Here is a 49,201-nt window from a genome sequence, read left to right on the forward strand (position 1 = left end):
GCGCTGGTGGCGATGTACGAGCACAAGGTCTTCGTACAGAGCGTGATCTGGGGCATCAACGCCTTCGACCAGTGGGGTGTGGAGCTAGGCAAGGAGTTGGGGGAGGGGATTTACCAGCGTTTGATTGGCAGCCGTGAAGAGACCGCTGATGACGGTTCAACTCAAGGACTGATCAATTACTTCCGCGGTCGTCACCGGGGCTGATACTCCCTCCAAGGTCGTCATGCTGTCGGCCACTGGCTGCCCCGAAAAGGGGCAGCCGCTGTCTAGCGTCAAGTCTCTGATTGGGGGCCGCTTGTTGTTATCTTCGATTTTCTATGGCCTTGTGGCATTAGGTGCGTTCTCGACATTTGGTTCAACAGCAAAACCAGCAAGCGCCCCCACAATCCGCCCACACGCCTTCCCATCACCATACGGATTATGCGCCACGCTCATCTCTCGATACGCCCCATCATTCGTCAGCAACCTTGCCAGCTCCCCGACAATAGACCCAACCTCCGTACCCACCAGCTTCACCGTCCCCGCCGCCACTGCCTCTGGCCGCTCCGTGGTATCGCGCATCACCAGCACCGGTTTGCCCAGCGCCGGCGCTTCCTCCTGAATCCCCCCCGAGTCGGTCAAAATTACATACGCACGGCTCATCAGATAAACGAACGGCAGGTAATCCAGCGGCTCGATCAAGTAGATATTCCCCACATCCGCCAGCAGCCGGTTGACCGGTTCGCGCACGTTGGGATTGAGGTGCACCGGGTACAGCACATCCACCTCCGGAAACTGGCGCGCCGTCTGCACCAAAGCCTGGCAGATGCGTTCAAAGCCTCCGCCAAAGTTCTCGCGACGATGGCCTGTTACCAGCACCATACGCCGGTTGGCAGCCAGGTAATCGAACTGGCGCTCGAACTGGGCCCTCAGCGCCGGGCTCTCCAGTTTGTGCACCACTTCCAGCAGGGCGTCGATCACGGTGTTGCCGGTGGTGAAAATGCTCGCCGGGTCGATGCCTTCCCTTAGCAGGTTGTCACGGGAGGTGGCGGTGGGGGCGAAGTGCAGGGCGGCCAGGGTGCCGGTCAGGCGCCGGTTGCCTTCTTCTGGCCAGGGTGAATACAGGTTATTGGTGCGCAGGCCGGCTTCTACGTGGGCTATCGGTATTTGTTGGTAATAGGCCGCCAGGCTGGTGGCAAACGTGGTCGCGGTGTCGCCATGCACCAGCACCACATCGGGCTTGAATTCGGCCAGTACCGGCTGGATACCCTGCAAAATCCCCGTGGTCACGCCGGTCAGGTCCTGGCCGGGCTTCATGATGTTCAAGTCGTAGTCGGGAGTGATACCGAACAGTTCCAGTACTTGGTCGAGCATTTGCCGGTGCTGGCCGGTGACGCAAACGCGGGACTCGAAGCGGGCGTCCTGGGCGAGTTGCAGGGCGAGGGGGGCCATCTTGATGGCTTCTGGACGGGTGCCAAATACGGTGAGGGTCTTGAGGGGCACGGCGGTGATCCTCTTGCTGGACGGGGCAGTACGGGTGGGCCGAATGGGCTGGGCTGGCGCGCGAAGGCTGGCCTGGTGGACGGGCTGGGTGCGAGGGCAAGCGGCGGGTTGGATGGGGGCATGCAGCTTGGGTCCTTCAAGCAAACGGCTGTCCATTGCTCAAAAATCTAGCAGTTGGTTCATGTGATGCCAGTTGGCAGGGGGGGTGTTTGCCGGCTGGAGGGTGCGGTTGTTCGTGATCAGGCCTTGTTCACCGGGGGCTGTAGGAATGTGGGCAGGTTTTGCTGTGAATGCGGCATCGGACAAACGGGTATTCGGCTACAGGCCATACGGCATGGCGCCAATGCTCTCGGCCGGAGTGGAGGAGGGGGAAAGGTCATTGTTTCTGGGGTGGCGAAGTTGGCTGGGTGATTGATCGATTTGGTAACCATTCGCCGATGATGGTGGCTGTTTCGGTGTGGGGTTTGCCGCTAGGGTTGATTGCGCAGCCGAAGGAAAACGGCTGCCGGAAAATGACCAACCTAGGAGTGTTCACCATGCGTAACAACGTTCTGTCGTACCTGCTGCTGCCGCTGTTCGCCAGCCTGTCCTTTTCCCTAAGCGCTGCCCCGGCCAGCACCACGGCGGTGGCCGAGCCGGTGCCGGTGGTAACCCAGCAGCAGGCCCAGCAGCCGCAGCGGCTGGACCTGAACACGGCTGATGCGCTTACTTTGCAGAAGGAGCTGAACGGGATAGGGAAGGCCAAGGCTGAGGCCATAGTGGCCTACCGGGAGGCCAATGGGCCGTTTGCTTCGGTGGATGAACTGCTGGAGATCAAGGGGATTGGTAATGCGTTGCTGGAGCGTAACCGGGACAAGGTGATGGTGGAATAAGGGGGGGGCTGGGGCCGTGTCCTGGCCTTGATTTTCATGATGTACACGCTGCAATTGGCTGGTTGACGCGCCCCTTGTAGGAGCGGCCTTGCGTCGCGAAAGGGCTGCAAGGCAGCCCCAGCTATTCCTGCAGTGCCGCTGAAACCCGGGGGCCGCTTTGCGGCCCTTTCGCGACGCAAGGCCGCTCCTACATGGACCGTAACAGCCGGTCAGATCGTGCCAGCGCCAGCGACCGGCGGGCGCTAGCGGTCCTGCGCATCCTTGGCATCCGCTTCGGCATTGCGCTCATGCACCTTGCGCAGCTGTTCTTCGGTCAGTGGCAGTTTCTTTGCCGTATCGCGCAGCAGCATTAGCCCGCCGACGATCGAGCCGAGGGCTATGATGAGTATCAGCCAGGCATACCAGGGCATTGTCGTTCTCCTTTGCTGGTGATGGGCAGCGCTTGTACAAATGTTGAGCAATTGCCCGTTCCGTTGGTTCAATTATAGGAGCCAGCCACTGTCGGGCCAATTCCGTGACCTGCGGGCCCCAAAGCCTGTGCCACTTCGTTTACAATGCGCGCCGTTTTCGACTTGCCAAGAGACCCTGCCCATGTCCGCCTGCCAGACGCCCCTGATCGTCGCCCTGGATTTCCCTACCCGTGAGGCCGCCCTGAAGCTGGCTGACCAGCTTGACCCTGCGCTGTGCCGGGTGAAGGTTGGCAAGGAGCTGTTCACCAGCAGTGCTTCGGGCATTGTCGAAACCCTGTGCGACAAGGGCTTCGAAGTGTTCCTGGACCTCAAGTTCCACGACATCCCCAACACCACCGCCATGGCGGTGAAGGCCGCGGCCGAGATGGGTGTATGGATGGTGAACGTGCATTGCTCCGGTGGCCTGCGCATGATGGCGGCCTGCCGTGAAGAGCTGGCCAAGCGCAGCGGCCCGCAGCCGTTGCTGATTGGTGTGACCGTGCTGACCAGCATGGAGCGTGAAGACCTGGCCGGCATCGGCCTGGATGTCGACCCGCAAGAGCAGGTGCTGCGCCTGGCGGCGCTGGCCGAGAAGGCTGGCATGGACGGTTTGGTGTGCTCGGCGCTTGAGGCCCCGGCACTGAAGGCGGCGCACCCGTCGCTGCAGCTGGTGACCCCGGGCATTCGCCCGGCAGGCAGTGCGCAGGATGACCAGCGCCGTATCCTCACCCCGCGCCAGGCACTGGATGCAGGTTCGGACTACCTGGTGATCGGCCGCCCGATCAGCCAGGCCGCCGACCCGGCTCAAGCGCTGGCAGCGGTAGTCGCTGAAATACGCGGCTGAACCTGACCAATGAAAAAGGGCTGCGGATGCAGCCCTTTTTCATTTTTGTGTCGTGCTATCAGCCCTGAGCTGTCGACCAGTCGATCCAGCCGAACTGCCAGGTAGCCAGGATCAATAAACCGAAGGCGATGCGATACCAGGCAAACGTCGCGTAGCTGTGGTTGGCGATGAACTTGAGCAGCGCACGCACGGCGATCATGGCGAAGATGAACGAGGTCACGAAGCCGATGGCGAACACCGGCAGGTCGCCGGGCTGGAACAGCTCACGGTACTTGTAACCCGAATACACTGCTGCGCCGACCATGGTCGGCATCGCCAGAAAGAACGAGAACTCGGTGGCCGCCTTGCGCGACAGGCCGAACAGCAGGCCGCCGATGATGGTGGACCCGGAGCGCGACGTGCCCGGGATCATGGCCAGGCACTGGACGAAGCCGATCTTCAGGGCATGGCTCCAGCGCATGTCATCGACGTGGTCGACTGCCACGCGGTGGGTACGGCGTTCGGCCCAGAGCATGATTACCCCGCCAACCACCAAGGCCGTTGCCACGGTGATCGGGTTGAACAGGTAGTGGTGAATCAGGTCGGCGAACAGCACGCCCAGCACCACCGCTGGCAGGAACGCCAGCAACAGGTTGCCGGTGAAGCGCCGCGCCGCGGGCTGACTGGTCAGGCCGAACACCACTTCCAGGATCTTGCCGCGAAACTCCCACACTACCGCCAGGATCGCCGCCAGCTGGATGATGATGTTGAACGCTATCGCGCGTTCACCGCCGAAATCTATCAAATCGGCAACGATGATCTGGTGCCCGGTACTGGAGATCGGTAGAAACTCCGTGAGCCCTTCAACCACTCCCAGGATGATTGCCTGGAAGGCAGTCCATAAATCCATTGATCCCCCCCGTTGGAGCCGTGCTGCTTGCACGGCCCATGCTCTTGATTTACCTATGATTGCCGGTCGAGGCGACGAAGATGTTGGTGCGCGCCGGATGCTACCAGAGCGACGGTGCGAAGACTTGTGCGGGGTTGTAACGGTGTGGAAGCGTCTGCTGTGCCGGCCGCTTCCACAAGGGGCTGCGCTGCCCTGTCAGTGCAGCTTGTTCTTGGCCAGTTCGATGTCGTTCATCAGGGCCTTGGCCATGGCCAGCAGGTAATCGGCGGAGCCCAGCAGTTTGTGGTCATCTTCCATGTCGCCTTCGCGCACAAGGTGCTTGATGTAGCCCAGCAGCACTGACACGTGCTCGTAGGCATCATCAATCGGCACGCCGGGCTGTACGCGGAGCAGGTCCAGGGTGGGGTTGCCGGCTTCGAGGAAGGTTTCCAGGCCTGCGGTTAGGATGGGGGAGGGGGTGTACTTTTTCATGGTAGTAGCTCCTGACAAGTGGAACTGCCACGCGGATCTTTCTCACGGACCTGGGCGGCAGTCGTACACGGGGTGAGAAACCGAGGGAGCTTCAAAGCTCGGCCAGACCGAGGTCTGCCCGCGTACGACCGCCATGACAGGCAAGCCAGCTAACTCGCAACAGGTTCTCACACCCGGTCACCAACATGGCGACCCGGTGAAGTTATCCCTGAGGGATTTCCCCGACAATTCAGCTGCTTCTGACTGCGGTGTAGGATAGTTCGCTTGCTGCTTCAAGCTGAAGCGGTGGGGGCAAGGTTCAGGAAAGTCTGACGATTCTGGAGGGGCTGACAGGTGTACGCCTCCAGTGCCGTAGCGCCTGTCAGATCGAGCGCCGCCCGCGCGGCGCTCGATCTCACAGGCGCTGCAAAACCCAAGGCATACACCTGGACGCCCAATCGCAATCCCCAATCAAACCTTCAACACCAACTTGCCAAAGTTCTCCCCACTGAACAGCTTCAGCAAGGTCTCGGGGAAGGTCTCCAGCCCTTCCACCACATCCTCCTTGCTCTTCACCTGCCCGCTGGCCAGCCACCCGGCAATCTCCAGCGCGGCCTTGCCGTAATCCTTGGCGTAATCCATCACCACGAAGCCTTCCATGCGCGCGCGGTTCACCAGCAGCGACAGGTAGTTGGCCGGGCCTTTCACCGCTTCCTTGTTGTTGTACTGGCTGATCGCGCCGCAAATCACGATGCGTGCCTTGAAGTTGATGCGGGTCAGCACGGCGTCGAGGATGTCGCCGCCGACGTTGTCGAAGTACACGTCCACGCCTTTGGGGCATTCGCGCTTCAGGCCGGCCAGCACATCTTCGGCCTTGTAGTCGATCACCCCGTCAAAGCCTAGTTCGTCCTTCAGGTACTGGCACTTCTCGGCGCCGCCGGCAATGCCGACCACGCGGCAGCCTTTGATCTTGGCAATTTGCCCGACAATGCTGCCCACCGCGCCGGCCGCGCCGGAAATGACCACGGTGTCCCCCGCCTTGGGCTGGCCGACGTCCAGCAGGGCGAAGTAGGCGGTCATGCCGGTCATGCCCAGCGCCGACAGATAGCGCGGCAGGGGCGCCAGGCTGGGGTCGATCTTGTGCAGGCCCTGGGGTTCGCCAGTGAAGTAGTCCTGCACGCCAAGGGCGCCGCTTACATGGTCACCCGGCTTGTAGGCGGGGTGGTTGGAGGCAACAACCTCGCCAACACCCAGCGCGCGCATCACCTGGCCCAGGGCCACGGGCGGGATGTAGGACTTGCCTTCGTTCATCCAGCCGCGCATGGCCGGGTCCAGCGACAGGTACAGGTTGCGCACCAGCACCTGGCCTTCGCCGGGTTGTTCGGCGGGCACGGTCTCGAAGCTGAAGTCGTCACGGCGCACGGTGCCGACCGGGCGTTTGGCGAGCAGGAAGCGGCGGTTGGTGTTGGTCATGGCGGGTCCTTGTGGGCAATGGAAAGGGGAGGCGTCAAATCTACCCTGTTGATGTAGGCAGGTCCTTAACATCACTGACAAGCATGGTAGCCCAACCGGTGGGGTGATGATGCTGCCCGGGCGGGTGGTGGCTGACTATGCTCTGAACCCCACCAAGCACGCTTTGGAGCACGCGATGAGCATGACCTTTTCCGGCCAGGTAGCCCTGGTCACCGGCGGCGCCGCCGGCATCGGCCGGGCAACCGCCCTGGCTTTCGCCCGGGAGGGCCTGAAGGTGGTGGTGGCCGACCTCGACCCGGCCGGTGGCGAGGCAACTGTGGCCCTGATCCACGCTGCGGGCGGGGAGGCGCTGTTCATTGCCTGCGACGTTACCCGTGACGCCGAGGTGCGCCAACTGCACGAGCGCCTGATCGCCGCCTATGGCCGGCTGGACTATGCCTACAACAACGCAGGTATCGAGATAGAGCAGGGCCGCCTGGCCGAGGGCAGCGAGGCGGAGTTCGATGCCATCATGGGCGTCAACGTGAAGGGTGTGTGGCTGTGCATGAAGTACCAGCTGCCGTTGCTGTTGGCCCAGGGCGGTGGGGCCATCGTCAATACCGCTTCGGTGGCGGGCTTGGGCGCGGCGCCGAAGATGAGCATCTACAGCGCCTCCAAGCACGCGGTGATCGGCCTGACCAAGTCGGCGGCCATCGAGTACGCCAAGAAGGGCATCCGGGTGAATGCGGTGTGCCCGGCGGTGATCGACACCGACATGTTCCGCCGTGCCTATGAGGCCGACCCACGCAAGGCCGAGTTTGCCGCTGCCATGCATCCGGTGGGGCGCATTGGCAAGGTCGAGGAAATTGCCAGTGCCGTGCTGTACCTGTGCAGTGATGGCGCGGCGTTCACTACTGGGCATTGCCTGGCGGTGGATGGTGGGGCTACGGCGATCTGAACCGAAACCGCGTGGCCTTCTTCGCGGGTATATCACTGGCCCTGAGGGCCGTGTAGGAGCGGCCTTGTGTCGCGAGCGGGGTGCGAAGCGCCCCCAAAATCTCAGCTTCGCCGCATGATTTGCCGGGGCTGCTGCGCAGCCCATCGCGACACAAGGCCGCTCCTACACTGACCGCGCTGCCTGTGCGGTTTTCACCGAGCTGGATAGCAATGCCAGCTCTACAACCACACACCCAACCACCAGCACCCCACCAAACACCAGCAACGCCAATCGTGATCCCAGCCGGTCGCTCAACAGCCCGGTAAAGATCACCGGCAGGCTGAACCCCAGGTACGCCAGCAGGAAGAATCCGGCACTGGCCCGTGTCTTCTCGCTGCCGGCCAGCTCGTTCACCGCCGCCAGCCCGCCCAGGTAGATAAACCCGTAGCACGCACTACTGGCCGCCACCGCACCCAGCAATACCGCGCCCAGCTGGCCGCTGTCCGCACCCCAGGCCAGCACGGCATAGCTGCACGGCAAGATCACCAGCCCCAGCAACGTGGCCGTACGGCTGCTGAGGCGCCGTGCCATGGGCTGGAACAACAACCCGCAGCTGATCACGCAAAAGGTCGAGAACCCCGACCAGGCGCTAAGCCCGTGCTGGCGCAGTATGCCCGGCAGCAGGGCGATCACCAGCCCCACGCAGGCCCACGCCAGCAAAATGGCCAGGCCATAGGCCACGCTGCCACGGGGGTAGCAGGGCAGGCGCAGCATGGGGTTGCGTGCTGCCGGGCGTGGGTCCGGCAGGCGCCACACCAGCAGCATGGCCAGCGCCGCCAGCAGCAGTTGCAGGTGGAAGCTGCCCGGGGTCAGGCTGGGGCCGCGCAGCAGGAACAGGCTGGTCAGTGCTGCACCCAGGCCAAAGCCCAGCGAGGTGCTGGCGGTAACCCAATTGGCGGCGCGGGTGTTGTCTGCGCCGCCCATCAGTTCACCCATGTAGGCGGTGGCCGTGGCCGAGGCCAGGCCGGTGCCCAGGCCGAGGAACAGCCGCGCCAGGCCCAGGGTTTGCAGGCTGGGGGCCAGCAGCATCAGCACGGTGGCGACCATCGACAGGGCCAGTGCGGCGAGCACCAATGGCCGGCGCCCAACCCGATCGGCCAGCCCGCCCAGGGCCAGTAGCACGGGTAGTACGCCGAGCACATAGCCGGAGAAGGCCACCGCGGTGGCGGCGGCGCCTTGGCCGGAGAGGTCGGCGTAGGTGATGTACAGCGGGGCCTGCAGGTTGACGGCCAGGGTGATCAGGCAGAGGGCGAAGGCCAGGCGGGCCGGGGCGGAGGGCATGGGTAGGGTCCTTGTCTGCAGGTGTAGGAAATCCAGGCATCATGCGGTTCTTGTAGGAGCGGCCTTGTGTCGCGATGGGCTGCGCAGCAGCCCCGAGATCTCCGCTCAAGCACAAATTGCCGGGGCTGCTACGCAGCCCATCGCGACACAAGGCCGCTCCTACAAGAACCGCGTCAGCCGGTTGAATGGTGATAACTCTGATTACCGTCCACCAGACACACCGCCACCCCTTTTATGCTTAACTGTTCGCTCAAAACCAGCGAACACCTGCCCCATGCACTTGCCCCTCGACCGCACCAGCCCCACCCCGCTGGTACAGCAACTCACCGACCACCTGCAAACCTGGATCGACCAGCAACGCCTGCGCCCCGGCGCGCGCCTGCCGTCGATCCGGGCCTTGGCCCGCAGCCAGGCGGTCAGTGCGTCGTGTGTGATCGAAGCCTACGACCGCCTGGTCGCCAGCGGCTGGCTGGAGGCCCGCCACGGCACTGGTTTTTTCGTCGCCGAGCGCAAACCCGGTCTGGCCGTGGAAGACGCCCAACCCTGGGGCGAGGCCGGCGACGGCAGCTGGCGGCAGTTTCGCGAGGGCCATGACGAGTTGCTCAAGCTGGGCTGTGGCTGGTTGCCCAGCAGTTGGCGCGCCGCCACCGAACTGGCCCAGGCAGTGCGCCAGGTCAGCCGCGGCAACCCACAGGACCTGTTCGACTATTGCCCACCTTTGGGCCTGGCCAGCCTTCGCCAGCAGTTGCACAAGCGCCTGGCGCAGCTGGGCATCGCCGCCGGCCCTGAACGTATCCTCACCACCCATGGCGCCAGCCACGGCCTCGACCTGCTGGTGCGCACCCTGCTGCGCCCGGGCGACACGGTGCTGGTGGAAAACCCCGGCTACTACAACCTGTACAACCTGCTGCGCCAGCACCAGGTGCACATGCTGCCGGTGCCGCGCACCGCCGAAGGCCCGGACCTGGCCACCCTCGAAGCGCTGCTGGCGGCGCACAAGCCGCGCTGCCTGTTCATCAACAGCCTGTACCAGAACCCCACCGGCACCAGCCTGACGCCCAAGGTGGCGTATCGCCTGCTGGAGCTGGCCCGCGAGCACGACTTGCGCATCATCGAGGACGATATCTACGCCGACTTCCAGGAAGGCCCGGCCACCCGCCTGGCCACCCTCGACAGCGAACAGCGGGTAATCTACATGGCCAGCTTCTCGAAAACCCTCAGCAGCTCGCTGCGGGTCGGCTACCTGGTCGCCGACCCGGCATTGCTGGCGCGCCTGGCCGAGTTGAAGATGGTCAGCGGCATCGGTACCTCGCGCTTTGCCGAGCAGGTGGTGGGGCAGATGCTGGCCAACGGCAGCTACCGCAAGAGCGTGCAGCGGCTGCGTGTGCGCCTGGGGCAGCACATGGCCAGGCTGCTCGGCCAGCTGGAACAGGCGGGCTGGCAGGTGTTCTGCGAGCCCTACGGCGGCATGTTCGTCTGGGCCTGCGTGCCGGGCCGGGATTTCGCCAGCCTGGAGCGCCTGGCGCTGGAACACGATGTGCTGCTCACCCCCGGCAGCGCCTTCGATTACCAGGGCACGGCCAGCGCCTGGCTGCGCATCAATGTCGCCTACGGGCAGGACTCTCGCGCCCAGGCCTTCCTTCAGCACGCAGGGCGACCTCTGCCAAGCTGATAGCGACACGCTCATAGCTATTTGACACTATTCTGACGCCAGGCCCTTGTTCATCGGCTGGCAACGTTGCCACCCTTGGCCTTCGGGATAACCTCGCACGCAGAAGGGGAATCGGCATGGGCGCGAGCAAGCACGGTGTGCTGGCCAACCTGGGCATGGCCCGCAAACTCGGCCTGGGCTTTGCCTTGGTGCTGGTGCTGACCCTGGCGGTGGCGGCCATTGGCATTGCCGCGCTGCACAGTGTTGGCCAGCGCTTCGACAGCTTGCGCCAACTGGCCCAGTTCAATACCGACCTGTTGCGCTTGCGCCAGCACGAGCAGGCCTTTGCCCTGCGCTCCGACCTGCAGCAGGCCGAGGCCTTGCGCAGCGGCCTGCAGGGCCTGGCCGAACGCGCCCGTGGCGTGCCGGCGCTGGCGGCGGCGGAAACCGACCTGGCCGCCTATGGCCAGGCATTCGAGGCCTTTGTCGAAGCGGTGCAGGCCAAGGAGCTGGCGCTGGACATGGCCAGCTGGTCGGTGTCCAGCGTGGCCAACAACCTCGACGTGCTGCAGGCCGGCCTGGCTGACGACGGCGTGTATACCCTCAAGCAGTCCCAGGGCCAGCAGGGCGGCGCGTTCCTCGAGCAGGCCGGGCAGGTGGCGCAGGTGTCGCGGTTGATGCTGCAGGCCATGGACGAAGCGCGGGTACGCCTGGAAAAAAGCCGCAAGGGCGAAGAGGGCGTCAGCCAGGAACGCATCGCCCAGACTGTCGAGGCCGCCAGCCTGGTCAGCCAGTTGCAGGGCGCCGTCAGCGATGCCGGCTACCAGAGTGTGCTGGGCGAAGTGGCGGGGCACATTGGCAGCTTCTCGGAAAAACTCAACGAATACACTGACCAATTGGCCCGCGAGCAGGGCTTGAAGGCGCAGTTGCAAGCCAGTGCTGAACAAGTCACCAGCCGGGTCGACCAGGCCTACCTGGGGCAGGAGCAGGCCCTGCAGGGCGAACTGCAACGCAATGCCGTGGCCATCGGCCTGGCTACGGCATTGGCGCTGCTGGTAGGTGTGCTGGCCGCCTGGCTGATCACCCGCGCCGTGGTCGGGCCGCTCAAGCATGTGATTGCCCGCGCCCAGCGCATCGCTGCCGGCGAGCTGAGCTTTGACGCCCAGGCACCACGGCGTGACGAAGTAGGGCAGCTGATGCAGGCCATGCAGCAGATGGCGGCGGGCCTGTCGGGCATTGTCAGCGGTTTGCAGCAGGGCATCGAGCAACTGGCCGGCAATGCGCAGGCGCTGTCGGCGGTGACCGAGCAGACCAACCGCGAGGTGGGCAGCCAGAAGGAAGAGACCGAGCAGGTAGCCACCGCCATGCAACAGATGACCGCCACGGTGCACGATGTGGCGCGTAATGCCGAAGAGGCGGCGCAGGCGGCCCAGGCTGCGGACGAGAAGGTTGATTCCGGGCAGCAGGTGGTGCGCCAGAGCATGCAGCGTATCGAGCAACTGGCGTCGGCGGCGGAGACGGCCAGCGCCGGCATCGACAGCCTCAGTGCCGTGATCCACACCATTGGCGACGTGCTGGAAGTGATCAAGAGCGTGGCCGAGCAGACCAACCTGCTGGCGCTGAATGCTGCTATCGAAGCCGCCCGGGCGGGTGAGCAGGGGCGTGGTTTTGCCGTGGTCGCTGATGAGGTGCGTGCGCTGGCGCGGCGTACCCGGCAGTCTACCGAGCAGATCGAGACCCTGGTCGCCAGCCTGCGTGGCAATGCTCAGCAGTCGGTGGCGCAGATTCGCGGCAGTACCGAGCTGGTGCGTTTGGCGGTGGCCGATGCACTGCAGACCGAAAGCGCGCTGGGCAGCATTGCGGCGGCGGTGTCATTGATCCAGCAGATGAACCAGCAGATTGCCGCGGCGGCCGAGCAGCAGAGCTCGGTGGCGGAAGAGATCAGCCGTAGCGTCACGCAGATCCGTGGTAGTGCCGATCAGGCGGCGTTGGCGATGCAGGACAATGCCCGGTCGAGTATCGAGCTGGCGCAGTTGGGGACCGATCTGAAGGGGATGGTGGGGCATTTCAGGTTGTGATCTGGGCTTGGGCTTTGTGTTGCCTGTACCGGCCTCTTCGCGGGCATGCCCGCTCCCACAGGGATATCATTGCCCTCAGGTCCAGTGATATCCCTGTGGGAGCGGGCGTGCCCGCGAAGAGGCCAGTACAGGCAACAAATACCTTCAGGCCCTGCGCGGGTTGAGGATCATCAAGGCCAGTACCCCCGCCACAATCCCCCAGAACGCCGAACCAATCGAGAACAAGGTCAGCCCCGAAGCGGTCACCATGAAGGTAATCACCGCCGCCTCCCGCTCCCGCGCTTCGCTCATGGCCACGGTCAGCCCGTTCATGATCGAGCCGAACAGCGCCAGCGCCGCAATCGACAGCACCAGCTCTTTCGGCAGCGCCGCAAACAGCGCCGCCAAGGTCGCGCCGAACACCCCGGCAATGCCATAGAAAATCCCGCACCACACCGCCGCGGTATAACGCTTGGCCGGGTCTTCATGGGCATGCGGCCCGGTGCAGATCGCCGCGCTGATCGCCGCCAGGTTGACCCCGTGCGAGCCGAACGGTGCCAGCAGCAGCGAGGCAAAGCCGGTGGCCGAGATCAGCGGCGAGGCCGGCACCTGGTAGCCGTCCGCGCGCAGCACGGCCACACCCGGCATGTTCTGCGAGGTCATCGCCACCACGAACAGCGGAATGCCAATGCTGATGGTCGCCGCCAGCGAGAAGCTTGGCGTGGTCCACACCGGCGTGGCCGCTTCCAGGCGGAAGCCGCTGAAGTCCAGCAGGCCCAGGGCGCCGGACAGTACCGTGCCCACCAGCAACGCGGCCAGTACGCAGTAACGCGGCGACAGGCGCTTGACCAGCAGGTAGCTGAAGAACATGCCCAGTACCAGCAAGGTGCGGTGCTGGGCGGCAACGAAGATTTCGCTGCCGATCTTGAACAGGATGCCCGCCAGCAGCGCCGAGGCCAGCGAGGCCGGGATGCGCTTGACCAGGCGCTCGAAGCTGCCGGTCAGGCCACAGATCAGCACCAGCACGGCGCAAGTGATGTAGGCGCCGATCGCCTCGCCATAGCTGACCCCGCCCAGGCTGGTGATCAGCAGGGCGGCGCCGGGGGTGGACCAGGCCACGGTGATCGGCGTGCGGTAACGCAGCGACAGGCCGATGCTGCACACCGCCATGCCGATCGACAACGCCCAGATCCATGACGAAATCTGCGCGCTGGTCAGCCCGGCAGCCTGGCCGGCCTGGAACATCAGCACCAGCGAGCTGGTATAGCCGGTGAGCATGGCGATGAAGCCGGCGACCACCGCCGACGGGGAGCTGTCTGCCAGGGGCCGCAGGCGTGCGGAAGTGGCATCGGTCATGAACAAAATCCTTGTAAAGGTGTAAGCAGTTTTTTCAGACTACAGCGAGCAAGGTTGATCCTTGCCATACAGCGGCCATTGCTTTTAGCCGTACAGTCGCCAACTATTGGGCGCAAATGCAGAACTGCACAGGCAGCCACAAGAATGGTGCCCGCTTTTGTAGGAGCAGCCTTGTGCTGCGAAGAGGCCGTTTCAGCCCATGCAGGTGCTGCGCCTGTAACGGCCTCTTCGCAGCACAAGGCTGCTCCTACAGGGCCAGGCGAGATCTTTGGCATAGAGGGGAGAGGGGCGATGTACAAGGTCTATGGCGACTACCAGTCGGGCAACTGTTACAAGGTCAAGCTGATGTTGAGCCTGCTGGGCCGGCCATATGAATGGCACCCGGTGGACATCCTCAAGGGCGAGACCGAAACGCCCGAGTTCCTGGCGATGAACCCTAACGGCAAGGTGCCGGTGCTGGAGTTGGAAGACGGCAGCTACCTGTGGGAGTCCAATGCCATTCTCAACTTCCTGGCCGATGGCAGCGAGTTTTTGCCCACCGAGCCACGCCTGCGCACCCAGGTGTTGCAGTGGCAGTTCTTCGAGCAGTACAGCCATGAGCCGTACATTGCCGTTGCGCGTTTCATCCAGTTCTACCTGGGGTTGCCGGACGAGCGCCTGGAGGAGTACCGCAAGCTGCACAAGGGCGGTTACAAGGCCCTGAGGGTGATGGAGCGGCAGCTGCAGATGACGCCGTACCTGGTCGGCGAGCAGTATTCGATTGCCGATGTGGCGTTGTATGCCTACACCCATGTGGCGCAGCAGGGCGGGTTCGACCTGGCCGACTACCCGGCAGTGAGGGCCTGGCTGGAGCGGGTCAGCAGCCATCCACGGCATGTGCCGATGGTGGGCTAGTTTCTAGCCTGTGCCGGCCTCTTCGCGGGCATGCCCGCTCCCACAGGTATTCCACAATATTCAGCCCTGTGGTGAACCTGTGGGAGCGGGCGTGCCCGCGAAAGGGCCAGTACAGGCCGCCTGCAAACGGTCAGGCCGACGCGAACCGCTCATCCAGGTAGGCAATGATCGCCTTGGACTCATACATCCAGGTCACCTTGCCCGCTTCTTCAATGCGCAGGCACGGCACTTTCACCCGGCCGCCACCTTCCTGCAGGGCCTGGCGGTGCACCGGGTCGTTCTTGGCATCGCGCAGCGCCACCGGCACGTTCAAACGGTGCAGGGTGCGGCGGGTCTTGACGCAGAACGGGCAGGCGTGGAACTGGTACAGCGCCAGGCCCTGGGCCGCTTGCTCGACGCGGGCCTGGGCGGCGGCGTCGCGCTTGCGCTTGGCCGGGCGGCTGATCCAGTCGCCGAACACGATGAGCTGGCCGAGGCCAACCCGCAGGGCTTTGACGATCATGGGCAACTCCTGAAATGAAAAAGCCGACCCGGCAGGGTCGGCTCGGGGTCAGCAGCCAATCACTTGATCAGGCTGAGGAACTCGCTGCGGGTGGCGGCGTTTTCGCGGAACTCACCCAGCATCACCGAGGTGATCATGGTCGAGTTCTGCTTCTCGACACCGCGCATCATCATGCACATGTGCTTGGCTTCGATGACCACGGCAACGCCGGCGGCACCGGTTACCTGCTGCACGGCCTCGGCAACCTGGCGGCTGAGGTTTTCCTGGATCTGCAGGCGGCGAGCGTACATGTCGACGATGCGCGCCACCTTCGACAGGCCCAGTACCTTGCCCTTGGGCAGGTAGGCCACGTGCGCCTTGCCGATGAACGGCAGCATGTGGTGTTCGCACATCGAATACAGCTCGATGTCCCGGACCAGCACCATTTCGCTGTTGTCAGAGCTGAACAGCGCGTTGTTGGTGACTTCTTCCAGTGTTTGCTCATAACCGCGGCAAAGGTACTTCATCGCCTTTGCAGCCCGCTTGGGCGTGTCGAGCAGGCCCTCACGGGAGACGTCCTCGCCAATCTGGCTGAGGATCTCGGTGTAGTTCTGTTCCAGGGACATGGATCTACCTGTGGGAAAAAATCGCAAAAACGAAGGGTACGGCGGTGAGGGCGGCGCTGCAAGCGCGGCGTTACTCGTCGCGGCCTTCGAGCATGGTTCGCTTGAGCATCACATACACCGCGCCGGTGCCGCCGTGGCGGGCGTTGCACGAGGCAAAACCGAGCACCTGCGGGTGCTGGCGCAGCCAGGTGTTGACGTGGCTCTTGATCATCGGGCGCTTGCCGTCCAGGCGCGCGGCCTTGCCGTGGGTAACCCGCACGCAGCGCACTTCCAGTTTGGTGGCTTCGGCGATGAAGTCCCACAGGGTTTCGCGGGCCTTTTCCACGGTCATGCCATGCAGGTCGAGGCTGCCCTCGAACGGGATCTGCCCCAGCTTCAGCTTGCGCAGCTGGCCTTCCTGCACGCCGTCGCGGCGCCACAGCAGCTCGTCTTCGGCGCCAACGTCGATGACGAACTGGTCGGACATGCCGTCGATCACCAGCGCCTTGTCACTGCGCACGGTCGCCGCCTGGCGCAGGCCGGCCAGCTTCTGGCGGTCGGCCTTGGGCTTGCCGACTTCGGCGCGGTCGTGCGTGATCGGTTTGACACCGCGCACTTCGGCCTTGAACAGGGAAAAATCGTCGTCTTGCATGATGCCTCCACGTGGGCGGCGTAGTTTACGCGACTGTGGGGCCTTGTGCAGCCTGTGCCGGCCCTTTCGCGGGCACGCCCGCTCCCACAGGGATATCACAGGGGCTGAAGGGAGCGGGGTACCTGTGGGAGCGGGCGTGCCCGCGAAGAGGCCGATACAGGTAATACAACCCCATCAGTCATGCTTCTTCATCAGGTGCGGCGAAAGGTTCAGTTCCCGCCCGCGGCGCAGGCGAATGCGGCTGCGCCGCCAGAAGCGCACGCCCAGCCAAAGCAGCAGCAAGCCGGCCACGGTGAGGATGCCGGCCAGCGGTTTGTTGGCATTGAGCTCCGCCAGGGCAGGGTAGTTGCCCAGCAGGCCGGCGACCCCGGCCATCGCCAGCAGCACGCCAAGGGTCGCCAGCATGGCCGACAGGCCGGCCGCCAGGCGGGCGCCCCAGTTACGCGGTTCGCGCGGGCGCAGGCGCTTGGCGTCGAAACTGCCTTTGAGCTTCATTCCGCTCTCCTCTGTGGATATCCGGAATTCGACCTGGAGCCGCCCATCGGGTTCCGCCCGGCTGCCGGGCGGTTGTACCAGCCGATCAGATCAGGCTGGCGGTGGGGGCCACGCAAGCGAAGTTGTCGGCCATCACGGCCATTTCGCACTGGTGGATCTGCGCGGCCGGGATCACCCCATCCTTGAATGCCAGGTCGCGGGTCGCCGAAGCGTCCTCCACCAAGGTGCAGCGGTAACCATAGTCCTTGGCGCGGCGTACCGTGGTGCTGACGCTGGAGTGGCTCATGAAGCCGCAGACGATCAGGTCCAGATGGCCCAGCGCCTGCAGGGTCTCATGCAGTTGGGTGTTCTTGAATGCATTGGGCATGCGTTTTTCGATGACGATTTCGCCTTCCAGCGGCTCCAGCCCCGGAATGAACTGGCCGGCCGGCCCTTGTGGGTCGAAGCGGCCACCGACAGTGCCCAGGTGGCGAACGTGGATGATCGGACGGCCGCTCTTGCGCGCGGCGTCGAGCAACCTGGCGATGTTGGCCACGGCCTCGTCCATGCCCGACAGCGCCAGGGGCCCGCTGAGGTACTCCTTTTGCGCATCGATGATGATCAGGCTGGCGTGGCTCAGCTTGGCCGGCGGGTAGTCGCGGCCAGTGAGGCGAAACATCGTGGTTGGAACGGACATCAAGGGCTCCTTGGATAGGGCTTTTGTATACCTATTCTCCCCTGCCTTGGCGCCAATGGGAATGGTTGACAACGCAAGCGGCATGGTTACTGGCTTGTGGCTAGTCATTGGGTAAGGCAAAGGAACAAATGTGCGGGTGGGGCTGTTAGACTTTTGTCCGGTCTGAATTAGGAGTACCCCGTGATCACATCCCGCCTGCGCACGCTGCGCGACTACATCCGCTGGGCGGTCAGCCGCTTCCACGAGCACGACCTGTTCTTCGGCCACGGTGCCGACAACGCCTGGGACGAGGCCCGCCTGCTGGTACTGGGGGCGGTGCACCTGCCGTGGGAGGTGGCCGACAGCTACCTGGACTGCATGCTCGAGGACGACGAGCGGGTACGCCTGCAGCACCTGCTGAAGCGCCGTATCGAAGAACGCGTGCCGGCCGCCTACCTGCTGGGCGAGGCCTGGTTCTGCGGCATGTCGTTCATCGTCGACGAGCGCGTGCTGGTGCCGCGTTCGCCGATTGGCGAGCTGATCGAGAAACGCTTCGAGCCGTGGCTGGCGAGCGAGCCGGCGCGCATTCTCGACCTGTGCACCGGTTCTGGCTGCATCGGCATCGTTGCCGCCGACGTGTTCCCCGAGGCCGAGGTAGTGCTGGCCGACCTGTCGTTCGAAGCGCTCGAAGTGGCCAACCAGAACATCGAACGCCACGGCCTGGACGGGCGCGTGTACACCGTGCAGGGCGATGGTTTTGGCGGTTTGCCGGGGCAGCGTTTCGACCTGATCCTGTCCAACCCGCCGTATGTCGATGCAGAGGACTTCGACGACATGCCGGCCGAGTATCACCACGAGCCCGAGTTGGGCCTGGCCTGCGGCAACGATGGCCTGGACCTGGTGCGGCGCATGCTGGCCGAAGCAGCGGACCACCTGACCGACAAGGGCTTGCTGATTGTCGAGGTGGGCAACAGCCAGGTGCATGTCGAGGCGCTGTACCCCGAAGTGGACTTTGCCTGGCTGGAGTTCGAGCGCGGCGGGCATGGGGTGTTCATGCTGACTGCCGAGCAGTGCCGCCAGCATCAGGAACTGTTCAAGGCCCGGGTCTGATTCATTGGGGCTGCGTTGCAGCCCATCGCGACACAAGGCCGCTCCTACAGGGATACGCGTCATCCCTGTGCTACGCGATTTCCTGTAGGAGCGGCCTTGTGTCGCGATGGGCCGCAAAGCGGCCCCAATTCCTAACGGCTAGGCGACGCGGTGTCAGCGCGTGGCAATCCAGATCAGTAACCCCGCCTGGAACACCGCAAACGCCACCAGGCAGGTAATGGTAAAGCGCAACCCGCTGTCTTCACGCTGGTACTTGGCAACCCGTTCATCCCGCTCACGCAGTTGCCCTTCCTTCTCCTGCAACTGCTGGTCAGCCTGCTGCAGCAGGCCGGCAGCATCCAGTATCCCCACTCGCTGCAAGCGCTCGCTGTTCCACGCGCCCTTGAGCTGGCCCACCGTCATTTCCACGGTACGGCCCTTCAGATGCTGGCTGTCCTCGTACTCCACCTCGATACCCATGCCGCGCAGGCAGTGGTCACGACGCAGGCGTGAGTCTTCGTTCAGCGCATCCTTGCTCGGCAGCGCCATGCCCTCGATCTGGTAGTGCGACCACTTGCGCTGCAGCCACTGCGCGGCCTGAGCCAGCAGGAAGCGGCCGATGCCACGGTTCAGCGGCTCCAGTTGCAGGCCATGTTCATTTCCGATGCGCACCCGGCGCGCGGTGTGGTCGACGCGAATGTCCAGGCGGTTCTGTTCCTTGTGCACCTTCTGCCCGGGCAGCTGGATTTCCATGCGCAACAGGCTGTGGGCTTTGTCGTGGCGTTCGGCATAGCCGAACTGCACAAAGCGCAGCGGCCGTGCGCCGGTGTTGCGGTCGGTGGGCAGGGCGGCCAGGCGCAACAGCTGGAAATGTTCGGCGGCCAGCTCGGCCCAGGGTAGGGCGGGGCTTTCCTCGGGCTCTTCGGCCGGCTCTACGGCGGCGGGGGCGGTTGTCATCAGGGCTTGTCCTCAAGTGCGTGCCGGCTGCAAGAGGGGGCACTGCGTGCCCCTTTCGCGACGCAAGGCCGCTCCTACAGAGGATCGCGCATCGCAGAGACGACGCGTAACGCTGTAGGAGCGGCCTTGTGTCGCGAAGGGCCGCGCAGCGGCCCCAATTTTCGCCGTTATCCACCCTATCGGCAGAAGCGCCCAGGACCTGAGCCTATTTCCCTTACGCCGAAGGCAAATGCTGGATAAACGTCACAATCTGCTCGCCAAGCTCCCTTGCCAGCGGCAGTTCAGGGTTGAGGTAGCTGTCGCGCTGCTGGCTCATCGCCTTGGGGCTGATGCGCAGCATGTGGTTCATGCCATCGATCAGCACCAGTTGGGCATCCGGCTTGGCAGCCTTCAGCCGTTCGGCGTCGACCACGCCCACCTGCACGTCGTTGCGCCCCTGCACGATCAGCGCGGGCATGGGCAGGCGGGCAAAGGCCGCCGCCGGGTTCTGCTGGAACAGCGAAATCAGGTAGGGCTGCACGCTGGGGCGGAACACCTGGCGCAGCGGCGCCGGCACCTCCAGGCTGGTCTCCCCGGCCTGCAAACGGTCGAGGAGGGCGCTGCCACCGGCCAGTTGTGCCGGCGGCAGGCGCTGGGCCAGCTGTTCGCGCAGCACGTCGGCCAGCGGCCGGCCGCTGCCGGCCAGGGTAATCACCGCGCTGGCGCCGGCCTGCTCGGCGGCCAGGCTGGCGATCAGCGCGCCTTCGCTATGCCCGATCAGGATCAACGGGCCAAAGCGCGGGTCGGCCTTGAGCTTGTGGCTCCAGGCGACCACGTCGGCCACGTAGCGCTCCACGCTCAGGTCACGCTCGTCGGGCGTGGCCGGCTGGCTGGCGGCCACCCCGCGCTTGTCGTAGCGCACGCTGGCGATGTGCTCGTTGGCCAGCAGCAGGGCCAGGCGCTTGAGGTTGTCGACCCGGCCTGACGCCGGGTTGTTGCCGTCACGGTCGGTGGGGCCGGAGCCGGCGATGATCAGCACCACCGGTGGCGGGGTGGGCTGTTGCGGCAGCAGCAGGCTGCCGTGCAGCACGCCCTGGCCGGTGTCGAGGTCGATCGGGCGTTGCAGCACGGTGGGGGCGGCGGCCTGGGCCAGGCCGGTGCACAGCAGGAAGAAGAGGGCAACGAGGCGCGACATCATGCGGTACTACATGGGGAGATGAGGGTTTGACCCAGTGTTTGCGGGAAGGTTCTCGGGCCTTGCCTGGCAGGTTCGGCCTCTTCGCGGGCTCGCCCGCTCCCACAGGTTTACCACAGGCCTGAGCCGTGTGGGGTACCTGTGGGAGCGGGCGAGCCCGCGAAGAGGCCAGCACAGGCGATCAATCCATCTGTATACTGCCGCTTTCGTTCACTTCAGGCAGATCTCGCGGAGCGTCCATGTCCGGCAATACCTACGGCAAGCTGTTCACTGTCACCACCGCTGGCGAGAGCCATGGCCCGGCGTTGGTCGCCATTGTCGATGGATGCCCACCGGGCCTGGAAATTTCCCTCGCCGACCTGCAGCACGACCTCGACCGGCGCAAGCCCGGCACCAGCCGGCACACCACCCAGCGCCAGGAAGCCGACGAGGTGGAGATACTCTCCGGCGTGTTCGAAGGCCGCACCACCGGCTGCTCGATCGGCCTGCTGATCCGCAACACCGACCAGAAGTCCAAGGACTACTCGGCGATCAAGGACCTGTTCCGCCCGGCCCACGCCGACTACACCTACCACCACAAGTACGGCATCCGCGACTACCGCGGCGGTGGCCGCAGCTCGGCCCGCGAAACCGCCATGCGCGTGGCCGCCGGTGCCATCGCCAAGAAATACCTGGCCACCCAGGGCATTACCGTGCGCGGCTACATGAGCCAGCTGGGCCCGATCGAAATCCCGTTCAAGACCTGGGAGTCGGTGGAGCAGAATGCCTTCTTCAGCCCTGACCCGAGCAAAGTGCCGGAGCTGGAGGCCTACATGGACCAGCTGCGCCGTGACCAGGACTCGGTGGGTGCCAAGATCACCGTGGTCGCCGAAGGCGTCATGCCGGGCCTGGGCGAGCCTATCTTCGACCGCCTCGACGCCGAACTGGCCCACGCGCTGATGAGCATCAACGCGGTCAAGGGCGTGGAAATCGGCGCCGGCTTCGCCAGCGTGGCCCAGCGCGGCACCGAGCACCGTGACGAACTGACCCCGGAAGGCTTCCTCAGCAACAATGCTGGCGGCATCCTCGGCGGTATTTCCTCGGGCCAGCCGATCGTTGCCCACCTGGCGCTGAAGCCGACCTCCAGCATCACCACCCCGGGCCGCTCCATCGACATCGACGGCAACCCGGTGGACGTCATCACCAAAGGCCGCCACGACCCGTGCGTGGGCATCCGCGCCACGCCGATCGCCGAGGCGATGATGGCCATCGCGCTGATGGACCACCTGCTGCGCCACCGCGCGCAGAATGCCGATGTGAAGGTGAATACCCCGGTGCTGGGCCAGCTCTGATTCGCTTGCACTGGCCCTATCGCCGGCAAGCCAGCTCCCACAGGATTACCACAAGCCTGAACATTGTGGGGTACCTGTGGGAGCTGGCTTGCCGGCGATAGGGCCAGTAACGGCAACCCCATAGGCCACCCCATGCAACCAATCCCCTACTGGCGCCTGTCCAGCTTCTATCTGTTCTACTTCGCCCTGCTCGGTTCCACCGCCCCGTTCCTGGCGCTGTACTTCGACCACCTGGGCTTCTCTCCGGCACGCATCGGCGAGCTGGTGGCCATCCCCATGCTCATGCGCTGCATCGCCCCCAACCTGTGGGGCTGGCTGGGTGACCGCACCGGCCAGCGCCTGCTGATCGTGCGCCTGGGCGCATTGTCGACCCTGGCCACCTTCGCCCTGATCTTCCTAGGCAAAAGCTACGCCTGGCTGGCGCTGGTCATGGCCCTGCACGCGTTCTTCTGGCATGCGGTGCTGCCGCAGTTCGAGGTCATCACCCTGGCTCACCTGCAGGGGCAAACCGCGCGCTACAGCCAGGTGCGCCTGTGGGGCTCGATCGGCTTCATCCTCACCGTGGTCGGCCTGGGCCGGCTGTTCGAGTGGCTGAGCCTGGATATCTACCCGGTGGCGCTGGTCACGATCATGGCCGGCATCGTCGCCGCCAGCCTGTGGGTACCCAATGCCCAGCCGGTGGAGCAGGGCGAGCGCAGCGGCGCGGGCGGCTTCCTGCAGCAGCTGCGGGCGCCCGGTGTGATCGCGTTCTACGCCTGCGTGGCACTGATGCAACTCAGCCACGGGCCGTACTACACCTTCCTCACCCTGCACCTGGAACATCTGGGCTATGCCCGGGGTGCCATTGGCTTGCTGTGGGCACTGGGGGTGGTGGCCGAAGTACTGGTGTTCATGGCCATGAGCCGCATCTTCGCGCGCTTTTCGGTGCAGCAGGTGCTGCTGGCCAGCTTCGTGCTGGCGGCGCTGCGCTGGCTGTTGCTGGGCAACCTGGCCGGTGAGCCGGCGGTGCTGGTGTTCGCCCAGGTGCTGCATGCTGCCACCTTCGGCTGCTTCCATGCCGCCAGCATCGCTTTCGTCCAGGCAAGCTTCGGCGCCCGCCAGCAGGGCCAGGGCCAGGCGCTGTATGCGGCGCTGTCGGGCACTGGCGGTGCGCTGGGGGCGTTGTATTCGGGTTACAGCTGGAAACTGCTGGGCCCCACCTTCACCTTTGGTATGGCCAGTGCCGCAGCCTTGGCTGCAGCCGTTATCATTGCCCTTTGTTCGCAACCGACCAGGACCCGCCCCTGATGAGCATTCTCAGCGTTTTCCACCCCTCCAGCCCGGAACTGCCGAACAAGGTGCTGACCCACCACGACGACATCGCCGCCACCCTGGCCGAGCAGGGCGTGCGCTTTACCCAGGCCGAGCATGGCCTGCGGGTGCGCCCGGGCACGGCCCAGGACGAGGTGCTGGAGGCCTGCCGCGATCACCTGGACCAGTTGATGACGGCGCATGGCAGCAAAGCCTTCGTGGTGCTCAACCGTGACGGCGAGGCCCCGGCGCAGGTGGATGTGCGCGATGAGCATGTGCATGACGCCGACGAGGTGTTTGCCGTGGTCAGCGGGCGGGCGCAGGTTGGCCTGCGGTTGGGGGATTGGGTGTATTCGGTGCTGTGCGAGAAGGGTGACCAGCTGGTGGTGCCAGCGGGGACCCGGCGCTGGGTCGAGCTGGGCGATGCGCCGTTTTGCCTGGCGTTGCGGTTGTATGGCAGCGAGCAGGGGATGCAGCCGAGGTTTACCGGGGATGTGACTGCGCGGGCGTTTCTGGGCATTGATGAGTTGTAAGGCTTTGCCGGCCTCTTCGCAGCACAAGGCTGCTCCTACAAGTAAAACGCGAAGCCTGAGGCCGGCGCGGGCTTTGTAGGAGCAGCCTTGTGCTGCGAAGAGGCCAGTTAAACCAACACAAAACTCAGCGATAAGTCGGCAAGGCAAACCGCTGCTGGCTCTGCAGCATCGAAATCACCGGCAGTTCACTGGCCTGTTCGGCCAGATCCCGGCGAATCGCACTGATCGCCCACGAAAGCTGTTCGGCACTGTGCAATTGCGTATAGGTCAGTACCCGGCGGGTGACCTTGCCATCAGCAGCGCGCAGGGTCAGCAGCACACCGCCGTCGGGTCGGGCCTGGGTATTCACCTGGTAGGCCGAAAATACCGAAACGAACTTTTCCTGGATGAGGTCCATATCAACTCCTGGCTGTTGCGTGGCAGACGTGAGTTGATTATTGCAGTGACCGTGCCAGGAAATTTTTTCTGAAAAATCCCTTTAAAATCAGTTGCTTACGCATTTTTTTTCGAAGCGCTGTCGTGCAAGCTGCACGGTCGTGCATTTTGCACAGTGCATATTGCACGACCCGTGGCCAGCTATCGCCCCGATAGAATCTGAACCTTTGACCCGGCAGCCTTGCCTGACAAAGACTTGGGCAACGATTTCTGCCAGGAGGTTCCAAATGTCCACCCAACCCACGCCTGCCACCATGACCGACGACGAAACCGCCGCCTTCGCCGAGCAGGTGTTCGAACGTGCTCGCCAAGGCGATGCCGAGATGCTCGGGCGCCTGCTTGCCAGTGGCCTGCCGGCCAACCTGCGCAACCACAAGGGTGACACCCTGCTGATGCTGGCCAGCTACCACGGCCACCACGGCGCAGTGCGCGTGCTGCTGGCGCATGGCGCCGACCCGCTGATTGCCAACGATAACGGCCAGCTACCCATCGCCGGTGCCGCGTTCAAGGGCGACCTGGCCATGATCCGCCTGTTGCTGGAGCACGGCGTACCGGTGGATGCCGCCGCGCAGGATGGCCGCACCGCGCTGATGCTGGCGGCCATGTTCAACCGCGGCGAAATCCTCGACTACCTGCTGGCCCAGGGGGCCGACCCGGCCCGTCAGGATGCCCGTGGTACCACCGCGCTGATGGCAGCGCAAACCATGGGGGCCGTGGACGCCGCAGCGCGCCTGCAAGTGCTGGCCGGCTAACCGCAAGGGGGCATTTGCGGCTATCCTTGGCGACTTTTCACCCGTCGCAGGCCCCCTTTCATGAAAACTCAGTTGCTCGAATTCATCAGCCTCATTGGCGCTGGCTGCATGCGCGAGGAAGACATCGAGCGCATCGCCGACGAGGCCGCCCAGGCCTACGCCGACCCCGCCGCCTTCCTGGCCGCCAACCCCGACATCAACTACGACGACAGCTTCCCCATCCCGCTGGGCGAATGGGTGGTGCTGGGCAGCCTGCCGGACACCGTGGTGTTCCAGGCCGACAGCTACCAGGACCTGTTCCAGCAGATCAGCGATTCGTTCGACCAGAGCGTGCCGTTCACCCTCAAGCCCAAGCAACTGGCCCGCACCGAGCCGCTGACCGCACTCAACCGCATCCAGGTGCAGATGGGCGCGCTGAACAAAGAGGCCGGTGGTTATGTGCTGCTCAACTTCAGCCAGTTGCTGGATGACGAGCTGCAGATGGTGATGGTGGGGCAGAACGACCTGGCGCGGGTGCTGGAGCTGGGGGCAGAGGTGGGGATCAAGGTCGAGCCGGCCCTGGAGGCCCTGAAGGTCGCCGTGCACGTCTGATTTCCGCGTTTGCTTCTTCGCGGGCATGCCCGCGAAGAGGCCGGTTCAGGCAACCTGAATAGTCAGCCCAGTGCGGTATCCAGGAACATCATCACCGCAAACCCACCCATCAACCCCAGGGTCGCCGCTGTCTGGTGCCCATTGCGGTGGGTTTCGGGAATCACCTCGTGGCTAACCACAAAGATCATCGCCCCCGCCGCCAGCCCCATGCTCACCGGGTAGGCCAGGGCAAAGCCGGTTGAAATCCCCAGGCCGATCACCGCTCCCAGCGGCTCCATCAGCCCCGACCCGATCGCCACCAACGCAGCCTTCAGGTTCGACAACCCGGTAGCGCGCAAGGCCAGCGCCACGGCCAGCCCCTCGGGGATGTCCTGGATGGCAATGGCGCTGGTCAGCGGCAGGCCGATGTTCATGTCGCCATTGGCAAAGCTCACGCCAATGGCCATGCCCTCAGGCAGGTTGTGCAGGGTAATCGCCAGCACGAACAACCAAACCCGGCTGATGCGCTCGGCCTCCGGGCCGCACGGGCCGGTGCTTTCGTGTTCATGCGGGGTGAAGCGGTCCAGGCCCAGCATCAGCAGCACGCCCAGGCCCATGCCCAGCACCACGGTAAAGGCCGCGGCCGGGCCGTTGCCGGTAATTTCGCGGGCGGCATCCAGGCCCGGTAGAATCAGCGAAAACGAACTGGCCGCCAGCATCATGCCGGCGGCAAAACCCAGCATCACATCCTGGGTGCGCGCCCTGACATCGCGCAGCACCACCGCCAGCACCGCGCCCAGCGCCGTGGCGCCAAAGCCGGACAACCCGCCCAGTGCGGCCAGATGCAGGTTTTCGGCGTGGTCGCCGTTCACTGCGTTCCACAGGCTTGCCCCCAGCAGTACCAGTACCACCAGCAGGCTCAGGGCCAGGCCGGCGCCTATCCATGGGTTGTCGTGCATCTGTTGGCGCCAGGCGCTGACGGGCGAGGGCAGGGCAACGGGGTGGGTATGAGCGGGGGGCATGGCAACCTCGAAATCAATGGATACAGCAGTTTAAGCAGTGACCCGCGCAAACGGCCAAGGATTCCCTTCTATCGACGTGATAGCTGGCTATGCTGTGGCAAAGCCTCTGGACAGGAGTTTAGGCATGGGGTCGACGTTCAACAGCCTGGTCGGGCTGATCATCCTGGCGCTGGATATCTGGGCCATCCTCAATGTGATCAAGAGTGGCAGCGAAGTGGGCATCAAGGTGTTGTGGATCCTGCTGATCGCCTTGCTGCCGGTGGTGGGCCTGGTGATCTGGGCGATTGCCGGGCCGCGGGGGAATGTGCGGATCTGAATGGCTGTGCTGGCCTCTTCGCGGGCACGCCCGCTCCCACAGGGATATCACCGGCACCGAGGGCAGTGATCCCCTGTGGGAGCGGGCGTGCCCGCGAAGAGGCCGTAACAGACAAAAGCGGCAACACCCCCGTGACAAAATTTTCACATTGGTTTAAACAGAATCCGCACCCGCACAATGCTGCGTTGGTATACACCTGCGCCATCTCCGCAAACCCGCAATCCTAGGACCTTCCCATTCATGGCTAACCCGGACGCCTTGAAGCAACGGGGCGCGCGAGCGTCGTTCTCGCCCACCCTGAAATCCCACCTGGCCTACACGCTGCTCAGCGGTCTGGTGATCATGCTGATGCTCAGCCTCGTGCGCCTGGCGCTGCTGGTCTACAACAGCGACATGATCGGCGATACCCCCAATGCGACCGTCGCCGAAGGCTTCCTCAACGGCTTGCGCTTCGACCTGCGGGTGGTGGTGTACATCAGCATTCCGCTGCTGCTGGCCATCCTTAGTCCCTGGGCCATGGCCCGGCGTGGCCTGTTCCGTTTCTGGCTGACCATCACCTCGAGCGTGGTGATGTTCCTCGGCCTGATGGAGATGGACTTCTATCGCGAGTTCCACCAGCGCCTCAACGGCCTGGTGTTCCAGTACATCAAGGAAGACCCGAAGACCGTGCTGAGCATGCTCTGGTACGGCTTCCCGGTGGTGCGCTACCTGCTGGCCTGGCTGTTCGGCACCTGGCTGCTGAGCCTGCTGTTCAAGGGCATCGACCGCATGACCCGGGGCAATGGCGCCGGCGAGGTCACCCTGCAGCGCCGCGCGGCGCCGTGGTACAACCGCCTGGCGGTGTTCATGGTGATCCTGCTGGTGGCCGTGGTCGCCGCCCGTGGCACACTGCGCCAGGGCCCGCCGATGCGCTGGGGTGATGCCTTCACCACCGATTCCAACTTCGTCAACCAGCTGGGCCTGAACGGCACCCTGACCCTGATCGATGCTGCCAAGAGCCGCTTCGGCGAAGACCGCGCCAACATCTGGAAACCGGTGCTGGAGCAGGACGTGGCCACGCAGAGCGTGCGCGAGCAGCTGCTGACCGCCAACGACACCCTGGTTGATGCCGACGAGGCTGCCATCCGCCGCGACTTCGTGCCGCCGGCCGAGCGCACCCTGCCGATCAAGAACGTGGTGGTGATCCTGATGGAAAGCTTCGCCGGCCACTCGGTGGGCGCGCTGGGCAGCCCCAACAACATCACCCCGTACTTCGACAAGCTGGCCAAAGAGGGCCTGCTGTTCGACCGCTTCTTCTCCAACGGCACCCATACCCACCAGGGCATGTTTGCCACCATGGCCTGCTTCCCCAACCTGCCAGGCTTCGAATACCTGATGCAGACCCCGGAAGGCGGCCACAAGCTGTCTGGCCTGCCAGCCTTGCTCAGCGCCCGCGATTACGACGACGTGTACGTCTACAACGGCGACTTTGCCTGGGACAACCAGTCCGGGTTCTTCGGCAACCAGGGCATGACCACCTTCATTGGCCGTAACGACTTCGTCAACCCGGTGTTCTCCGACCCGACCTGGGGCGTGTCCGACCAGGACATGTTCGACCGCGGCGCCGAAGAGCTGGCCAAGCACGATGGCAAGAAGCCGATCTACGCGCTGCTGCAGACCCTGTCCAACCACACCCCGTACGCGCTGCCCAAGGACCTGCCGGTAGAGCCGGTAACCGGCCAGGGCCGCCTGGACGAGCACCTGACCGCCATGCGCTATTCGGACTGGGCGCTGGGGCAGTTCTTCGAGAAGGCGCGCAAGGAGCCGTACTTCAAGGAAACCCTGTTCGTCATCGTTGGCGACCATGGCTTTGGCAACCACCAGCAGGTCACCGAGCTGGACCTGGGCCGCTTCAACGTGCCGCTGCTGCTGATTGCCCCGGGCATCCAGGAGAAGTTCGGTGCGGTCAACCACACCGTGGGTACCCAGGTCGACATCGTGCCGACCATCATGGGCCGCCTGGGTGGCCAGGCCCGTCACCAGTGCTGGGGCCGCGACCTGCTCAACCTGCCTGAGGGCGACCAGGGCGTGGGCATGATCAAGCCATCGGGTAGCGAGCAGATCGTCGGCCTGGTGCAGGGCGACCGCATCCTGATCGAGTCCAAGGACATGACCCCGCGCATGTACCGCTACCAGTTGGGCAGCGAGTTCAAGGCCGAGCTGATCGAAAGCCCGGACCAGCCGGAAATGCTGAAGAAGCTGGAAGCGTATATCCAGACCGCGACCAAGAGCTTGCTGGATAACACTGCCGGTGTAGTGCACGGCACGCCGAAGTAGATCGGGGCCGTTTCACGGCCCATTCGCGGGCACGCCCGCTCCCACAGGTACAGCACAGGTTTCGGACCTTGTGGTGGCCCTGTGGGAGCGGGCGTGCCCGCGAATGGGCCCAACACAAATCCCTCAGACTGAACATTCTCCCCACCTCAAGGTCACTTGTTTCAGGCATCACACACCCGGTGTTCGTTGACTTAGAGGGTTCGTTCAATGAAAGAGTGGGAAGTCATCTTTGCCGACCAGAAGGGCGTGCTCACCACCCTGACGCTGCACGGCGACCAGTGCCCCAGCGAGGAGGACGCCGCGCGGGCCATCCGTTCGCACCTGTTCCCGGTGATGGACGAGCTGGACCTCAACGACTTCCAGGACCGCACTGTTTCACCCACCGCACGCTGGCTCAAGGAACAGAGTGGCGTGACCATCACCAGCATCCACGAAACGCCCTGAACCACACGTTTGCGTGGTGCCCTGGCAGGCACTACGCTGCAAGAAGGTGCCGGCCTATTCTGCGGGTCGGCACCGCATCCCTTCGCGTCTTGCATCAGCTCGAACTGCCCGGCCGCTGCCGGCAGGTGCGTAGTGCACGGAAAGTCTATCCATCGCATTATTCAGGAGGACGTTTCATGAGCAGCCAGAACGACGATATCAGCAGCAACGTCCTGCGCCAGATGAAGGCAGGCGGTTTCGACTTCACCCAGATCCACCCCATCGAGTTCTACGCCATATTCCCCGACGAAGCAGGGGCCCGCCGCGCGGCCGGGCAGTTTCGCGGTGAATCGCTGAATGCCCAGGTGAAGGAGCTGGGCGACGGTGCCTGGCATCTGGAGCTGAGCAAGGTCATGTATGCCACCCATGGCGGGATTGGCGACTTCGAAGAGGCCTTCGAGCAGCTGGTGACACCTTATGGCGGTGAGGTGGAAGGGTGGGGGGTCAAGCAGGAGCGGCCCATAGCCTGAGATTTTTGGGAATTTGGGGCCGCTTTGCGGCCCTTTCGCGACACAAGGCCGCTCCTACAGGCGTGCGCGTACCCTTGTAGGAGCGGCCTTGTGTCGCGAAAGGGGCGCAAAGCGCCCCCAGGTTCTCAAGGCCTGCGCCCGGCCATATGCCTCAAATAGGCCAGCAATTCATCCAGCTCCGTTTCACTCAAGACACTTTCTGCAAACCCCGGCATCTTCGCCTGCGGCCACTGCCTCAGGCTCTGTGGGTCACGAATCAGCTGGCGTAGATATTCAGGCCGAAAATACTCGGTCGGGTTATGCGGCACATTCAGGTCCGGCCCTACCTGTGCATCCCCCGCGCCATTCAGCCGGTGACACGCCAGGCAGTTCTGCTGGAACAAGGCAAAGCCCCGGCGCACCGGGTTGTCGGCCGACAGCTTCGGGTCGGGCAGCAGCGCCGGAAAACGCGCCTCGACAGAAGCCAGCTTGCGAATCGTGGAAATCTGGAACGGCCACTGCTCCGGGCGGATGCCGCTGGCCTGCGGTGCAGTCCACACCAGGTAGAACGGCCCCGCACTTGGCTTGCCCTGGCCCAGTGGTGGCCACGGCCGGCCCGGCTCCTCCACCGCCAGCCAGGCCTGTGCCGGCCCGTGCTGCAACAGTGGCGCCGCCGGCATTTCGGCGGCAAAACCGTCCAGCGCCACCGCCTGCAGGTGGTCGCTGGCGTTCACGCCATCCAGCAGCGCGGCCAGCGGCACCGCCCGATAATGCATGGGCTGCTTGTAGGAAACGTCCTGGTCGATGCTGATGTCCCGGGCCTGCGGGTGGTCGAGCAGTTCGGCACTGCTCCACTGGCGCGTCGTAGCGCCCAGTTCAAGGTGCAGTTGCGCCGCCGACAGCGGCAGGCTCAGGAGCAACACTAACAGTGCAAGGCAGTGGCGCATGGGTAATCTCCGACCATCAAGGCCAGCAGGTTACCTGTGCGTTGCCTGTTGGCGCCACAGCGGCAGTCAGCCGAACAAACGTGTGAGGTTCGGCAGGATCAGCAGCAAAGTCGTGGCGAAGAGAATGAGCCCAGCTTGGCGAATTTTTGATTGTCTGAACATGGCGGACCGCCTTCTTGTTGTTATTCCTGAATACCCGTTGGCTTCCCTGTCGCGCTTCGGGTCGATCGCAGTGGCGTTGCGTGACGCCTGAACTGCCTGCCTCTTGAAAGTGGATATACAACCAACAGTAGGGTGTGCGTCATCCATGTTTGAGAACCCTTTGTTCTAATACTGTAGTTCGTTGATTTCGTCTGGCTATGAGGCCAAGTGCCAGCCGGCTGGCATGCTCTGGCTAGACGGTGGCGCAAGTGCCAGCAGGGCACCGACGAAATGTGACCGTTCGTCAGTGCGGCCTACTTGCTTGTACGTGCCTTTCGCGTCAGTCTCTACAGCAGATTCCCACCCATGTCGTTCAGGACTACCCCTATGTCGTTACGCATCTGCATCCTTGAAACCGATGTCCTGCGACCGGAGTTGACCGCGCAGTACCAGGGCTACGGCAGGATGTTCGAGCAGCTCTTCTCGCGTCAGCCGATCGCCGCCGAGTTTCGTGTGTACAACGTGATGAATGGCGATTACCCCGCCGACAACGAAGTGTTCGATGCCTACCTGGTGACGGGCAGCAAGGCCGACTCGTTTGGTATCGACCCGTGGATCCAGACCCTCAAGGCCTACCTGCTGAAGCTGTACGAGCGTGGCGAGAAGCTGCTGGGTGTGTGTTTCGGCCACCAGTTGCTGGCGTTGACCCTGGGTGGCAAGGCCGAGCGTGCCGAGCAGGGCTGGGGCGTGGGTATCCACCGCTATTCGCTGGCGGCCCATGCACCGTGGATGGACCCGGAGGTGTCGGAGCTGACCTTGCTGATCAGCCACCAGGACCAGGTGACCGAGCTGCCGGAAGGCGCCACGGTGATCGCCTCCAGCGATTTCTGCCCGAACGCTGCGTACCACATTCGTGACCAGGTGCTGTGCTTCCAGGGGCACCCCGAGTTCGTGCACGACTACTCCCGCGCACTGCTCGATGCGCGCCAGGAGTATCTGGGTGATGAGGTGTACCACAAGGCCGTGGCCAGCCTGGCCACTGAGCACCAGGGCGACCTGGTGGGGGAGTGGATGTTGCGGTTTATCCAGCAACCGGTGAGCAAGCACAGCGCGGCCTGAAGCCGAGCGTTGTTTTTGTAGGAGCAGCCTTGTGCTGCGAAGAGGCCCTCACGACCACATAGCATCTGTTGGTCTTGCCGGCCTTTTCGCAGCACAAGGCTGCTCCTACAGGAAGCGCGCCGGGCCTGGGGTCAAAGCCAGCCAGACTTCTTGAAGCTGGCATACAACGCGGTACAGCCCAGCCCGATCACCCCCAGCACCCCGAAGTACCCATAGTGCCACCCCAGCTCCGGCATGTTCTGGAAGTTCATCCCGTAAACCCCGGCAATTGCCGTGGGGAACGCCAGGATCGCTGCCCAGGCTGCAAACTTGCGCTGCACGATGCTCTGCCGTGACGACTCCAGCAGCATGCCGATCTCGATGGTCTGGCTGGCGATGTCGCGGATGCCAGCCAGGTCTTCCATCTGCCGCGTCACATGGATCTGCACATCACGGAAGTACGGGCGCATGTTCTTGTCGATGAACGGGAAGCTCAGGCGCTGCAGTTCCTCGCTCACTTCCACCATCGGTGCCACGTAGCGGCGCAGGCGCAGGATGTCGCGGCGCAGGCTGTGCAAGCGGCGGATATCGTCCTCTTGCAGCGAACCGCCAAGCACGCTCTGCTCCAGCTCTTCGATCTCGCCATGAATGGCCTCGCTGACCGGCTGGTAGTTCTCGGTGACGAAGTCGAGCAGGGCGTACAGCACGAAGTCTTCGCCGTGCTCCAGCAGCAACGGCCGCGCCTCGCAGCGCTGGCGCACCAGGGCATAGGATTTCGAGTGGCCGTTGCGGCAGGTGATGATGTAGCCGTTGCCGGCGAAGATGTGGGTTTCGATGAACTCCAGCTTGCCTTCGTGGCGCACCGGCGAGTAGGTGACGATGAACAGGGCGTCGCCAAAGGTTTCCAGCTTGGGCCGGCTGTGCTTTTCCAGGGCGTCTTCGATGGCCAGTTCGTGCAGGTTGAACTGGCACTGCAGGTTGGCCAGCTCCTCTGCGTTGGGCTCTTCCAGGCCGATCCATACAAAGTGCCCCGGCTTGCGCGCCCACTCGCTGCCTTCATCGATGCTGATATTGGTGACCTTTCTGCCGGCGCTGTACACCGCCGATGCCACGACTCGACCCATGGTTGTTCGCTTATTCCGGTTGGACACGGGTTACAGCTTGGGCTGTAGTGGGCTCAAGAGCAACCTAGCGCTTGGCCAGTTCCCCTTCCATGCGGTCGATGCATTGCTGCATCTGCCCCCGGCACTGTTCGATCAGCGCCGGCATGTCCTGCAGGGTCATGCCCGCCGTGGCGATCGGTGGCAGCGAGCGCACGATCACCGTGCGCTGGCGCCAGCTGTTCAGGCTCAGGCGCCCGGCATAGCGGCTGACGCATACCGGCACGATCGGCACACCGGCCTCGATGGCCATGTGAAACGCGCCTTTCTTGAAGGCCAGCAGGTGCTCGCCGGGATTGCGCGTGCCTTCGGGGAAAATCCAGATCGAGGTATCGTCCTGCAGCACCCGGGTGGTCTTCTGCATGGCCTTGCGTGCCTGGTAGGCGTTCTTGCGGTCGACCAGCACGTTGCCACCCAGCCAGAACAGCTGGCCGAACAGCGGGATCCAGCCCAGGCTTTTCTTGCCGATGGCGACGGTGCGCTGCGGTACCACCTGGCCTAGCACGAACAGGTCGAAGTTGGACTGGTGGTTGGCGACGATCACGCAGCCTGGCGGCTGATCCCACAGCGGGCCGACTTCGGCCTTGACCCTGATGCGCATCAGCCAGGTGGCCGGCAGGCTGTAGAGGCGGGCGAACACGCGGCTGTTGTCGGGGTTGAAGGGGCGGCACAGGCCGATGACCAGGCCCAGGGTGCCAACCACAAGGAAATGCAGCGCCAGCAGGAACATGCGCAATGAATAAAGCATGGTACGACTCACACCAGACAGTCGCCGGGCAGTGTACGGATGTGCACTGGTTGGGGCAAACCCTGGAGCAAGCCTGTACTGGCCCTTTCGCGGGTGAACCCGCTCCCACAGGTACCTCATTGCTCTTGAGGCCTGCGATATCCCTGTGGGAGCGGGTTCACCCGCGAAGAGGCCGCTACGGTCAACCTGTATAGTGCTGGTCCAGCTCGATCGCCTTGTCCAACGCTTCCAGCAGCCCTTTGCGCACCTTCAGCTTGGTGTTCTTGTGCGCCAGCATGTTCAGCTTCTTCAGCTCCCGCGCTTTCTCCAGTGCCGCATCCTGCAGTTGCTCGGCCGGCACCACCTTGTCGAGGAAGCCTGCGTCCACCGCGCCCTGCGGGTCAAACACCTCGGCATTGATCACCGAGCGGTGGAAGGCCGAGCGGCGCAGGCGGTCGCGGGCCAGTTCGATGCCGACATGGTGCATGGTCATACCGATCTGCACTTCGTTCAGGCACACCTTGTACGGCCCTTCGACGCCAATGCGGTAGTCGACCGACAGCAGCAGGAACGCCCCCTTGGCGATGGCTGTGCCCGGGCAGGCGACGATGACCGGAAACGGGTGCGACAACAGGCGGCGGGCGAGGGTGGAACCGGCGGTGACCAGGCTGACTGCTTCCTTGGGGCCGCTGGTCATCACCTTGAGGTCGTAGCCGCCAGACAGGATGCCCGGCTGCCCGGTGATGATCACCACCGCACGCTCCTGCGTGGCGCGGTCGAGCGCGGCGTTGAAGGCGGCGATGACGTCTGGCGAGATGGCGTTGACCTTGCCGTTGTTCAGGGTCAGGGTAACGATGCCGTCTTCGGCGTGGTAGGTAATCAGCTCGCTCATGGCAGAGTCCTTTTGTTGGCGTGGCGACGACGTTACCCAGCGTCAGGGGCGAGGTAAAGCAGTAAGGCTGACTGGTCGGTCAGCGTTCGCCGGGGCTCAAGTGCAAATGCATGAAAAAATTGAAAAAAATGCTTGCCAAAGGGAAAGTCTTTCACTAAATTAGCGCACCTCGACAGGCTGCAAGGCTTGAAGAGAAACGGTGAAGTGTCCGAGTGGTCGAAGGAGCACGCCTGGAAAGTGTGTATACGAGAAATCGTATCAAGGGTTCAAATCCCTTCTTCACCGCCACATTCTACGAAGAGCCCCCGAGCTGAGAAGCCGGGGGCTTTTTGTTTTTGGGGCCTTTGGGGGCCGCTTTGCGGCCCATTCGCAGCACAAGGCTGCTCCTACAGGATGGGGTGCGCCCCTGTAGGAGCAGCCTTGTGCTGCGAATGGGCTGCAAGGCAGCCCCAAAAACCTAGAAGCTGACCGAAGCCGAAAGCCGAGCCGTCCGCGGCGCCCCCTGGAACAGGTAGTTATCCCCCAGGTAATCCCCCACATCGCGCCAATAACGCTTGTCGAACACGTTGTCCACAGTCAGCCGCAGCACCGTGTCATACCCACCAATGCGCGTGCGGTAGCGGCTACCCACATCGAACACCGTATACCCACCAACTTCGACATTTCCCGCCTGGCTCGCATACTTGCTGGCGCTGTAGCGCGCCCCGCCCAGCAGTGCCAAGCCCGGTACCGGCAGGGTGTATTCCGCCTGCAGCGCCGCCCGGAACCTGGGCACGTTGATCGCCTGGTGGCCTTCATAGGCATCGGTGTCGCTGTTCTGCACCCGCGCCCGAATCGCCGCAGCGCTGGCCTGCACCTGCAGGTTCGAGGTCACCCAGCCGCTGGCGCCCAGTTCCAGGCCGGTGTTCTTCTGCTGGCCTTGTTGCACATAGGTGAAAGTGCCGGCGCCGTCCGGGCGCGCGTACTGGTATGCCTGGCGTATCTGGAACAGTGCGGCGCTGAAGCTCAGGCCTTGCCAGTCATGCTTGAGGCCCAGTTCCAGTTGGTGCGAGGTCGTCGGTGCCAGGATTTCGAATTTGTTCTCGGCGAACCACGGTGCGGTGCCGCCTGCCGACAGGCCTTTGGAATAACTGGCATATACCGTGGTATCCGGCTGCGGCTTGTAGATGAGCGCGGCGTTGGGCAGCAACTCGTACTGCCGGGTATGGCGACCGGCAACGCCGTCCTCATTCCAGGTTTTCTCGTCCAGGCGTACTTCACGGGCACCCAGTACGGTCTGCCAGTGCTCGTTGAAGCTGATGCGGTCGCTCACGAACAACCCGTACTGGCGGCTGTCCAGGCGACGTTCGCTAGACCTGATGGGCTTGTCGGATGGGTCAAAGGCCGGTGCACCCGTGTAGATGTTGCCTGTACCTACCCATTCCATATAGCTGGGGCGCTGATCCAGCGTGCGCCGCTGCGCACTGGTGCCCACGGTCAGCTCATGCCCCACGCCCAGCGCATCGAAACGCCCGTTGAGCATGGCCTGCGCCTCGTCGGTACGGCGGGTGTCGTCGGGGCTGCGGAAGTCGTAGATGTCGTAGTCGCCGTTGCTGCCGAAGAACGCGCCTTCGCTCGAACCCCAGGCAAACGAGCTGTAGTCATCGATCACCACCTTGCTGCGCGAGGCGCTCAAGGTCCCGGTCCAGGCTTCGTTGAAACGGTACTCGAAGCGCCCACCCAGGTTCAGCGAATCGTTCTGCACCGGCTTGGCCCAGTGCTGGTAGGCCAGGCGGTCGTCGGGGTCGATGCCATGGGGGACTTCGCTGCCACCGAGCAGCTGGTATCCCGGCACCGAGCGCTGTTCGCGATGCTGGTATTCGGCATCCAGCTGCAGGGTGGCATCCGGGTTGATCTGCCAGTCGAAGGCCAGCGAGGCGAAGTCGCGCTTGCCGTCGGCGTGGTCGACGTAGGAGCGGATGTCTTCATGGGCCAGGTTGGCCCGCAGGCCGAACTGCCGCTCGCTGCCGAACCAGCCGCCCAGGTCGGTGGCCAGGTAGCGTTCGCCTTGTTCGTTGGTCGACACCGTGACGCTGCGCACGTCTTCGGCGCGCTTGGTCACGTAGTTGACCAGGCCGCCCGGCTCCGAAACACCGCTTTGCAGCCCGGACAAACCCTTGAGCAGCTCCACCTGCTGCTTGTTCTCCAGGGCCACGTTCTGCTCGCCGGCGATGGTCTGGCCATTGATGCGGTAGCTGCTGGCGGCATTCAGCTCGAAGCCGCGCACGTTGAAGTTTTCGTAGTAGCCGATGGGGGCGTAGCTTTCGCCCACCGAGGCGTCGCTTTGCAGCACTTCGCTGAGCTGGCGTACCTGGCGGTCTTCCAGCAGTTGCTGGTTGAACACGCTGATCGAGGCCGGGGTGTCGAGCAGGGGCGCGGGCTGGAAGCCGCCTACTGCTGCCTGGCGTGCCTGATAGCCGTCGTTGGTGTAGGTATCGGACACCTGCAGCGGGGCCAGTAGTACGGTGTCTTCGGCAAGCACATGGGGGCAATGCAGGGCCAGGCCCAGGCTGAGCAGGCTCAGGGGCAGGCGGGGGTGACGCGGGGGCATGCGGTGGGGCTCCTGGATGCGCGACACCTGTGCCGGCCTCTTCGCGGGTATACCCACAGGGACTGCGCCACACTCAAGGGCAGCGCTGTTCCTGTGGGAGCGGGCGAGCCCGCGAAGGGGCCAGTACAGGCCATGAAAAAAGGCGGCATCTTACAGCCGCCTTCAACATAAAACGATCCGGGCTTTGCGATATCCAGTCAGCCTTTGCGGGCCGGCCGCCTGTGCTGCCGCCAGTTGTCATCGATCTTCGACCAGGTCTTGCCATCGGTAATGGCCATGAGCTTGCGTCCGTCCTTGAAGGTGGCCAGGAAGGTGGCTTCCTCTTCCTTTCCACCCAGCCACAGCCCGGCCAGCAACCCCACCGGCCCGGCCACCAGGGCCCCGGCCATGCCCCAGCCCAGGGCACTGCCCAGGCTACGGCTGGACTCGAGGCTGGCCAGCCGCAGCTCGCTGATGCGTGCCAGGGAAATCCGCTCGCCCGGGGAGGGGCTGCGCGGGGTCTTGAGTGTGAGCGATCCGTTGCGATACTCGCCTTCGCCTTGCAAGAAATCGCCGGATTGCACCGTGAGTCTTGTCATAACGTCGTCCTGTCAGGGAAAGGGCATTGACCAGCGCCTACTGAGCGCTGCCCGGGCAGGCAAGTCAACGGCCATGCGACGGAGGGTCGTGCGGTGCATTGTCGCCATGGCTGATGGCCTCTTCGCGGGCACGCCCGCTCCCACAGGTACATCACATGCTTCATGCCAGTGACAAACCTGTGGGAGCGGGCGTGCCCGCGAAGAAGCCAACAAAAATTATTTCAGGCCGCTTGCAAAGCGCTCCTGCGCTTGCGCTCCGCCAACCCCCACGCCAGCAACGCCAGCCCGCCAATCACCAACCCGGCCAGCACAATCCCCATCCAGCCCTGGCGCTGGAACAACTGCGTGCCCAGCAACGACCCCAAGGCCCCGCCAATGAAGTAGCAGGTGATATACCCGGCATTCAGCCGCGTGCGCGCTTCGGGCCGCAGGGCAATCACCGCGTTCTGGTTGCTCACGTGCACCAGCTGCACCGCCAGGTCGAGCATCAGCACGCCCAGCAGCAAGGCCGGCAACGACTGCTCGGCAAAGCCCAGTGGGACCCACGACAGCAGCAACACCACCAGCCCCACGGTGGTACCCAGCGAGCCTTTGCCACGGTCGGCCAGGCGCCCGGCCCAGTTGGCCGACAGCGCACCCGCCGCACCGGCCAGGCCGAACAGGCCTATCACCGCGTCCGAATAGTGATACGGGCCTTTTGCCAGCAGGAACGCCAGCGGCGTCCAGAACAGGGCGAACAGGCTGAACGCCAGCAGGCCGAGTAGCGAGCGCAGGCGCAGCACCGGTTCTTCGAGGAACAGGCGGAACACCGAGCCGATCAGCGCCGGGTATTTCAGCCCGGCATGGCTGTGGTGTTGCGGCAGGCTGCGGTATAGCGCCACGGCGGTGATCGCCATCAGCACCGCGGCCAGCACGTAGATGCTGCGCCAGCCACCCAGCTCGGCCATGAAACCGGCGGCGGTACGCGCCAGCAGGATGCCCAGCAGCAGGCCGCTCATCAACGTGCCGACCGCGCGCCCGCGCTGGTGTGGCTCGCTGAGGGTCGCGGCCATGGGCACGAGGATTTGCGCCACTACCGAGAACAGCCCGGTCAGCGCCGTGCCAAGGATCAGCCAGGGCAGGCTCGGTGCGCAGGCACTGATGACCAGGCCCAGGGTGGAAATGGCGGTCATCACGGTGATCAGTCGACGCTGCTCGAACAGGTCGCCCAGCGGCGCCAGCAGCAACAGGCCGGCGCCATAGCTCAGTTGCGCGGCAATGACGATGCTGCCGGCACTGGCGGTGCTCAGGCCGAACTGCTGGGCGATGCTGTGCAGCAGTGGTTGCGCATAGTAGTTGCTGGCCACGGCCAGGCCGGTGGCGGTGGCCATCAGCAGGATCAGGGCGCGGCTGAGCGTGGGGGTATTCATGGGGTTCTCGTTGCAGACGGGAGGTAGGAGCAGGGTCAACCTGTGGCGGCCCCTTCGCGGGCTTGCCCGCTCCCACAGGATTATCACAGGGTTTGAGGCCGGTGGGATACCTGTGGGAGCGGGCGCGCCCGCGAAGAGGCCGGAACAGGCAACCCTTCAATCAGGCAGCAAACCCGCCATCGACCGTCAGGCTGGCCCCAGTGACATACCCCGCCTCAGGCCCCGCCAGGTAAGCCACGAAGCTGGCAATCTCATCCGCCTCGCCATAGCGCCCGATCGCCATCAGCGGGATCAGGCTGTCAGCGAACTCGCCGCTGGCCGGGTTCATGTCGGTGTCCACCGGCCCTGGCTGCACGTTGTTCACGGTAATGCCTTTGGGCCCCAGGTCACGGGCCATGCCGCGGGTCAGGCCGACCAGCGCCGATTTGCTCATGGCATAGGGGGCGCCGCCGGCAAACGGCATGCGCTCGGCATTGGTGCTGCCAATGTTGATGATGCGCCCACCTTGGCCCATGTAGCGTGCCGCGGCCTGGCTGGCGACGAATACGCTGCGCACGTTCACCGCCAGCATGTGGTCGAAGTCGGCCAGGTCGAATTCGGTCACCGGTGCTACCGCCAGCACACCGGCGTTGTTGACCAGGATATCCAGCCTGCCGAAGGCCTTCACAGTGTCATCCACGGCCAGTTGCACGGCCGCCGCGTCGGCGCTGTCGGCCCGCAGGGCCAGGGCCTTGCCGCCATTTTTGGTAATTTCCTCAGCCAGCTCCTGCGCCGGACCGGCGGAACTGACATAGGTGAAGGCCACCTGCGCGCCTTCGCGGGCCAGGCGTCGCACGATGGCTGCACCGATGCCGCGGGAACCGCCCTGTACCAGGGCTACTTTGCCTTCGAGGGTGTGTTGCTTGGACATGCTGATCTCCTGCTGGAAGCCAGGCCGGAATGCCTTGGATGGGCGCAGTATCGGCGCTTGATTACCTGCTGATAAGATGGCAATCACTATCAGCAGAGTAAACCTTTGGTTGCCAATCATGGCCATGGAATCGTTCAACGCGTTGGAATGCTTCATCCGCAGTGCCGAAGTCGGCAGCTTTGCCGAAGCCGCCAGGCGCCTCAGCATCACCCCGGCTGCCGTGGGCAAGCATGTTGCCCAGTTGGAAGCACGCCTGGGGGTGCGGTTGTTCCAGCGTAGTACCCGCAAGCTGACCCTGACCGAGGCAGGGCAGCGATTTCTGGGGGAGGTCAGTGACAGCTTCCGCACCATCCAGTACGCCGTGGCCAATCTGGCCAGCAGCGAAGGCCAGCCGGCCGGGTTGTTGCGGGTGAGCATGGGTACGGTGTTCGGGCGCTTGTATGTGTTGCCATTGCTGGCCGAGTTCCTGCGTCGCTACCCGGCCATTACCCCGGACTGGCATTTCGACAACCGCCAGGTCGACCTGATCGGCCAGGGCTTCGATGCGGCGATTGGTGGCGGCTTCGATCTGCCGCCGGGGGTGGTGGCGCGCAAGCTGACCCCGGCGCACCGGGTGCTGGTGGCGGCGCCGGCGTACCTGGGCCGGCACGCGCCGATTGACGACCCGCAGGTATTGCAACGGCATGACGGTATCCTGATCCGCTCGCCGCAGACCGGGCGGGTGCGTTCATGGCCGTTGACCAGCCGTTGGCAGGAGCAGCAGCCATTGCAGTTGCGCCAGGCGATGACCATGAGCGATTCGGATGCGGCTTGCGCGGTGGCCGAGCAGGGCTTGGGGATTGCCCTGGTGAGCCTGCCGTTTGCAGTGCCGTACCTGGAAGGCGGGCGGCTGCAGCGGGTGCTGCCGGACTGGTACGTGGACGATGGGCATATCAGCCTGTATTTCGCCGAGCACAAGCTGTTGCCGGGCAAGACCCGGGCGTTTATCGATTTTGTGGTGGAACAGTTCGAAGAGCAGGGGTTGGCGCGGCGGTTCGATGCCTTGCAATCCGTGTAGGAGCAGCCTTGTGCTGCGAAGAGGCCGGTAAGGCAAATGACTTTCTGTGTCGCTCATGGCCCCTTCGCAGCACAAGGCTGCTGCTACACGGGGATCACTGGCCTGGGGAGCGAAGAGGCCGGTTCAGACAACATCGACTATGAACAATGCCTGTGCCCCCAGGCTCACCTCATCATCAACCTTCCTGCCGATCAACTGCTGCCCCAGCGGCGAGCGCGGGGTAATCACCGTCACCAGCCCATCCCCCTCGCCAATCTTCAACCCCGCCGCCTCGGGCCCGAGGAACAGTCGGCGCTGCCCGCCATCTTCATCCGCCAGCGTCACCAGGTTGCTCACCTGCACCCCGCGTGCCGGGTCGTAATCACGCAGCAGCAGTTGCTGGTAGGTCACCAGCGCCTTGCGGATCTCGGCGCTGCGGCGGGCCTGGCCGGTAGCCAGGTACGAGGCTTCCAGGCCCAGGGTGTCGTACTTGTTCTCGGCGATGTTCTCTTCGGCGGTGGCGGCTTCGTACGCGGTTTGCGCCGCGCGGGTCAGCACATCCAGGTCATGCTCGAGGGTGGCGACGATCTGCGCCAGCAGGCTGGGCTTGTCCATGGTCAGTAACAGAACGCCAGCACGTTGGCCTGGCTTTTGTCGGTGGGCGCGGTGCGGTTCTGCTGCAGCCAGAACTGGCACTTGGGGCTGTTGAGGTTGCGCGGGTTGCCCTGGGCGGCCTCGGCGGCCTGTTGCACCTCCTGCTTGTGCAGGATGTCCTTGTAGCGTTCGAACATTTCCGCCTGGGCATCCGCCGCAGGGGCTGGCGCTGGCGGCGCGGCAGGCCGGTACGCGGCGGGGGCCACGGCCTGGGCCAGTGGCTGTACCTGCTGTGGCCACAGTTGCAGGGCCAGCCACAGGCTGGCGGCGATGGCCACGGCGCCCAGCCACAGGCCAAAGGCAACGCACACGATCAACGGCAGCGGCTTGAGGGTGATCTTCAGTTCACGGTGGCGCGGCATGGCAGCCTCCTGGCAGGGTGTTCGGGGTGCATTGTCGCATGCGCCTGGGCATTTTTCCGCGCAGGTGCTTTTGTCAGCGACAATTTATGCGCAGAATGCGCGGTTTTCCCGCTGGGCGAGGGCAGGGCACATGAAAGCCACCTGGGACATCTTCTGCAGCGTCGTCGACAACTACGGCGATATAGGCGTGACCTGGCGCCTGGCCCGGCAGCTGGTGGCCGAGCACGGCCTGGCAGTGCGCCTGTGGGTGGATGACCTCAATGCGTTCACGCCCATGTGCCCCGGGGCCGATGCCACCGCCCCGCAGCAGTGGCAGCACGGTGTGGATGTGCGCCAGTGGCCGGTGACCTGGTTGCCGGTGGCGCCGGCTGATGTGGTAATCGGTGCCTTCGCCTGCCAGTTGCCAGCAGCTTATGTAGAGGCAATGCGTGCTCGCGCCACGCCGCCGCTGTGGTTGAACCTCGAATACCTCAGTGCCGAGGACTGGGTGGAGGGCTGCCATGGCTTGCCTTCGCCGCAGCCCAATGGCTTGCGCAAGGTATTTTTCTTTCCCGGCTTTACCGAAAAGACCGGTGGCCTGCTGCGCGAGGGCTCGCTGCTGGCGCGGCGTGATGCGTTCCAGCAAGGCGCACGGCAGGCCTTCTTGCAGGGGCTTGGCGTAAACCTTGAAGCGGGGGCGTTGCTGATTTCCCTCTTCGCTTACGAAAACCCGCAACTGGGCAACTGGCTTGATGCCCTGGCCTCAGGCGAGCAACCTTGCCACCTGCTGGTGCCGCAAGGGCGCGTTGTCGCGGGGCTCGGCCAGTGGCTTGGCGAGGCGGCCCTGCAAGTGGGCAGCTTGCGCAAGCGAGGGGCGCTGACCGTGCAGGTGCTACCTTTCGTCAGCCAGGATGACTACGACCGGTTGCTGTGGAGCTGTGATTTCAATGCCGTGCGCGGCGAAGACTCGTTCGTGCGCGCGCAGTGGGCCGGGCAGCCGATGCTGTGGCACATCTACGTGCAGGACGAGAATGCCCATTGGGAAAAGCTCGAAGCGTTTCTGGCGCATTATCGACACGGGTTGTCAGGCGATGCCGATGCTGCCCTGCTTGGCCTGTGGCGTGCCTGGAACATGGACCGCGACATGGGCCAGGCCTGGCAGGCGGCCCGCCAGCACTGGCCGGAACTGCAGCAGCATGCCCGGCTTTGGGCAGCGCGACAGGCCGCTCAGCCGGACCTTGCCACAGCGCTAGTACACTTTTACCGAAATTCGCTATGATACGCGGCCTCGATTTTTATAAATCCATCCAGATTCGGATACTTCGTAATGAAAACTGGTAAAGAACTGAAACCCGGTACCGTCCTGCGGATCGACAACGACCCGTGGCTGGTTCAAAAAGCTGAGTTCACCAAGTCGGGCCGTAACAGCGCGATCATGAAGACCAAGCTGAAGAACCTGCTGACCGGCTACAAGACCGAAACCGTCTACGGTGCAGACGACAAGCTGGACGACGTGATCCTGGATCGCAAAGAAGCGACCCTGTCGTTCATCAACGGTGACGAATACACCTTCATGGACACCACCGACTACACCATGTACGAACTGAACGCCGAGGACATCGAAGCCGTTCTGCCGTACATCGAAGAAGGCATGGAAGACGTCTGCGAAGCCGTGTTCTTCGAAGGCCGCCTGGTATCGGTTGAACTGCCGACCACCATCAGCCGCCAGGTTGTCTACACCGAGAACGCTGCACGCGGCGACACCTCGGGCAAGGTGATGAAGCCTGCCAAGCTGAAGAACGGTACCGAGATCTCGGTTGCCGACTTCATCCAGATCGACGAGTGGATCGATATCGACACTCGCGACAACAGCTTCAAAGGCCGTTCCAAGAAGTAATCCTTCTTGTGAAACGCAAAAAACCCGGCCTAGGCCGGGTTTTTTGTGCCTGCGATTCCTGCAGATCTCGATGCGTGCTCTTGCTCTTGCTTTTGTGGGAGCGGCCTTGTGTCGCGAAAGGGCCGCAAAGCGGCCCCGGCAATATCAAGGTGTACCCGAGATTCCGGGGCCGCTTCGCGCCCCATCGCGACGCAAGGCCGCTCCCACAGCCTTACACGGTCACGTGCAGGCGCACATCCACATTGCCGCGGGTGGCGTTGGAGTACGGGCACACCTTGTGCGCCTTTTCCACCAGCCCTTCGGCATCGGCCTGGGCCAGGCCCGGCAGGTTGATGTGCAGGTCGATGTCCAGGCCGAAACCACCTGGAATCTGGCCAATGCCCACTTTCGCGGTGATCGAGGCGTCCGCCGGCAGGGCTTTTTTCTCCTGCCCGGCCACGAACTTCAGGGCACCGATGAAGCATGCCGAGTAACCGGCGGCGAACATCTGCTCGGGGTTGGTGCCGTCACCGCCTGCGCCGCCCAGTTCCTTGGGGGTGCTCAGGCTGACTACCAGCTTGCCGTCACTGGAGCGGGATTTGCCGTCGCGCCCACCGGTGGAGGTAGCTTCTGCGATGTACAGCGGAGTGACCTTTTGCATCTTGAGCCTCGCTAATGTGCTGTGCGCTCCCCGTCTGGAGGAGGGCGCGGGTTGGTGTGGGATTTAAATTAGCGCGCAATTAGTTAGTGCGCAAGATAAATCATCACCGTTCATCTGAACGGCCATCGCACAGCATAGCTGTCAGAGGGTTTTCTGCAGGTTCTCGCGCAGCGCCAGCAGGTCGGCCTGCAGTTGTTGCAGCTGTTCCAGGCTGCGCCCGCTGGCCTTGAGGATGCACTGCGGCACTTCTTTGGCCTGCTGCTGCAAGGCGCGGCCCTTGTCGGTCAGCTGCACCAGTACCACCCGTTCGTCCTCGCGGCTGCGGTTGCGCTGCAGCAGGCCTTCGCTCTCCAGACGCTTGAGCAGCGGTGTCAGCGAACCGGGGTCGGTGAGCAGGTGCTGGCTGATCTCGCCTACGGTCAGGCCGTCGTGCTCCCACAGCACGAGCATGGCCAGATACTGCGGGTAGGTCAGGCCCAGGGCCTGCAGCAGCGGTTTGTAGACCTTGGTCATCAGCAACGAGGTGGAGTGCAGGGCGAAACAGACCTGGTTGTCCAGCAGCAGCTCGTCACAGGAGGCTTGGGTGTTGGCGTTCATGCAGGTCCTTGAAGGTAATCAATGGGAAAGTCTGGCACGCGGATCGTTAGTGCGCGCTTTATTCGCGCAGTTCACTGCGCAAGGCCAGGTCCCAGGGTGGAATCGGGCTGAAGCGGCTCTTGAGAAATTCGAGCAGCAAACGGCTGCGAGAGTTCGTTTCATGTTCCAGGCGAAGCGCGTAGATACCGCTGGTTTCCGCTTGGGGCAAGCCACCGTCGCAAAACAAAGGTATCAGCTCGCCACGCAGCAGGTATTCACTGATCAGCCAAGTGGGCAGGTGGGCTATGCCTAAACCGGCGAGGGCGCCGAACAGCAGGGTTTCGGCGTTGTTGGCGGCCATGCGCATGCGTGAGGGGCGGTACAGGCGGGTTTGCCCGGCCACGTTGAAACGCCAGGCGAATGGCGGCGCCAGGCCGTCCCAGTCCAGGCCGTCGTGCCCGGGCAGTTCGCTGGGGCAGGTGGGCATGCCGCGGCTGGCCAGGTAGGCCGGGCTGGCGCAGGCGATGCGCACCATGTAGGCCAATGGCGTGGCGACCAGCCGGGTGTCGGCCAGGGGGCCGGCGCGCAGCACCAGGTCGACCTCGCCCAGGTGGCTGCCATGCAGGTCGACGAAGCTGTCGATCAGGCGCAGTTGCACATCAAGGCCCGGGTAGGCGACCAGGAAATCGGCGATGGCCGGGGCCAGGTGGCGGCGGCCGAATGCGGCCGGGGCGTCGATGCGGATCAGGCCTTCGGGGGCATTGCTGAGCGACACCGCTTCGGCGCGGGCCAGGCGCAGCTCCTCGATGATGCGCCTGGCCCGTTCGGCAAAGGCGTTGCCTGCAGGGGTGGCGCGCACGGCGTGGGTGCTGCGGGTGAACAGGCGGCTGCCCACGGCGCTTTCCAGGTTGTCGATGCGCCGGGCCACGGCGGACGGGGTCAGCGGGTGGCGGCGGGCGGCGGCAGAAAAGCTGCCGGTTTCCAGCACATCGAGGAACAGGCTTAGCTGGTCGGTCAGGGTATCGGGGCTCATGGCTGCCTTGCTTTTGCGAAAAACGCACAGCCATTGTGCGCTGCTGTGCGTTTCCCCGCCAGCCCGCAATCGTTAGCATGCTCGCATTATGTGTACAGGCGGATGAGGCCCCTGATGATCGAGTGGTTGTTGTATATCGTGCTGGGCGCAGCCCTGGGGACCATGGGTGGCCTGTTCGGCATTGGCGGCGGGCTGATCGCGATTCCGGCGCTGGGCGTGCTGTTCGGCCTGGACCAGCAACTGGCGCAAGGCACGGCGCTGGTGATGGTAGTGCCCAATGTGCTGCTGGCGCTGTGGCGTTATCACCAGCGTAACCGCATCGAGTTGCGCCATGCGGTGCCGTTGTCGCTGTGCAGTTTCGTGTTCGCCTGGCTGGGGTCGATCTGGGCGGTGGGGCTGGATGCGCAATCCATGCGCCTGGGCTTTGTCGGCTTCCTGGTGGCCCTGGCGGTGTGGAACGTGGCGCGGATGTTCATGAAGGTGACGCCGCCCAGCGCCGAGTTGCGCTATGCCTGGCCGTGGCTGGGTGTACTGGGCAGCTTTGCCGGCACCATGGGCGGCTTGTTCGGGGTGGGTGGGGCCGTGGTGGCCACGCCGATCCTGACCAGTGTGTTCGGCACCACCCAGGTGGTGGCGCAGGGGCTGTCGCTGGCGCTGGCGGCGCCGAGTACCTTGGTAACCCTGGTGACCTATGGGGTGCACCACAGTGTTGACTGGGGGGTGGGGGTTCCATTGGCGGTGGGCGGCCTGCTGAGTATCAGCTGGGGGGTGAAGTTGGCCCATGCGTTGCCGGAGAAGGTGTTGCGGGCGATGTTCTGTGTGTTTTTGGTGGGGTGTGCGGTGATGCTCGGGTTCGAGCTTTGAGATTTTGGGGCCGCTTTGCGGCCCATCGCGACACAAGGCCGCTCCTACAGGGGATCGCGTGCCCTTGTAGGAGCGGCCTTGTGTCGCGATGGGCTGCGCAGCAGCCCCGGCTCACTTGAACCCTTCGACAATGTAGTCGGCCATGCAATCGGTGATCGGCGAAGGGTTCTGGGTACTGCGCACCAGCATCACATTGGCCACCGGCAACTGCGGCAACCCTTCGCTCTCGCCCAGAATGCGGATATTCCCGCCAATCAGGCTTTGCAGCTGTGCGGTCACCGCCAACCCAGCGGTGACAATGGCGAAGATCGCTGCCAGGCTCGGGCTGGTATAGGCGATGCGGTAGTCGATGCCCTGGGCCTCCAGGGCATTGCAGGTCCAGGCCCGGCAGAAGCAGTCGGTGTTGAACAAGGCTACCGGCATGGGGCGTTGCTCCTGCGGGCAGAAGCCTTCCGCGGCGGCCCAGACCAGGCGTTCCTGGCGCAGCAGCTGGCCAATCTCGTTACCCGGCTCACGGGTGACGATGGTCAGGTCCAGGTCCTGGCGCAGCATCAGTTGTTTGGAGGAGTCGCAATGCACCTCCACCTGCACCAGTGGGTAGGCTTGGGCAAAGCTCGACAGGATGGTCGGCAGGAAACGCATGGCATAGTCGTCCGGTGTACCGATGCGTACGACCCCGACCATGTGCGGCATGCGCAGGGTGTTGAACACTTCCCCATGCAACTTGAGGATGCGCCGCGCATAGCCGAGCAGCACCTGGCCTTCGGCAGTCAACCGCACCTGGCGGCCGTCGCGCTCGAACAGCTGGCGCTGCAGAATGTCTTCTTCCAGGCGTTTCATCTGCATGCTCACCGCCGACTGGGTGCGGTTGACCACCTCGCCGGCGCGGGTGAAGCCGCCCTGCTCGGCGATGGCCACGAAGGTGCGCAGTACGTCCGCATCGAGGCTCTGGTACTGGGACATTGCATCAATCTCCGAGATGCATGGCATCAGAAACATTCGTTGGATTGATCTTATGCCTGGCAGGAGACTGGAGCCATCAACACGGAGGGCTTCACGATGAAAGGTCATGTCAGCAGCATCCAGCAACCTGCCTTTTCCCTGAACCACCTGTGGCATGCCGCCCTGCAGCGCCCGGCGCGCTGGCTGCAGCTGTACCGCCAGCGCCAGGAACTGGCCAGCCTGAGTGATGCGACCCTGCACGACCTGGGGTTGAGCCGGGCGGATATCCAGCAGGAGGCCGAGCGGCATTTCTGGGATGATCCGCTGAGTAAGTGATGCCAAGCGTGGCAGCAGCTCTTGCTCTTGCTCTTGCTCGTTTCGGCTTTTGCTTCTAAGCGCGCGACAGTTCAGGCGCCGCCGATGCATTCGGTGACGTTCTGCCCGGTCATCTCGATGTGGATGCCGCCGGCATGGCTGCCCTCGGCCT

At 64.0% G+C, this 49,201-nt stretch carries 53 protein-coding genes, 1 tRNA gene and 3 pseudogenes; 25 read left to right on the plus strand and 32 right to left on the minus strand.

All coding sequences use genetic code 11. The features are described 5' to 3' along the window. Nucleotides 1-204 (plus strand): annotated as a pseudogene (locus tag ACGLHT_RS25025) (glucose-6-phosphate isomerase); the annotation flags it as partial. Nucleotides 205-315: 111 nt separating this feature from the next. On the opposite strand, the gene wecB reads toward ACGLHT_RS25025, so the two are convergent. Continuing rightward, entirely contained in the window at nucleotides 316-1,482 is a 1,167-nt protein-coding gene (gene wecB, locus ACGLHT_RS25030; protein WP_274120075.1) for a non-hydrolyzing UDP-N-acetylglucosamine 2-epimerase, read from the minus strand. A 536-nt stretch (nucleotides 1,483-2,018) separates the two neighbouring features. On the opposite strand from wecB, the gene ACGLHT_RS25035 reads away from it, so the two are divergent. Next, nucleotides 2,019-2,354 carry a ComEA family DNA-binding protein gene (locus ACGLHT_RS25035; protein WP_024086485.1) on the plus strand — a complete coding sequence of 112 codons (336 nt, stop codon included), beginning with the start codon at nucleotides 2,019-2,021 and terminating at the stop codon, nucleotides 2,352-2,354. 242 nt (nucleotides 2,355-2,596) lie between these two features. Here ACGLHT_RS25035 and ACGLHT_RS25040 read toward each other — a convergent pair whose 3' ends face one another. Then, the gene (locus ACGLHT_RS25040) at nucleotides 2,597-2,764 is read right to left on the minus strand and encodes a DUF2897 family protein (protein WP_010952850.1); all 168 of its coding nucleotides are present in this window, start codon (nucleotides 2,762-2,764) and stop codon (nucleotides 2,597-2,599) included. 181 nt (nucleotides 2,765-2,945) lie between these two features. Between ACGLHT_RS25040 and pyrF the strand changes: the two genes are divergently transcribed. Continuing rightward, on the plus strand, nucleotides 2,946-3,647 hold the full coding sequence (gene pyrF / locus ACGLHT_RS25045) for an orotidine-5'-phosphate decarboxylase (protein ID WP_010952851.1): 702 nt from the start codon (nucleotides 2,946-2,948) through the stop codon (nucleotides 3,645-3,647). A gap of 58 nt (nucleotides 3,648-3,705) precedes the next feature. Here the strand turns inward: pyrF and ACGLHT_RS25050 are convergent, their stop codons facing one another. The 3 genes from ACGLHT_RS25050 to ACGLHT_RS25060 all read right to left on the minus strand — a co-directional run bounded on the left by ACGLHT_RS25050 (nucleotide 3,706) and on the right by ACGLHT_RS25060 (nucleotide 6,459). Further along, complete coding sequence (locus ACGLHT_RS25050; RefSeq protein WP_025338140.1) at nucleotides 3,706-4,536, minus strand: undecaprenyl-diphosphate phosphatase; 831 nt, start codon at nucleotides 4,534-4,536, stop codon at nucleotides 3,706-3,708. A gap of 195 nt (nucleotides 4,537-4,731) precedes the next feature. Beyond that, nucleotides 4,732-5,007: a DUF3077 domain-containing protein gene (locus ACGLHT_RS25055; RefSeq protein ID WP_015269340.1), complete on the minus strand. Its 276-nt coding sequence runs from the start codon at nucleotides 5,005-5,007 to the stop codon at nucleotides 4,732-4,734. A 450-nt stretch (nucleotides 5,008-5,457) separates the two neighbouring features. Continuing rightward, nucleotides 5,458-6,459: an NADP-dependent oxidoreductase gene (locus ACGLHT_RS25060; RefSeq protein WP_025338143.1), complete on the minus strand. Its 1,002-nt coding sequence runs from the start codon at nucleotides 6,457-6,459 to the stop codon at nucleotides 5,458-5,460. A 175-nt stretch (nucleotides 6,460-6,634) separates the two neighbouring features. Between ACGLHT_RS25060 and ACGLHT_RS25065 the strand changes: the two genes are divergently transcribed. Next, nucleotides 6,635-7,396 (plus strand): SDR family oxidoreductase, encoded by a 762-nt coding sequence (locus tag ACGLHT_RS25065; RefSeq protein ID WP_025338144.1) that lies wholly within the window; start codon nucleotides 6,635-6,637, stop codon nucleotides 7,394-7,396. A 162-nt stretch (nucleotides 7,397-7,558) separates the two neighbouring features. Here the strand turns inward: ACGLHT_RS25065 and ACGLHT_RS25070 are convergent, their stop codons facing one another. Further along, a complete protein-coding gene (locus ACGLHT_RS25070; RefSeq protein WP_274120076.1) occupies nucleotides 7,559-8,716 on the minus strand; it encodes an MFS transporter in 1,158 nt (385 codons plus the stop codon). 274 nt (nucleotides 8,717-8,990) lie between these two features. Between ACGLHT_RS25070 and ACGLHT_RS25075 the strand changes: the two genes are divergently transcribed. The 3 genes and pseudogenes from ACGLHT_RS25075 to ACGLHT_RS25085 all read left to right on the plus strand — a co-directional run bounded on the left by ACGLHT_RS25075 (nucleotide 8,991) and on the right by ACGLHT_RS25085 (nucleotide 12,445). Then, the gene (locus ACGLHT_RS25075; protein ID WP_274120077.1) at nucleotides 8,991-10,388 is read left to right on the plus strand and encodes a PLP-dependent aminotransferase family protein; all 1,398 of its coding nucleotides are present in this window, start codon (nucleotides 8,991-8,993) and stop codon (nucleotides 10,386-10,388) included. A 668-nt stretch (nucleotides 10,389-11,056) separates the two neighbouring features. Continuing rightward, nucleotides 11,057-11,584 (plus strand): annotated as a pseudogene (locus ACGLHT_RS25080) (HAMP domain-containing protein); the annotation flags it as partial. Beyond that, entirely contained in the window at nucleotides 11,582-12,445 is an 864-nt protein-coding gene (locus ACGLHT_RS25085) for a methyl-accepting chemotaxis protein (RefSeq protein ID WP_394520581.1), read from the plus strand. The pseudogene ACGLHT_RS25080 and the gene ACGLHT_RS25085, both read left to right, overlap by 3 nt. A 144-nt stretch (nucleotides 12,446-12,589) precedes the next feature. Here the strand turns inward: ACGLHT_RS25085 and ACGLHT_RS25090 are convergent, their stop codons facing one another. After that, entirely contained in the window at nucleotides 12,590-13,780 is a 1,191-nt protein-coding gene (locus tag ACGLHT_RS25090; protein ID WP_084785075.1) for a benzoate/H(+) symporter BenE family transporter, read from the minus strand. Nucleotides 13,781-14,071: 291 nt separating this feature from the next. On the opposite strand from ACGLHT_RS25090, the gene ACGLHT_RS25095 reads away from it, so the two are divergent. Next, on the plus strand, nucleotides 14,072-14,674 hold the full coding sequence (locus ACGLHT_RS25095; protein WP_025338149.1) for a glutathione S-transferase family protein: 603 nt from the start codon (nucleotides 14,072-14,074) through the stop codon (nucleotides 14,672-14,674). A 130-nt stretch (nucleotides 14,675-14,804) separates the two neighbouring features. Here the strand turns inward: ACGLHT_RS25095 and ACGLHT_RS25100 are convergent, their stop codons facing one another. The 5 genes from ACGLHT_RS25100 to ACGLHT_RS25120 all read right to left on the minus strand — a co-directional run bounded on the left by ACGLHT_RS25100 (nucleotide 14,805) and on the right by ACGLHT_RS25120 (nucleotide 17,583). After that, nucleotides 14,805-15,176, minus strand: coding sequence for a glutaredoxin (locus ACGLHT_RS25100; protein ID WP_003260822.1), 372 nt, complete (start codon nucleotides 15,174-15,176; stop codon nucleotides 14,805-14,807). A 59-nt stretch (nucleotides 15,177-15,235) separates the two neighbouring features. Further along, entirely contained in the window at nucleotides 15,236-15,781 is a 546-nt protein-coding gene (folE, locus tag ACGLHT_RS25105; RefSeq protein WP_013971502.1) for a GTP cyclohydrolase I FolE, read from the minus strand. Between the two features lie 70 nt (nucleotides 15,782-15,851). Then, nucleotides 15,852-16,412: a Smr/MutS family protein gene (locus ACGLHT_RS25110; RefSeq protein WP_024086499.1), complete on the minus strand. Its 561-nt coding sequence runs from the start codon at nucleotides 16,410-16,412 to the stop codon at nucleotides 15,852-15,854. Nucleotides 16,413-16,586: 174 nt separating this feature from the next. Then, nucleotides 16,587-16,907: a hypothetical protein gene (locus ACGLHT_RS25115; protein WP_024086500.1), complete on the minus strand. Its 321-nt coding sequence runs from the start codon at nucleotides 16,905-16,907 to the stop codon at nucleotides 16,587-16,589. Nucleotides 16,908-16,992: 85 nt separating this feature from the next. Continuing rightward, nucleotides 16,993-17,583, minus strand: coding sequence for a cysteine hydrolase family protein (locus tag ACGLHT_RS25120; protein WP_025338152.1), 591 nt, complete (start codon nucleotides 17,581-17,583; stop codon nucleotides 16,993-16,995). Nucleotides 17,584-17,763: 180 nt separating this feature from the next. Between ACGLHT_RS25120 and prmB the strand changes: the two genes are divergently transcribed. Further along, nucleotides 17,764-18,672: a 50S ribosomal protein L3 N(5)-glutamine methyltransferase gene (gene prmB / locus ACGLHT_RS25125; protein ID WP_015269350.1), complete on the plus strand. Its 909-nt coding sequence runs from the start codon at nucleotides 17,764-17,766 to the stop codon at nucleotides 18,670-18,672. Nucleotides 18,673-18,825: 153 nt separating this feature from the next. Here prmB and ACGLHT_RS25130 read toward each other — a convergent pair whose 3' ends face one another. Then, a complete protein-coding gene (locus ACGLHT_RS25130; protein WP_274120079.1) occupies nucleotides 18,826-19,608 on the minus strand; it encodes a hypothetical protein in 783 nt (260 codons plus the stop codon). A 214-nt stretch (nucleotides 19,609-19,822) separates the two neighbouring features. Next, nucleotides 19,823-20,785: an alpha/beta hydrolase gene (locus ACGLHT_RS25135; RefSeq protein ID WP_274120080.1), complete on the minus strand. Its 963-nt coding sequence runs from the start codon at nucleotides 20,783-20,785 to the stop codon at nucleotides 19,823-19,825. Nucleotides 20,786-21,021: 236 nt separating this feature from the next. Between ACGLHT_RS25135 and aroC the strand changes: the two genes are divergently transcribed. The 3 genes from aroC (at nucleotide 21,022) to ACGLHT_RS25150 (ending at nucleotide 23,936) form a co-directional block, all read left to right on the plus strand. Next, complete coding sequence (gene aroC, locus ACGLHT_RS25140; protein ID WP_025338155.1) at nucleotides 21,022-22,113, plus strand: chorismate synthase; 1,092 nt, start codon at nucleotides 21,022-21,024, stop codon at nucleotides 22,111-22,113. Nucleotides 22,114-22,245: 132 nt separating this feature from the next. After that, nucleotides 22,246-23,400 (plus strand): MFS transporter, encoded by a 1,155-nt coding sequence (locus ACGLHT_RS25145; RefSeq protein ID WP_137163246.1) that lies wholly within the window; start codon nucleotides 22,246-22,248, stop codon nucleotides 23,398-23,400. Next, entirely contained in the window at nucleotides 23,400-23,936 is a 537-nt protein-coding gene (locus tag ACGLHT_RS25150) for an oxidase (protein WP_137163247.1), read from the plus strand. Before ACGLHT_RS25145 ends, ACGLHT_RS25150 begins: the two co-directional genes overlap by 1 nt. Before the next feature lie 124 nt (nucleotides 23,937-24,060). Here ACGLHT_RS25150 and ACGLHT_RS25155 read toward each other — a convergent pair whose 3' ends face one another. Then, entirely contained in the window at nucleotides 24,061-24,333 is a 273-nt protein-coding gene (locus ACGLHT_RS25155) for a DUF3509 domain-containing protein (RefSeq protein ID WP_025338158.1), read from the minus strand. 265 nt (nucleotides 24,334-24,598) lie between these two features. On the opposite strand from ACGLHT_RS25155, the gene ACGLHT_RS25160 reads away from it, so the two are divergent. Together ACGLHT_RS25160 and ACGLHT_RS25165 are read left to right on the plus strand one after the other, a co-directional pair. Continuing rightward, entirely contained in the window at nucleotides 24,599-25,123 is a 525-nt protein-coding gene (locus ACGLHT_RS25160) for an ankyrin repeat domain-containing protein (RefSeq protein WP_137163248.1), read from the plus strand. A 60-nt stretch (nucleotides 25,124-25,183) separates the two neighbouring features. After that, nucleotides 25,184-25,714, plus strand: a complete 531-nt coding sequence (locus ACGLHT_RS25165) for a hypothetical protein (RefSeq protein ID WP_013971513.1) — start codon at nucleotides 25,184-25,186, stop codon at nucleotides 25,712-25,714. Between the two features lie 62 nt (nucleotides 25,715-25,776). Here the strand turns inward: ACGLHT_RS25165 and ACGLHT_RS25170 are convergent, their stop codons facing one another. Continuing rightward, on the minus strand, nucleotides 25,777-26,715 hold the full coding sequence (locus ACGLHT_RS25170; RefSeq protein WP_085590062.1) for a ZIP family metal transporter: 939 nt from the start codon (nucleotides 26,713-26,715) through the stop codon (nucleotides 25,777-25,779). 124 nt (nucleotides 26,716-26,839) lie between these two features. Here ACGLHT_RS25170 and ACGLHT_RS25175 point away from each other — a divergent pair, with 124 nt between their 5' ends. The 4 genes from ACGLHT_RS25175 (at nucleotide 26,840) to ACGLHT_RS25190 (ending at nucleotide 30,300) form a co-directional block, all read left to right on the plus strand. After that, nucleotides 26,840-27,031, plus strand: a complete 192-nt coding sequence (locus tag ACGLHT_RS25175) for a PLDc N-terminal domain-containing protein (protein ID WP_012271091.1) — start codon at nucleotides 26,840-26,842, stop codon at nucleotides 27,029-27,031. Between the two features lie 240 nt (nucleotides 27,032-27,271). Next, a complete protein-coding gene (locus ACGLHT_RS25180) occupies nucleotides 27,272-29,347 on the plus strand; it encodes an LTA synthase family protein (RefSeq protein WP_085590064.1) in 2,076 nt (691 codons plus the stop codon). Nucleotides 29,348-29,554: 207 nt separating this feature from the next. Next, complete coding sequence (locus ACGLHT_RS25185; protein ID WP_025338164.1) at nucleotides 29,555-29,791, plus strand: hypothetical protein; 237 nt, start codon at nucleotides 29,555-29,557, stop codon at nucleotides 29,789-29,791. A gap of 176 nt (nucleotides 29,792-29,967) precedes the next feature. Beyond that, the gene (locus ACGLHT_RS25190) at nucleotides 29,968-30,300 is read left to right on the plus strand and encodes a ribonuclease E inhibitor RraB (RefSeq protein WP_003260395.1); all 333 of its coding nucleotides are present in this window, start codon (nucleotides 29,968-29,970) and stop codon (nucleotides 30,298-30,300) included. 125 nt (nucleotides 30,301-30,425) lie between these two features. Here ACGLHT_RS25190 and ACGLHT_RS25195 read toward each other — a convergent pair whose 3' ends face one another. Both ACGLHT_RS25195 and ACGLHT_RS25200 read right to left on the minus strand, forming a co-directional pair. After that, nucleotides 30,426-31,226, minus strand: coding sequence for a cytochrome c (locus ACGLHT_RS25195; protein WP_274120081.1), 801 nt, complete (start codon nucleotides 31,224-31,226; stop codon nucleotides 30,426-30,428). 66 nt (nucleotides 31,227-31,292) lie between these two features. Beyond that, a complete protein-coding gene (locus ACGLHT_RS25200; protein ID WP_128637193.1) occupies nucleotides 31,293-31,535 on the minus strand; it encodes a hypothetical protein in 243 nt (80 codons plus the stop codon). A gap of 219 nt (nucleotides 31,536-31,754) precedes the next feature. On the opposite strand from ACGLHT_RS25200, the gene ACGLHT_RS25205 reads away from it, so the two are divergent. Next, nucleotides 31,755-32,486, plus strand: coding sequence for an amidotransferase (locus ACGLHT_RS25205; protein ID WP_137163251.1), 732 nt, complete (start codon nucleotides 31,755-31,757; stop codon nucleotides 32,484-32,486). Nucleotides 32,487-32,617: 131 nt separating this feature from the next. Here ACGLHT_RS25205 and ACGLHT_RS25210 read toward each other — a convergent pair whose 3' ends face one another. The 3 genes from ACGLHT_RS25210 to ACGLHT_RS25220 all read right to left on the minus strand — a co-directional run bounded on the left by ACGLHT_RS25210 (nucleotide 32,618) and on the right by ACGLHT_RS25220 (nucleotide 35,244). Next, nucleotides 32,618-33,589, minus strand: a complete 972-nt coding sequence (locus tag ACGLHT_RS25210) for a magnesium and cobalt transport protein CorA (RefSeq protein ID WP_015269363.1) — start codon at nucleotides 33,587-33,589, stop codon at nucleotides 32,618-32,620. 64 nt (nucleotides 33,590-33,653) lie between these two features. Next, nucleotides 33,654-34,373: a 1-acyl-sn-glycerol-3-phosphate acyltransferase gene (locus ACGLHT_RS25215; protein WP_137163252.1), complete on the minus strand. Its 720-nt coding sequence runs from the start codon at nucleotides 34,371-34,373 to the stop codon at nucleotides 33,654-33,656. Between the two features lie 181 nt (nucleotides 34,374-34,554). Continuing rightward, the gene (locus ACGLHT_RS25220; protein ID WP_274120082.1) at nucleotides 34,555-35,244 is read right to left on the minus strand and encodes a crotonase/enoyl-CoA hydratase family protein; all 690 of its coding nucleotides are present in this window, start codon (nucleotides 35,242-35,244) and stop codon (nucleotides 34,555-34,557) included. 198 nt (nucleotides 35,245-35,442) lie between these two features. Here ACGLHT_RS25220 and ACGLHT_RS25225 point away from each other — a divergent pair. Continuing rightward, nucleotides 35,443-35,532: transfer RNA gene (locus ACGLHT_RS25225), tRNA-Ser, on the plus strand. Nucleotides 35,533-35,701: 169 nt separating this feature from the next. On the opposite strand, the gene ACGLHT_RS25230 is transcribed toward ACGLHT_RS25225, so the two are convergent. The 4 genes from ACGLHT_RS25230 to ACGLHT_RS25245 form a co-directional block, all read right to left on the minus strand. Beyond that, on the minus strand, nucleotides 35,702-37,834 hold the full coding sequence (locus tag ACGLHT_RS25230; RefSeq protein ID WP_274120083.1) for a TonB-dependent siderophore receptor: 2,133 nt from the start codon (nucleotides 37,832-37,834) through the stop codon (nucleotides 35,702-35,704). Nucleotides 37,835-38,031: 197 nt separating this feature from the next. Beyond that, entirely contained in the window at nucleotides 38,032-38,412 is a 381-nt protein-coding gene (locus ACGLHT_RS25235) for a hypothetical protein (protein WP_085692434.1), read from the minus strand. A gap of 221 nt (nucleotides 38,413-38,633) precedes the next feature. Next, complete coding sequence (locus ACGLHT_RS25240) at nucleotides 38,634-39,821, minus strand: MFS transporter (protein ID WP_274120084.1); 1,188 nt, start codon at nucleotides 39,819-39,821, stop codon at nucleotides 38,634-38,636. Between the two features lie 160 nt (nucleotides 39,822-39,981). Then, the gene (locus tag ACGLHT_RS25245) at nucleotides 39,982-40,731 is read right to left on the minus strand and encodes a 3-oxoacyl-ACP reductase family protein (RefSeq protein WP_274120085.1); all 750 of its coding nucleotides are present in this window, start codon (nucleotides 40,729-40,731) and stop codon (nucleotides 39,982-39,984) included. Nucleotides 40,732-40,849: 118 nt separating this feature from the next. On the opposite strand from ACGLHT_RS25245, the gene ACGLHT_RS25250 reads away from it, so the two are divergent. After that, nucleotides 40,850-41,788 carry a LysR family transcriptional regulator gene (locus ACGLHT_RS25250; protein ID WP_274120086.1) on the plus strand — a complete coding sequence of 313 codons (939 nt, stop codon included), beginning with the start codon at nucleotides 40,850-40,852 and terminating at the stop codon, nucleotides 41,786-41,788. A 123-nt stretch (nucleotides 41,789-41,911) separates the two neighbouring features. Here the strand turns inward: ACGLHT_RS25250 and ACGLHT_RS25255 are convergent, their stop codons facing one another. After that, entirely contained in the window at nucleotides 41,912-42,382 is a 471-nt protein-coding gene (locus tag ACGLHT_RS25255; RefSeq protein WP_274120087.1) for a transcription elongation factor GreAB, read from the minus strand. A 2-nt stretch (nucleotides 42,383-42,384) separates the two neighbouring features. Continuing rightward, complete coding sequence (locus ACGLHT_RS25260; RefSeq protein WP_274120088.1) at nucleotides 42,385-42,783, minus strand: hypothetical protein; 399 nt, start codon at nucleotides 42,781-42,783, stop codon at nucleotides 42,385-42,387. A 130-nt stretch (nucleotides 42,784-42,913) separates the two neighbouring features. Between ACGLHT_RS25260 and earP the strand changes: the two genes are divergently transcribed. Together earP and efp are read left to right on the plus strand one after the other, a co-directional pair. After that, on the plus strand, nucleotides 42,914-44,041 hold the full coding sequence (gene earP / locus ACGLHT_RS25265) for an elongation factor P maturation arginine rhamnosyltransferase EarP (RefSeq protein ID WP_274120089.1): 1,128 nt from the start codon (nucleotides 42,914-42,916) through the stop codon (nucleotides 44,039-44,041). 48 nt (nucleotides 44,042-44,089) lie between these two features. After that, on the plus strand, nucleotides 44,090-44,659 hold the full coding sequence (efp, locus tag ACGLHT_RS25270; protein WP_013971530.1) for an elongation factor P: 570 nt from the start codon (nucleotides 44,090-44,092) through the stop codon (nucleotides 44,657-44,659). A 211-nt stretch (nucleotides 44,660-44,870) separates the two neighbouring features. On the opposite strand, the gene ACGLHT_RS25275 is transcribed toward efp, so the two are convergent. The 3 genes from ACGLHT_RS25275 to ACGLHT_RS25285 form a co-directional block, all read right to left on the minus strand. Next, nucleotides 44,871-45,299, minus strand: coding sequence for an organic hydroperoxide resistance protein (locus tag ACGLHT_RS25275; protein WP_013971531.1), 429 nt, complete (start codon nucleotides 45,297-45,299; stop codon nucleotides 44,871-44,873). 141 nt (nucleotides 45,300-45,440) lie between these two features. Further along, complete coding sequence (locus tag ACGLHT_RS25280; RefSeq protein WP_025338178.1) at nucleotides 45,441-45,896, minus strand: MarR family winged helix-turn-helix transcriptional regulator; 456 nt, start codon at nucleotides 45,894-45,896, stop codon at nucleotides 45,441-45,443. A 58-nt stretch (nucleotides 45,897-45,954) separates the two neighbouring features. Next, complete coding sequence (locus tag ACGLHT_RS25285) at nucleotides 45,955-46,908, minus strand: LysR family transcriptional regulator (RefSeq protein WP_025338179.1); 954 nt, start codon at nucleotides 46,906-46,908, stop codon at nucleotides 45,955-45,957. 114 nt (nucleotides 46,909-47,022) lie between these two features. Here ACGLHT_RS25285 and ACGLHT_RS25290 point away from each other — a divergent pair, with 114 nt between their 5' ends. After that, on the plus strand, nucleotides 47,023-47,772 hold the full coding sequence (locus ACGLHT_RS25290) for a sulfite exporter TauE/SafE family protein (RefSeq protein WP_025338180.1): 750 nt from the start codon (nucleotides 47,023-47,025) through the stop codon (nucleotides 47,770-47,772). 111 nt (nucleotides 47,773-47,883) lie between these two features. Here the strand turns inward: ACGLHT_RS25290 and ACGLHT_RS25295 are convergent, their stop codons facing one another. Beyond that, complete coding sequence (locus ACGLHT_RS25295; protein WP_061552405.1) at nucleotides 47,884-48,735, minus strand: LysR substrate-binding domain-containing protein; 852 nt, start codon at nucleotides 48,733-48,735, stop codon at nucleotides 47,884-47,886. Nucleotides 48,736-48,831: 96 nt separating this feature from the next. On the opposite strand from ACGLHT_RS25295, the gene ACGLHT_RS25300 reads away from it, so the two are divergent. Beyond that, entirely contained in the window at nucleotides 48,832-49,050 is a 219-nt protein-coding gene (locus tag ACGLHT_RS25300) for a DUF1127 domain-containing protein (protein WP_003260420.1), read from the plus strand. Nucleotides 49,051-49,124: 74 nt separating this feature from the next. On the opposite strand, the pseudogene ACGLHT_RS25305 reads toward ACGLHT_RS25300, so the two are convergent. Further along, nucleotides 49,125-49,201, minus strand: a pseudogene (locus ACGLHT_RS25305) (3-deoxy-7-phosphoheptulonate synthase); the annotation flags it as partial.

The organism is Pseudomonas sp. PsB (genome assembly GCF_043658375.1).
GTDB lineage: Bacteria > Pseudomonadota > Gammaproteobacteria > Pseudomonadales > Pseudomonadaceae > Aquipseudomonas > Aquipseudomonas putida_Z.

Excerpts from the sequence above, each read along its gene's own strand:
- ACGLHT_RS25035 (WP_024086485.1), top strand. The coding sequence starts at position 2,019 with ATGCGTAACAACGTTCTGTCGTACCTGCTGCTGCCGCTGTTCGCCAGC.
- ACGLHT_RS25040 (WP_010952850.1), bottom strand. The coding sequence starts at position 2,764 with ATGCCCTGGTATGCCTGGCTGATACTCATCATAGCCCTCGGCTCGATC.
- pyrF (WP_010952851.1), top strand. The coding sequence starts at position 2,946 with ATGTCCGCCTGCCAGACGCCCCTGATCGTCGCCCTGGATTTCCCTACC.
- ACGLHT_RS25050 (WP_025338140.1), bottom strand. The coding sequence starts at position 4,536 with ATGGATTTATGGACTGCCTTCCAGGCAATCATCCTGGGAGTGGTTGAA.
- ACGLHT_RS25055 (WP_015269340.1), bottom strand. The coding sequence starts at position 5,007 with ATGAAAAAGTACACCCCCTCCCCCATCCTAACCGCAGGCCTGGAAACC.
- ACGLHT_RS25060 (WP_025338143.1), bottom strand. The coding sequence starts at position 6,459 with ATGACCAACACCAACCGCCGCTTCCTGCTCGCCAAACGCCCGGTCGGC.
- ACGLHT_RS25065 (WP_025338144.1), top strand. The coding sequence starts at position 6,635 with ATGAGCATGACCTTTTCCGGCCAGGTAGCCCTGGTCACCGGCGGCGCC.
- ACGLHT_RS25070 (WP_274120076.1), bottom strand. The coding sequence starts at position 8,716 with ATGCCCTCCGCCCCGGCCCGCCTGGCCTTCGCCCTCTGCCTGATCACC.
- ACGLHT_RS25075 (WP_274120077.1), top strand. The coding sequence starts at position 8,991 with ATGCACTTGCCCCTCGACCGCACCAGCCCCACCCCGCTGGTACAGCAA.
- ACGLHT_RS25085 (WP_394520581.1), top strand. The coding sequence starts at position 11,582 with ATGGCGGCGGGCCTGTCGGGCATTGTCAGCGGTTTGCAGCAGGGCATC.
- ACGLHT_RS25090 (WP_084785075.1), bottom strand. The coding sequence starts at position 13,780 with ATGACCGATGCCACTTCCGCACGCCTGCGGCCCCTGGCAGACAGCTCC.
- ACGLHT_RS25095 (WP_025338149.1), top strand. The coding sequence starts at position 14,072 with ATGTACAAGGTCTATGGCGACTACCAGTCGGGCAACTGTTACAAGGTC.
- ACGLHT_RS25100 (WP_003260822.1), bottom strand. The coding sequence starts at position 15,176 with ATGATCGTCAAAGCCCTGCGGGTTGGCCTCGGCCAGCTCATCGTGTTC.
- folE (WP_013971502.1), bottom strand. The coding sequence starts at position 15,781 with ATGTCCCTGGAACAGAACTACACCGAGATCCTCAGCCAGATTGGCGAG.
- ACGLHT_RS25110 (WP_024086499.1), bottom strand. The coding sequence starts at position 16,412 with ATGCAAGACGACGATTTTTCCCTGTTCAAGGCCGAAGTGCGCGGTGTC.
- ACGLHT_RS25115 (WP_024086500.1), bottom strand. The coding sequence starts at position 16,907 with ATGAAGCTCAAAGGCAGTTTCGACGCCAAGCGCCTGCGCCCGCGCGAA.
- ACGLHT_RS25120 (WP_025338152.1), bottom strand. The coding sequence starts at position 17,583 with ATGTCCGTTCCAACCACGATGTTTCGCCTCACTGGCCGCGACTACCCG.
- ACGLHT_RS25130 (WP_274120079.1), bottom strand. The coding sequence starts at position 19,608 with ATGACAACCGCCCCCGCCGCCGTAGAGCCGGCCGAAGAGCCCGAGGAA.
- ACGLHT_RS25135 (WP_274120080.1), bottom strand. The coding sequence starts at position 20,785 with ATGATGTCGCGCCTCGTTGCCCTCTTCTTCCTGCTGTGCACCGGCCTG.
- aroC (WP_025338155.1), top strand. The coding sequence starts at position 21,022 with ATGTCCGGCAATACCTACGGCAAGCTGTTCACTGTCACCACCGCTGGC.
- ACGLHT_RS25145 (WP_137163246.1), top strand. The coding sequence starts at position 22,246 with ATGCAACCAATCCCCTACTGGCGCCTGTCCAGCTTCTATCTGTTCTAC.
- ACGLHT_RS25150 (WP_137163247.1), top strand. The coding sequence starts at position 23,400 with ATGAGCATTCTCAGCGTTTTCCACCCCTCCAGCCCGGAACTGCCGAAC.
- ACGLHT_RS25155 (WP_025338158.1), bottom strand. The coding sequence starts at position 24,333 with ATGGACCTCATCCAGGAAAAGTTCGTTTCGGTATTTTCGGCCTACCAG.
- ACGLHT_RS25160 (WP_137163248.1), top strand. The coding sequence starts at position 24,599 with ATGTCCACCCAACCCACGCCTGCCACCATGACCGACGACGAAACCGCC.
- ACGLHT_RS25165 (WP_013971513.1), top strand. The coding sequence starts at position 25,184 with ATGAAAACTCAGTTGCTCGAATTCATCAGCCTCATTGGCGCTGGCTGC.
- ACGLHT_RS25170 (WP_085590062.1), bottom strand. The coding sequence starts at position 26,715 with ATGCCCCCCGCTCATACCCACCCCGTTGCCCTGCCCTCGCCCGTCAGC.
- ACGLHT_RS25175 (WP_012271091.1), top strand. The coding sequence starts at position 26,840 with ATGGGGTCGACGTTCAACAGCCTGGTCGGGCTGATCATCCTGGCGCTG.
- ACGLHT_RS25180 (WP_085590064.1), top strand. The coding sequence starts at position 27,272 with ATGGCTAACCCGGACGCCTTGAAGCAACGGGGCGCGCGAGCGTCGTTC.
- ACGLHT_RS25185 (WP_025338164.1), top strand. The coding sequence starts at position 29,555 with ATGAAAGAGTGGGAAGTCATCTTTGCCGACCAGAAGGGCGTGCTCACC.
- ACGLHT_RS25190 (WP_003260395.1), top strand. The coding sequence starts at position 29,968 with ATGAGCAGCCAGAACGACGATATCAGCAGCAACGTCCTGCGCCAGATG.
- ACGLHT_RS25195 (WP_274120081.1), bottom strand. The coding sequence starts at position 31,226 with ATGCGCCACTGCCTTGCACTGTTAGTGTTGCTCCTGAGCCTGCCGCTG.
- ACGLHT_RS25200 (WP_128637193.1), bottom strand. The coding sequence starts at position 31,535 with ATGGATGACGCACACCCTACTGTTGGTTGTATATCCACTTTCAAGAGG.
- ACGLHT_RS25205 (WP_137163251.1), top strand. The coding sequence starts at position 31,755 with ATGTCGTTACGCATCTGCATCCTTGAAACCGATGTCCTGCGACCGGAG.
- ACGLHT_RS25210 (WP_015269363.1), bottom strand. The coding sequence starts at position 33,589 with ATGGGTCGAGTCGTGGCATCGGCGGTGTACAGCGCCGGCAGAAAGGTC.
- ACGLHT_RS25215 (WP_137163252.1), bottom strand. The coding sequence starts at position 34,373 with ATGCTTTATTCATTGCGCATGTTCCTGCTGGCGCTGCATTTCCTTGTG.
- ACGLHT_RS25220 (WP_274120082.1), bottom strand. The coding sequence starts at position 35,244 with ATGAGCGAGCTGATTACCTACCACGCCGAAGACGGCATCGTTACCCTG.
- ACGLHT_RS25230 (WP_274120083.1), bottom strand. The coding sequence starts at position 37,834 with ATGCCCCCGCGTCACCCCCGCCTGCCCCTGAGCCTGCTCAGCCTGGGC.
- ACGLHT_RS25235 (WP_085692434.1), bottom strand. The coding sequence starts at position 38,412 with ATGACAAGACTCACGGTGCAATCCGGCGATTTCTTGCAAGGCGAAGGC.
- ACGLHT_RS25240 (WP_274120084.1), bottom strand. The coding sequence starts at position 39,821 with ATGAATACCCCCACGCTCAGCCGCGCCCTGATCCTGCTGATGGCCACC.
- ACGLHT_RS25245 (WP_274120085.1), bottom strand. The coding sequence starts at position 40,731 with ATGTCCAAGCAACACACCCTCGAAGGCAAAGTAGCCCTGGTACAGGGC.
- ACGLHT_RS25250 (WP_274120086.1), top strand. The coding sequence starts at position 40,850 with ATGGCCATGGAATCGTTCAACGCGTTGGAATGCTTCATCCGCAGTGCC.
- ACGLHT_RS25255 (WP_274120087.1), bottom strand. The coding sequence starts at position 42,382 with ATGGACAAGCCCAGCCTGCTGGCGCAGATCGTCGCCACCCTCGAGCAT.
- ACGLHT_RS25260 (WP_274120088.1), bottom strand. The coding sequence starts at position 42,783 with ATGCCGCGCCACCGTGAACTGAAGATCACCCTCAAGCCGCTGCCGTTG.
- earP (WP_274120089.1), top strand. The coding sequence starts at position 42,914 with ATGAAAGCCACCTGGGACATCTTCTGCAGCGTCGTCGACAACTACGGC.
- efp (WP_013971530.1), top strand. The coding sequence starts at position 44,090 with ATGAAAACTGGTAAAGAACTGAAACCCGGTACCGTCCTGCGGATCGAC.
- ACGLHT_RS25275 (WP_013971531.1), bottom strand. The coding sequence starts at position 45,299 with ATGCAAAAGGTCACTCCGCTGTACATCGCAGAAGCTACCTCCACCGGT.
- ACGLHT_RS25280 (WP_025338178.1), bottom strand. The coding sequence starts at position 45,896 with ATGAACGCCAACACCCAAGCCTCCTGTGACGAGCTGCTGCTGGACAAC.
- ACGLHT_RS25285 (WP_025338179.1), bottom strand. The coding sequence starts at position 46,908 with ATGAGCCCCGATACCCTGACCGACCAGCTAAGCCTGTTCCTCGATGTG.
- ACGLHT_RS25290 (WP_025338180.1), top strand. The coding sequence starts at position 47,023 with ATGATCGAGTGGTTGTTGTATATCGTGCTGGGCGCAGCCCTGGGGACC.
- ACGLHT_RS25295 (WP_061552405.1), bottom strand. The coding sequence starts at position 48,735 with ATGTCCCAGTACCAGAGCCTCGATGCGGACGTACTGCGCACCTTCGTG.
- ACGLHT_RS25300 (WP_003260420.1), top strand. The coding sequence starts at position 48,832 with ATGAAAGGTCATGTCAGCAGCATCCAGCAACCTGCCTTTTCCCTGAAC.